The organism is Roseospira visakhapatnamensis, assembly GCF_014197915.1.
GTDB classification, from domain to species: Bacteria; Pseudomonadota; Alphaproteobacteria; order Rhodospirillales; family Rhodospirillaceae; genus Rhodospira; species Rhodospira visakhapatnamensis.
The window spans coordinates 1-54,118 of the sequence record NZ_JACIGK010000029.1 but is presented as its reverse complement, the minus strand read 5'-3'; the positions used below and the strand labels follow the sequence as shown (position 1 = coordinate 54,118).

The following is a 54,118-nucleotide window of genomic DNA, read 5'->3' as shown; positions in this document are numbered from 1 at the left end:
CACCCATCTGGCGACCATCACCGCCTATCTCGTCTTCCCGTCCTGGGCCGCCCTCATGCGCACCCTCACAACCGGAGTCCCGCCGCCCCAGCCACGCTGAGCCCGCCCCTCCTCACCTGTCCCTTCAATCACCAGACCCGGTTGCGACACACTCCAACCCCATCCTGAGAACTGCTGTCGGCGCGCGCCACGCGTTGCCTTCGGAAGGCCCTGTGATTATGGTGTGCGTCCGGTTCCGCCGCCTCCCGGAGACGAGGGGAGGGCCGGCGGGACACCGACGCAGGCAGGAGACCGTGTTTGTCCAAGAGCCCCAAGACGCCCGGCGGCGACCCCAAGGGCCGGTCGACCCCGGATCAGATGGATGTCTCCCAGGAGGCTCTGTTTCGCGAGGTCGAGGAGGATCTCCGCAGCGAACAGATGCAGCGCCTGTGGAAGCGCTTCGGCGGCCACGTGATCGCGGCGGCCCTGGTCGTCGTGCTGGTGGTGGCGGGCTTCGAGGGCTGGAAGGCCTGGCAGTCGTCGGTGCGATCCAGCGAGGCCCAGCGGTACTTCGCGGCCGATACCCCGCGCGCCGGGACCGACGCGGGGCCGGCGGTCGGCCCGCTTCGGGATCTGGCCGACGAGGGCAGAACGGGATACGCCGCCCTGGCGGCCCTGCGGCGCGCCGAGGTCCTGGCCGCCCAGGGGGACGCGGCGGCGGCGATCCTCGCCTACGACGCCCTGTCCGCCGACGGGAGCGCACCCCAGGCGGCCCGCGACCTGGCGACGATGCTGGCGGCCTTGCATGCGCTGGACACGGAGGGTGAGGACTCGGTGCGGGGCCGGCTGCGCCCGCTGACCCAGGACGACAGTCCCTGGCGTCCGTTGGCCGAGGAAATGCTGGCCCTGCTGGCCATGGAGTCCGGCGACGTGGCGGTCGCGCGCGCGACCTATCAGGGCCTGGCGAGCGACCGGGACGTGCCCGACGGTGTCCGCCGCCGAGCCGCCGACATGCTGGCCGCGCTGGGGGGCGCGATCGAGCCGGACGAGGCCGGGTCCGATGGCGCGGCCTCGGTCGTGGACGGGGGATAGGCCATGGGCTGTGGAACCGGGGTCGGCCGAACCGGGGGCGACCGGGCGGAGGTGGCGCGCATGGCGCCCGGGTCCATGACGGGTCCCGGAAGGCGTTGCGTGGGCCGGGCGATCGCCGCCGGACTTGTCGTGGCCCTGGCCGTCGGCCTGGGGGGCTGCGGCTGGCTGGGCGGCAACGACGAACCGCCGTTGCCGGGCCAGCGCATCAGCGTGCTTGAACAGAGATCCAGCCTGCCCCGGCAGTCCGGCGATCCGGACGACATTCGCCTGCCGCCGCCACTGCCCAACGACGACTGGCCCATGGCCGGCGGCTTCGCCAACCATGCCATGCATCACATGACCATGGCGGATGCGCCGCAGATGATCTGGCGCGCCGATGCCGGCAGCGGCTCGACCTCGCGAACCGCCCTGCTGGCCGAACCCGTCATCGGCGATGGACGGGTCTTCACCATCGATGCCGAGGCCGAGGTGCGCGCCTTCGACCTGGACACCGGGGCCGAGCTTTGGCGCGCCGATCTGCCGAACAGCGACGACGAGGAGGACGACGGCTACATCCTGGGCGGCGGCGTCGCGTTCGATCAGCAGGGGCGCGTCTACGCGACCACCGGGTTCGGCAAGGTGGTCGCCCTGAATGCCGAAACCGGCCAGGAGCTGTGGCGCGAGGACATCGGGGCGCCCATGCGCGCCGCCCCGACCCTGAACAGCGGGCGCGTGTTCGTCGTCACGGTGGACAATCAGACCCTGGCCCTGGCCGCCCAGGACGGCCATAAGCTCTGGACTCATGCCGGATCGCCCGAGGTCACCAGCCTGTTGGGGGCACCGGCGCCGGCGGTGGACAAGGGCACGGTGATCGTCGCCTATTCCTCCGGCGAGCTGTTCGCCCTGCGCGTGGAGACCGGCGCCACCCTGTGGCAGGACTCTGTGACCGTGCGACGGCATACCGACGCGGCGGGCGATCTGCGGGACATCCGTGCCCGTCCGGTGATGGCCGACGATCGTATTTTCGTGATCGGTCACAGCGGGTTGATGACGGCCATCGATCTGGCCACCGGACAGCGGATCTGGCAGATGGAGCTGGGCGGCGTGCAGCAGCCCTGGCTGGCCGGAGACATGCTCTACGTGTTGACCAATACGTCCGAACTGGTGGCGGTGCAGTCCGGATCCGGTGACATCCTGTGGGTCACGCCGTTGCAGACCTGGGTCGATCCCGACGACAAGGACGAGCCGATCACCTGGACCGGCCCTCTGCTCGCGTCGGATCGCCTGGTGGTCGGGGGCACGAATGAAGAGATCCTGGCCGTCTCCCCCTACACCGGCCGGATCCTGGGCTATGTCGAGGCCCCGGACGGAATCTCGATTCCGCCGGTGCTGGCCCAGGACACGCTGGTCTTCCTGGCCGACAACGGCGACCTGATCGCCTTCCGCTGATCCGGCATCGCGATCGTTCGGCGTACCGGCGATCCGCGCGCCGCTGGCGTCCGTTCGCGACTCATCCCAGTTCCCCGGTCCGGGCGCCGGCGCCCGGCCCCAGCACGGCGCCTGACCCATGACCACGCTGACCGTCGCCATCATCGGCCGCCCCAATGTGGGCAAGTCCACCCTGTTCAACCGGCTGGCGGGACGCCGCCTGGCCATCGTGCACGACCAGCCCGGCGTGACCCGTGATCGTCGCTTCGCCGACGGCCGCCTGGGGGACATGGCCTTGCGCATCGTGGATACGGCCGGCCTGGAGGAGGCGCCGGCCGACGCCCTGGAAGGGCGCATGCGCCAGCAGACCGAACGCGCCCTGGCCGAGGCCGACGTGGCGCTGATGCTGATCGACGCGCGCGCCGGGGTCACGCCCCTGGACGAGCATTTCGCTCAGATCCTGCGGGTCTCGCCGACGCCCGTGATCGTGGTGGCCAACAAGTGCGAGGGCCGCGCGGGGCAGGGGGGGCTGATGGACGCCTACGGTCTCGGCCTGGGCGACCCGGTGCCCCTGTCGGCCGAGCATGGCGACGGACTGGCGCTGCTGTACGAGGCCCTGCTCCCCCATGAACAGGCGCTGGCGGCGCGGGCCGACGCGGCCCCCGGCGGGGCTGGCGCCGAGGCGCCGGACCCGGAGACGGCCGAGATGCATGACGAGGCCGGTGACGATGGTGTCTCGCCGCTGGAAGCCCGCGCCCTGGCCAACGCCGAGGACGACGATGCCGATCCCGACGCGCCCCCGGCGGAGGCCGACGACACCGCGCCGCCCCGGCCCCTGAACCTGGCCATCGTCGGGCGGCCCAACACCGGCAAGTCCACGCTGGTGAACCGCCTGCTGGACGAGGACCGCCTGTTGACCGGTCCCGAGGCCGGGGTCACCCGCGACGCCATCGCCATCGACTGGAGCCACCGGGGCCGCCCCATCCGCCTGGTGGACACCGCCGGCCTGCGGCGCAAGGGACGGGTGGTGGAGAGCCTGGAAAAGCTGTCCGTCGCCGATACCCTGAACGCCATCCGCATGGCGGAGGTCGTGGTGCTGGTGATGGACGCCAACATGGTCATGGACAAGCAGGATCTGAGCATCGCCCGCATGGTGGTGGAGGAGGGGCGTGCCCTGGTGCTGGCGGTGAACAAGTGGGACGCGGCGGAGAACCGCGCGGCGGTGCTGAAGCGCATGCGCGACCGCCTGGAGACCTCGTTGACCCAGGCGCGGGGCATCCGGTTCGTGACCCTGTCCGCCCTCAGGGGGCGCAACCTGGATCGCCTGATGGATGCCGCGCTGGAGGCCCACGAGGTCTGGAACCGCCGGGTCGCGACCGGTCGCCTGAACCGCTGGCTGACCGGGATGACCGAGGCCCATCCGCCGCCCATGGGGCAGCACGGCCGGCGGGTCCGTCTGCGTTACATGACGCAGGCCAAGGCGCGTCCGCCAACGTTCGCCGTGTTCTGCAGCCGGGCCGAGGACCTGCCCGACAGCTACGTCCGCTATCTGGTCAACGGCCTGCGCGAGACCTTCGGGTTCGAGGGCGTGCCGGTGCGCCTGTACCTGCGCAAGAGCCGCAATCCCTACGCGCGGTGACACCATCCGCCCGTGATCCGAAGTCATCGGACCCGAGGCCGAAGTCCGCCTCGCGGTGCCGGTGCCATGCTCGTCTCCGGGTGTCCCGTCCCGACGTGGGCGTGGTCACATGACCATCGCGGTGTCGGAGCCGAACGCATCATCGTCCGGTCCGGCCGGGTCCGCGGCACTGGCGGGCGGATCCTCCTCCGCGCTCTGCCGCTCGCCGCCGCCGTCCTCGGCTCCGCCGCCGTCGTCGTCCAGGGTGGCCAGGGACGGTGCCCCGCGCGCCGGGCCGCCGCCACCGTTTTCCGCGACCTCGAGCCAGCTTCCATCGTCGGACGTCTCCTGTTCCTCCAGCAGGAAGAAGTCCACGTTGCCGTCCTGGCCATCGCTCTCCTGACCGTCGTCTCCCGCGTCGCTGTCATCGTTGGCGGGGGCAAGGTCGCCACGGCTGTCATCACCGCCGTTGTCATCGTCCTGGCCGTCATCTGGTCCGTTGTCGTTGTCCGAGCCGCCGGTCACGGCCTGGGGTGCCGCCTCGGGTCCGCTTTCCTCGTCGTCCGCGGCGGTCATGCCGGCCGTGGCGAGCGCGCCGTCGACGCCGTCGGTCGCCGCGACGAGGGGGTCTTCGGCGGCGGCGTCCTCGGTCTGGCCGGCCTCCGCGAGCGGGACGTCGTCGCCCTCACCCGCGTCGAGGATGATGTCCTTGGCGTCCGGATCGTCCGTGACCCGCACGGTGGCGCGCGCGGTTCCGGTGTCCTCGCCGTCGCTGACCGTGAAGTCGATGAAGCGGTCGCCCAACTCCGGGTCGTCGCCGCTGTTCTGCAGCTTCACGCGGCTCAGCACGTCCGTGTAGGTGTCGTGGTCGGCGTCGCCGGTGAAGCGGATCACGCTGCCCTGATCGTCCGAGACCATCTCGACCTTGATGGACGTCCCGGCGATGAAGCCGTCGTCGTCGATGTCGAGGCCGTGCAGGTGCAGTTCGTCACCCGGCATGAATCCGTCGGTCAAGCGGGCCTCGGCGCCGGTCAGCAGCGCGTTGTCCACGTCGGTGACCTCGATGCCCGGGGCGACGGCGGTGGGCACCAGTTGCCGGGCGTTGTCCGAGCCGACGTCCACCTTGAACACCAGGTCGTTGAAGTCGTGATCGCCCAACCCCCTCAGGTCCTCGAAACCGACCAGAAGGTGCTCGCCATCGTCGGTCACGCCGCTGATGGCGTGCTGCTTGTCGTCCGGGTTGAGGCCCTTGGTGTCGCCGACGGCCGTCGAGTGATAGATGCCGCCCTGGGCCCCCACCTCGCTGACGTTGCCGTCCTCGCCGATGAAGACCAGTTTGGGCGTGGCGCTGCCGGTGGTGGCCAGGGTGGCCGGCGCGCGATCCTCGGCGCCATCGTTGCCGGGCTTGACCCAGGCCAGGCTGCCGTCGTCCTCGCGCACCAGGGTCGAGCCGCGCCCCAGCGGGCTCTCGTCGACAAACGCCAGCGTGCCGTTCTCGTTGGCTGCGGCGTCGTCCCAGAAGTCGGTTTTCTTGTTCTTGTTGTGCCCGTTGCCGATGAGGAAGAAGCCGAGCGTCTTGCCCTCGAAGCCGTCCTCGGGCGGTGTCAGGGTGACGGTCTCGGTGCCCTCCCTGGCGATGACCTTGTCGGTGGCGTCGCCGTAGACGATCTGCGGATTGCTGATGGTGCCGTCCTCGTCGACGACATACCACCCCAGGGAATTGTGGTAGCCCGCGCCTTCGCTGACGAAGGTGACGGAGACGTCGTGGTCGTGGGTCAGGGTCAGGCTGTCCGGATCGACGCCATTGACCTTCTCGGGATCCAGCCGCCGGTTCTCCGTCAGGTCGGGAAAGGCCGAGTCCGTGCTGAAGTCATGGCGGTAGGACAGGCCCTTCACGTTGGTGACGCGGATCACGTCGGCGAGGCCGCTGATCACCGGGCCGTCGTTGACGGCCTCCACCGACACCGCCAACGAGGTGGTCGCCTCGGTCGTGTGACCGCTCAGTTCGGTGGCCTTGACGCTGACCTGCAACTCGAAGTCGGTATCGGCGTCGGCCGCCGGGGTGACGGTGAGGCCCGCGAGGTCGTCGGTCGTCAGGGTCCAGGACCCGTCCGGGTTGGCCGTGCCGGCCGACAGCGTGGCCCCGGCCGGGACATTGGCGATGGTGATGGCCATCGTCTCGGAGCCGTCGGTGTCGGTCAACGCGCTGGAGATGTCCAGGGCGATGGCCGTGTCCTCGGCGCCGCTGGCCTGCTCCGCCGTGACCGAGACCCCGTCGGAGTCCAGGTCCACGTCGTTGCCCCGGACGTCCTTGATCGAGATGTCTTCCCAGTTGGAGGCCCGCAACCCCAGGGTCTCGGAGGTGACCTCGCCGTCGCCCTCGGCCTGGTTCTGTATGGCCTCGCGCAAGGCGCGGAGTTCCGCGAGAACGGTGGTGTCGGTCAGGCTGGCGTCGTCCACCTCGATCTTTAGGGTGTCATGCCCCTCGCCGCCGTCGTAGGTGTCGAGGCCGTCCTCGGCGCGATCGGCGAGCCGGTAGTGCCCGACGTCGTTTCCGGCGCCGGCCTCCACGCGGTCCACGCCCGCGCCGCCGTCCAGGACGTCGTCGCCGGATCCGCCCTCCAGCACGTCGTTGCCGGCGCCGCCATCAACGGCGTCGTTGCCCTCGCCACCGCGCAGGGTGTCCGTGCCGACGCCGCCCGTCAGCGTGTCGTCGCCGGCGCCGCCATCCACCTCGGACGAGCGCATCCGGCCGTCGAGGGTGACGGTGTCGTCGCCGTCTCCCATGTCCGCGACGATCTGGGTATGCCCCTTGTCGCCGGTGATCACCGCCGTATCGTCGCCGTCGCCGGTGGCGACGGTGAAGGTGTTGTCCCAGCCGGCATTGTTGGTCTGGGCGTCGATGTCCACGACATCGTCGCCGTCGCCGGTCACCACCACGCCGCGCTTGGCGCGGTCAATGGTCACCGCGCTGTCGCCGCCGTCGCCCAGGCGAACTTCAGCGTGCACGAAGTTGTCGACGGACAGGTCTGCGGACTCGTCGCTGCGCGCCAGGACGCTCTTGGCCCGGTTCCACTTGTCGACGCCGATGGAGGTCTGGCCGTCGCCCGTGGCATCGGTGTCGGCGGTGATGGTCGCGCCCCATTGCTGATAGGTGCCGCTCTCCTCAATGCCGAACGTCTTGTTGCCTTCGAAAGTGGGCTTCCAGGTGCCGTTGTTGTCGACGATGAAATGCACGTCCGGGTCCGGATCGGGGGGCTGAGTGTCGCCGCCGCCGGTGTCGCCACCACCGGTCTCGCCGCCGGTGTCGCCGCCGCCGGTCTCGCCGCCGGTGTCGCCGCCGCCGGTCTCGCCGCCCGTGTCGCCGCCACCGGTCTCGCCGCCCGTGTCGCCGCCGGTGTCGCCACCACCGGTCTCGCCGCCGGTGTCGCCGCCGCCGGTCTCGCCGCCACCGGTCTCGCCGCCCGTGTCGCCGCCGGTGTCGCCGCCGCCGGTCTCGCCGCCGGTGTCGCCGCCGCCGGTCTCGCCGCCCGTGTCGCCACCACCGGTCTCGCCGCCCGTGTCGCCGCCACCGGTCTCGCCGCCCGCGTCGCCGCCACCGGTCTCGCCGCCCGTGTCGCCACCGCCGGTCTCGCCGCCCGTGTCGCCACCACCGGTCTCGCCGCCCGTGTCGCCACCGCCGGTCTCGCCGCCGCCGGTCTCGCCGCCCGCGTCGCCACCACCGGTCTCGCCGCCAGATTGCGGGCCGACGTCGGTGACGCCCGCGCCAAAGGGTTCGCCCCCGATGTCCGTGGCGCGATCAAGGGCCACCGCCGCGCCGTCCCCGAGTCCGGAGCCCTCGGCCGGGCCCGAACCCCCGGCCGGGCCTGGGTCCCGATCCACCACCGGCGCCGCCGTGGGGCGAAGAGAACCCCCCCCCACCGGTCCGGCGGGATCGCGTCCCTGCTCCAGCTCCTGCTCCGGGCCGGGATCCACCAGACCGGCCGGATCCCGCGCCACGGCATCGCCGCCGCGTTCATCCGCGATCCCGCCCTGGCGTGCCGTCAGTCCGGGATCAAGCCCGTCCACCCCGGGCTCGGTGCCGCCGTCGGTCCCGCCGGCGCGGGCCAGCGTGTCCAGCGCGACCGCGTCCGCCGATGTTCCCCCCTGCTGCGGGTCGGGCCGATCGGGGCGATCCACCGTGCGGTTGGTTCCCTGGTGGACGTTCTCGTTGGCCCGGGCGTCGTCGCCGTCCATGGGGCTGGACAGGGCGTCCTGAGTCTCCGCGTCGTCGGCGGCCGGGGCACGGCTGTCGGAGAGGCTGGTCAGATCGTCGAGGATCTGACGCTCGTCGGACACGGTGGGCTTGACGTCATCGACCATGGGAAGTCCTCGTGGCGGCGTTGGCGCGGGCGCGACGATCGTGAGGAGGGGGTCTCCACGTCAGCGCCGAACATTTGTACCCAGCTTACGCGGCATGGTGAGTCCAAACAAAGGTGAAGTGGGCCTTTGCCGCCATCACAACAACAGTATCACAAACACATAGGCCATTGGTTATAGAGAGCCTCGCGACAAGCAAACGCCACCCTACACTTGGTGTGGTTCTCAGTCGGTCTCATCCTCTGCCATGAGTCTATCGTAGGCGCCGTGTGCGGCGTCGGGGTCGTCCCCGATCGTTCCCGAGTCGTCGGCGTCCTCGTCGTCGGCCACCTCGGGGGCCACGAGGTCGACCCAGCCCTGGGTGCCGTCGCTCGCCGCGTCGTCCGGCGCGGTCGGGGCCGGCTCCACGACGGCGTCCGCCCAGCCGTCGGGGCTGTCGCCCTCGGCGTCCTGAACACTGCCCAGGTCGAGGGTGTCTGCGGGCCGCGACTCCTCGGGCGGTGTGGGCGACGGACCGGTCTGGCGTGGGGTGGGCATGGCGGGCCTCCCTGTGCGCGGGACGAACACGGGACACGGCGCGGGGCGCGCGCCGGGGGACCTGCTGCGCCGGCCGGCGCGCTCACCTCTTCCGTGCCCATGACGGGCCAGGGACGTGAGCGCCCAGCGTCAGCGTTCCTGAAAGGCCTGGGTCAGCGAGATGTAGATGGGACGCAGCAGGTAGGCGAGGACGGTCTTCTCGCCGGTCACGATACTGGCATCCACGGTCATGCCGGGCAGGATGGGGTTCTCGCCGTCGCGCTGGCCGACGTTGTTCTTGTGCAGGCGCACGACGCCCTTGTAGTAGGGCAGGCCGGTCTGCTCGTCGAGGAAGGTGGTCGGTGACACGTCGGTCAGCACGCCGTCCACCGATCCGTAGCGGGCGAAGTCATAGGCCGTCACGCGCACGGTGACCGGCTGGCCGGCATGCACGTGGCCCACGTCCCGGGTCTGGATGCGCGATTCCACGATCAGGGCGTCATCGATGGGAACCAGGCTCAGCAGGGCGCCGCCGGGCTGGACCACCGCGCCGGGGGTCCGCACCGTCAGATCCTGCACCAGGCCCCGCGTCGGCGCGATGATCGCCAGGCGGTTCAGACGGTCGGACTCGCCGGCGATCAGTTGATCGACCTCGCTGATCTCGGCGTTGACATCGCCCACCTCGTCCAGCGCGTCGCGGCGGTTGGTGGCCTCGAACTCGTCCAGGCGGCTCTCGATCTCGGCCCGCTGGCGCTCGCCGACCGTGATCTGATTGGTGAGTTCGGTGATCTCGCCCTTCATGCGTTCGATGTCGCGCTGAACCTCCAGGAAGTGCAGGCGCGAACTCAGGCCCTGGACCATCAGGGTGCGGCGCATCTCTCGCTGCTGCTCCAGCAGGACCAACTGTCGACGCAAGGACTCGATCTTGTTGGTGACAAGCTCCATTTCCTTGCTGTTGCTTTCAAGCTGGTTGAGCAGCACCTCGCGTGACGCCGCGTGTTCTTCCTGTTGCAGTTCCAGGATACGCCGCTGATCATCGACCAGGGACGCGAAGCGATCCTCGGCGAAGGAAAAGTCGGGATCCCGCCGTTCGCCGAAGGCGCGCAGCCGCTCGGCCTTGAGCTGGAGGCTGACGCGCCGGGTCAGCAGCCGTTCCAGTTCCGAGCGGGCGACCACGGGATCCAGCCGCATCAGCACCGCGCCCTGTTCCACCAACTGGCCCTTCTCGACCAGCACCTCGCGGACGATGCCACCCTCCTTATGCTGTACGATCTGCAGGTTGGAGGACGGCACCACGGTGCCCGGCGCGCTGGCCACCTCCTTGACCTCGGTCAGGCCGGCCCAGATCAGGAAAACGACGACCTGCGCGCAGATGAGCATCAGCCCAATGCGCACCAGGGCCGAGGGCCCGGATTCCTCCAGCACGATGGACTGGGCCAGGTGGCGGGCCTGGCGGCTGGCCTTGGCGGACCGGGCGCTGCTGTGGCTGGCGGAGGGCATGGCGGCACGGGCTCCGAAGGGGGCGGGCTCAGATGAGGTCGGGCGGAATTTTCGGGCGGACCTCGTCGGGAGGGCCGGACAGCCGCACGGCGCCGGCGTCCATGACCAACAGCCTGTCGGCGAGCGCGAAATGGCTGGGCCGATGGGTGACGATGAACACGGTGGCATGCCCGCGCATGCGGCGCACGCTGGCCATGAAACGCTGGTCGCCCTCGACGTCGAGGCCGTTGACCGGTTCGTCGAACAGGTAGATGGCGGAACGCTTCAGGTAGGCGCGGGCCAGGTTGAGCTTCTGACGCAGCGAGGCGGTCAGCAGTTCCGACTTGCCGTCGCCGATGCGGGTGGCCAGGCCGTCGGGCAACCGGGTCACGTCTTCCAGGGCGCCGGCCTCGGTCAATGCCCAGCGGATATCGGTGTCGCTGGCGGTCGGTTCCACCAGGCGCAGGTTCTGGGCGATGGTGCCGTAGAAGAAGGTGCTTTGCTGCGGCACGTAGGCCACGGCGTGACGCAACTCGATGGGATCGAGTTGGCGAATGTCGCGGTCGTCGATGCGCAGGGACCCGGCCTGGATCCGATAGAGCCCGGTGATCAGCTTCAGGACCGTGGACTTGCCGGACCCGTTCGGGCCGGTGACGACGACCACCTCGCCGGGTTCGGCCGTGAAGGTCACGCCCACCAGCGCCGGGTCGGCGCCCGGCGCGTAGCGCAGCGAGACGCGCGAGAACGTGACCCGGCCGCGCAGCCGCTTGAGCGGCTGCACCATGATCTGCGGGTCGCGCTCCAACTGGATGTTCATCAGGTTGTTGATCTGGCGGATGCTGGCGCGGATCTGCTCGAACCGGGACAGGGACATATACAAGGTCTGCATGGGTGACAGCACGCGCCAGACCAGGATCATGCAGGCGATCAGGGCGCCGGCGCTCATGCCGCCGAGCAGCACCTGATTGACGCCCAGGGTCATGGCCGCGACCCCGGAGGCGACGATCAGCACGTGACTGAGGGTCTGCAACAGGTTCTGGGTCTGCGCCGTGCGATAGCTGGCCATGGCCGCGCGCGCCGCGACCGGACGGAAGCGGTCCAGCCAGACCGGCTCGATCCCCCCCTGCTTGATGGCGCGCATCTTGGTGGTGGTCTCGACCAGGAACTCCTGGCGACGGGATCCGGCCTTGGCGCTCTCGGCCACGTTCTCGCGCACCACCGGGGTCATGATCAGCGCCAGGGTGATGAACAGCGCCAGGGTGATCAGGGGCACCACGGCGATCCATCCCCCCAGCACCGCCAGGACGACGACGTACAGCAGGACGAAGGGGAACTCCATGAAGACGGTCGCCAGGGGGCCGGTGAAGAACTCCCGCACCGACTCGAAATCCTTGATGCGGGCCACCTGGGCGCCGATGGTCGCACGCTCGGTGAATGACGGCGACAGATAGAGGATGCGCTGGAACACGGTGTTGCCGACGATGGAATCCAGCCGGCCGCCGAGGTAGGCCAGCATGCGCGCGCGCACGCCGCGCAGGAGCGCGTCGAACAGCACCGCCAGACCGGCGCCGAGGGCGAACCAGCCGAGCGTGTCCAGCGCGCGCGGCCCCACGACCTTGTCGTAGACGCCCATGATGAACAGCGGCGCGGCCAGGGCCAGCAGGTTGAGCACCAGGGTGATCAGCAGCATCCGCCATACCAGGGTCCGGAACCGCTGCGACATCAGTCCGAACCAGCCGACCCGCTGGCGCAGCGCCTGGCCTTCGTCCGGGTCCAGCGGCGTGAAGAAGTAGGCCGTCCCGCGCGCGTCGGGCCGCGCGTAGGCCCCCGTCTCCCGGGTGGCGCCGTCGTAGGCGGTGACCTGTTTGCCCTCGATGGTCAGCACCACCAGGGCGCTTCCCCGCTCGGGCAGGAACAGGCAGGGCAGGAGGCGGGGATCGATGGACCGCAGGCGGACCTGCTCCGGCCGACTGGTGTAGTTCAGGTTGGCCATGGTGTTGCGCAGGCCGGTGATGTCCAGGTCATCGGCGAAGTGGGGCAGGGCCTCGGCCACATGGCGCGGATTGCCCAGCCAGTTGAGGGCCTGAAGCAGCGGCACCAGGCACGAGGCCAAATCGCTGGTGGCCTTGAATCCGCCCAGGGAGTCCTGGGTAAGCCGCGACAGCCCGATCTGTTCGGTGCTGCGGTCCCAGATCCGGCCGGGATCGTCATCGGCCTGATCGGGCGTCGCGGGGGGGGGCTTGCGGGCGCGCTGCTCGACGGTCATGGCGCGGTCCCCCGCCGGCCGAACCCCGACCGGGGCCGGGCATCCCGCGGGGCCTCGTCATCCCTGGGCTGGAGGGGAGACCCGGCCTGACCCGCGGTGTGCGGGGGGGCCGGTGGTCGCGTGGCGGCCGGTGTCGGTGTCGCGGCCCGGGGCTGGCCGCGTGGCGTGAGCGTTCCATCGTCCAGGTCGAACACCCTGTCGGCCAGGTTCAACAGGGACGGGCGGTGACTGACGAGGATCATGGTGCGGTCGCCCTTCAGGGCCTCGAGCCCCGCCCGCAGGGCCGCGTCGCCGCGCCCGTCCACGGCGGTGTTGGCCTCGTCGAACAGGACCACCCGGGGACGCGAAAGCAGCGCCCGGGCCACGGCGATGCGCTGTCGAATGCCGCGTGGCAGGGTCTCGCCGGCACCATCGCCGATGGGGGTGTCGTAGCCCAGGGGCATGGCGGCGATGATCGGTCCCAGGCCCAGCGCCTCGGCCTGGGCGATGGCATCCTCGGCCCGCGTCGGGTCGAACATGGTGATGTTGTCCAGGATGGTCCCGCGAAACAGCTCGCCTTGCTGCGGCAGGTAGGCGATATGGCGTTTCAGCTTGCGCTGGTCGAAGGCGTGCAGCGAGACGCCGTCAAGCGTGACGGTCCCACGCGTGGGCTTGAGGGTCCCGCTCATCATCGCCAGCAAGGTTGTCTTGCCCGAGCCGTTGCCGCCGGAGATGCCCACGCACTCCCCCGGCGCGACCTGGAGCGTCAGGTCGCGCAGGATGTCGGGGCCATCCTCGGTGAAGGCGAACGCGGCGCCCTCAAGGGCCAGCGCGCCCCGCACGTCGGTCGGCTCGGGCAGGCCGGGGGCACATTCCGGCGGGGTGCGAAAGATCTCCAGCAGCCGCTGGCGGGCCAACTGGATGGTCTGGAACCGGGTCCAGACCCCCAGCGCGCGCTGGATGGGTTGCAGGGATCGCCCGGACAGCAAGGTGCAGGCGGCCAGGCCACCCACCGTCATGTCCTGGGCGACGACGATGGCGCTGCCGGTGCCGACGGTGGCGATCATGGTCGCCTGATTGAAGAAGGCGCCCAGCCCCAGCGCCGTCGAACTGGCCAGGGTGACCGCCTGGTTGCCGCGTCCGCAGGTCTCCTGAAGGCGCTCGTAGCGGCGCATCATCTGCGCCTCCATGGCCATGGACTTCAGGGTATGGGTGCCCTTGAGGATCTCGATGATGAAGTTCACCCGGCGGTCGTCGTAGTCCATGCGCTCGCCGATGGCCTGGCGCAGACGATGCCCCTGGATGAGGGCGCCGATGGCGAACGCCGTGAGCAGGCCCAGGGGGACCAGCACCAGCCACCCACCCAGGAGCCAGATGATGCTCAGGTAGAGGACGACGAACGGCAGGTCGAGCAGGGACAGAAGAGCCTGGCCGGCGTAGAAGTCCTTGACCGTGTTCAGGGCGCTCAGGCGTTCCAGGTGTACGCCGCTGCCGGTGCGTTCGTAGTCCTTCAGGCTGGCGTCCAGCAGGCGCCGAAGCGCGGCCACGCCGGTGAGGTACTCGAACCGCGCGCCGACCCAGCCGGTCAGGGTCGAGCGGCCGAGCTTGAGCAGGCTCTCCAGGATCAGCGCGACGCCAATGCCCAGCACCAGCAGACCCAGGGTGCTCAACGCGGCGTTGGGCAGGATGCGATCATAGACCTGCAACAGAACCAGGGGCAGGGCCAGGGACAGCACGTTCATGAACAGGCTGATCAGGGCCAGTTCGGGCATGACCCGGCCCAGCGTCGAATAGCGGGCCGGTGTTTCCCGCGCCGGCGCGGCGGCGCGGGAGGCGGCCTGATCCCGTCGGGGCGTGGGGTCCGGACCCTGGGCGGCGGCGGTGATCCTGTCGTCTGTCTTCGATCTCATCGCCGCTGCCTACCTTCGTTTCCCGTCAACGCCGGCATGAGCGGAGCACGGGCCGCGACCTCGCGCACAGAATCACGCTCGCCGCGGATCAGTGTGGCGCATCCGCTCGGCGACACCCGTCCAAACGGCTGTCCGGCCACCCGTCGTCCGCCGCCGTGGCGCGACCGGGTCCGGGTGGGCCGTTAGGGGAGTGGGCCGGCCACGAACACCATGTCCACGGTCATCATCACGGATCGTCGCGGTCGCAGCCCGTCCCAACTCCCGCACGATAAAACAAAGCCGATGGGACGGAAATGGCCGCGCACGGGATCCGCCCATTTTCCCGGTGTGGAGCATGTGACCTTGGGCACGTCCCCGGCTGCCGTCCGCGTCGGTTCCGGGGGCCGTCCGGCGTGGGGTGCCGCCCGGCTTCGGTGCGTTGATACTTTCGCTTTACCGAAGCTCCATGAGCTGAATGATCGCCGGGCCGAGGATGACCATTAACAAGACCGGCAAGAAGAAAATGATCATCGGAATGGTCAGCTTGGCGGGCAGGGCCGCGGCCTTCGACTCGGCCCGGGACATTCTCTCGTCACGGTTTTCCTGTGAGAGAACCTTCAAGGCGTCCGTCACCGATGTTCCGTACTTCTCGGACTGGATCAGGGTGACCGTCAGGTCCTTGATCATTTTCAGGCCCGTGCGCTCGGCGAGGTTGGCGTAGGCGCGCCGGCGATCGTTCAGGAAGGCCATCTCGGCGGACGTCAGGCCCATTTCCTCGGCCAGGGCGGGCGAGGTCTCGCCGATTTCGTCGGGCACCCTGTTGAACGCGGCTTCAATGGACAGTCCAGCCTCGGCGCAGATGACCAATAGGTCGAGAGCGTCCGGGAAGGCCAGGGTCATTTCCGCCTGACGCTTGTCGACCGCGTTCTTCAAGAGAATTTGGGGGACATAGAAGCCGATGATCGGGGCGATGCCCAAGATCAACAGTCGCTGCAGAAAGCTCAGTTCAATCTTCACCAGGAAGATCAGGAAGAATCCGGCGAACAGGAACAAGCCGAGGGCCAGGGCGAACCGGATGGCGATGAACACCTGCGCGGCATAGGGTTGACGGTATCCCGCCCGAACCAGTTGTGCCTTCAGCCCTGGCATGGCGATGAGGCGGTCCAGCTTCAGGAGCTGCACCAGGCGGTTGGCTGTCGCCACACTCTTCTGCGGTCGCCAGCGGGCGCTCCGCTGGGCGGCGGCGACGTCCCGTTGTTGGCGGCTCATCTCCTCTCGCGCCTTGGAGATGGAGCGCAGCCGCGTGGCCCGGGAATCACGACCGAGGAACGGCAGGACAACGGCAATCACCGTTGCGAAGGCGCCCACGAACACCAGGACCGAGATGATGGTCTCCACACTGAATCCGAGGAACGTCAACTCCATGAAGCGTACCTTCTTGAATCCACCCGGACCCGACGGCTGGGGTGATGCGCGGTTCCGGGGTGTCGGCTACATCTTAAAATCAATCATCACCTTCATGATTGCAGATCCGACAATCATAGAGACAACGCCAGCGAAAATCATGTAATGGCCGATTTCTTCCGTAATCATCAGGCCCATGTAGTCGGGAGCTAAGAAGTAGACGAGTACGAAAAAGTTCACAGGCATTGATCCGATGATCAGGGCAGATGCCTTGGCCTCCGAAGAAAGGGCTTTTGCCCTGTCGCGCATTTTCTTGCGCTCACGGATCACACTCGAAAGTTTCGCCAGAGTCTCCGCCAAGTTGCCACCGGTCTGTTGTTGGATCTGCAGGACGACGGCAAAAAACCGAAACTCGGCGGTCGGCATGCGCGCCAGGGCGCGATCCATGATGTCCTCCAGGGACATCCCCACGCGCTGGCCCTCCATCAACAGGCGAAACTCGGTGCCCACCGGATCGGCGATTTCACGCCCCACGATGGTGATGCACTCGCTGACCGGCAGGCCGGATCGGACACCCCGGACCAGGACGTCAATGGCATTCGGGAACTCCGCCGTGAAGCGCCGGCGTCGCGACCGGGCCATCAGAGCCAGCACCAGCCGAGGCAGGCCGACCGATGCCACAAGGCCGGAAAGGCCGCTGACCAGAAGGGAGAAGCCGAACCCGTAGGTCGTCACGGCGGCGATGATGCCGACCAGACTCACGGCGATGATGTAGGTGCGATGGCGGATTGTCAGACCGGCCTGAAGCAGGGAGGACCGGACACGATTGCGCCGCTTGGCGCGCTTCTGTGTCGCGGTCTCGATTTCTCTCAGCTTGTCCTGGATGCGGCGCTGCCGGCCATGCGAGTCCGGCGATCCGTCGCCACCGGCGGCGCCAATGGAGCGTTCCAGGCCCAGGTCCGCGATGCGCCGCTTGAGGCGCCGGCGCGGCTCTCCCCACGCATAGATGACACCCGCCACCAGGGTCAGCACCATGACCGTCAAGGCGATGATGGTGCCCAGCAGGAGGAGTTCCGGGCTGACGGTGCCATTAGTCACTGGCCTGCTCCAAGGCGCGCGATAGCTTGTCTTCCAGCCCGAAGTATTGGGCCTTGTCCCAGAACTTCGGGCGAATGCCCGTGGCCCGGTGTCGTCCCAGGACTCGGCCGTCGGATGTCTCGTCCAGGTACTCGAAGACCAACAGGTCCTGAAGGGTGACCACCTCGCCCTCCATGCCCACCAGTTCGCTGACCTGGGTGATCTTGCGCGAACCGTCGCGGAGGCGGGCGGCCTGGACGATCAGCGTTATGGCGGCGGCGATCTGTTCCCGGGTTGCCTTGGGCGGAAGGGTGAAGCCCCCCATGGCGACCATGTTCTCCAGGCGCGAGATGGCATCGCGTGGGTTGTTGGCGTGGACCGTGCCCATGGATCCGTCGTGACCTGTGTTCATGGCCTGCAGCAGGTCGAAGGCCTCGGGACCACGCACCTCGCCCACGATAATCCGCTCGGGCCGCATGCGCAGGCAGTTGCGGACCAGATCGCGCATGGTGACCTGACCGACGCCCTCCAGATTGGGCGGACGGGTCTCCAGACGCACCACGTGCGGGTTCTTCAACTGCAGTTCGGCCGCGTCCTCGCAGGTGATGACGCGTTCCGCGGGATCGATGTAGTTGGTCAGGCAATTGAGCAGGGTCGTCTTGCCCGACCCGGTGCCGCCGGAGATGAGGATGTTGCATCGGCACGCCGACGCGACCTCCAGAAGCGCCGCGCCGGGCGGGGTGATGGTGCCGAACTGGATTAATTCGCTGAAGGTCAGCTTGTCCTTCCTGAACTTGCGGATGGTCAGCATGGGGCCATCCAGGGCCAGCGGCGGGACGATGACGTTGACGCGGGATCCGTCCATCAGACGCGCGTCACAAATGGGGCTGGCTTCGTCCACGCGGCGGCCGATGCCGGACACGATCCGCTGGCACACATTCATCAACTGGGCGTTGTCACGGAACTTGATGGGCGTCAGCTGCACCCGGCCGTTGGTCTCGATGTAAACCCTATCGGCGCCGTTCACCATGATATCGGCGATGTCATCGCGGGCCAGCAGCGGCTCCAGCGGGCCCAACCCCAGGATATCGTTGCAGATATCGTCGATGATCTGCTTCTGTTCCTGGCTGTTGACCAGGAAGTCGCGCATGGAAATGATCTCGTTGATGACGTCAGAGATTTCCTCGCGCACCGCGGCCGGGGACAAGCTGCTCAACTGTCCCAGGTCGATGGCTTCGATCAGGCTGTTGAAGACGGAAATCTTGATGTCGTCGAGCCGGGCGGCCCGCGCCTGGGCACGCAGAACACTGTCCTCATCGACCATGGTGGCCGCTGAGGGCGGGGGGGGCGGCTTGCCGGACGACGCGGACCCGGGGCCGTGTGGCGGCTCGCCACCGGACCCGATCCCGGGAGACGTGTGCCCGTCATCCTCCATCACGGGAAGTCCGTGGCGCGCGGTCTGTACGGGTGGGGTGGGTGGGCCGGCCTTCGGGCGTGGCGGACGTGATGGTGGCTGATCACCCATGCCGCTGGCATGCGAGCGACGTCCGAACATCGGGATCTCCTCGGTGGGGGCGTGCCTCGGGTCCTCCGGCAGGACACGGCGGCGACTCGGCTCGATCCCCCTAGCCCATGTACAGTAGCAACGATCTCACCCGCATGAAAGCGGCGCCATCAAGGCCGACGACATCACCCCGGCGCGGTGGCGTGATGTCCCGGCCTATCGCCCCTTGGCGGGAATCAAGGCGCGCAACACGTTCTTCTTCGTCGACGCCCTTGCCTTGGCGGACGGCATGAGGGGGTCGAGCGACAGGGCCTCCATCATTCGCGCGAACGCCTTGCCGAACGCCTTGCTGGCACCCTTTCGAATGACGGGTTCGCCGTTGTTCAGCGCCTGGCCGAAGGCGGTCGGCTCGAACGGCAGCGAGGCGGCCGGCGCCCGGCCCATGACCTCCTCGAAATCCTTGGAGCCAAGCTCGGCCTTCGGGGCCAGACCCACCTTGTTCAGGACCAGGCAGGTGGGACGGCTCATGCCGCGCTTCTCGGACAGAAATCCCATCATTCTTTCCGTATCGCGCAGATTGCTCAGATCCGGATAGGCGACCACCGCCACGGCGGTGGAGTCCAGCAAGGTATCGCGCACCCAGCTGGACCATTGGCGGGGCAGATCCAGCACGACCGCGTCGTATTGGCGCCGCAGAATGTTGAGAAAGTCCTCCAGCACCTCGCTGGGGGGCCTGAAGGCAATATCCAGTTGCGCCTTGCTGCCCAGCAACAACAGGTGGTCGTCGTAGCGCTGCAGGTACCGTTCAACCAGGAGGCTGTCCAGGGTTTCGGACTGCGACAGCACGTCCGCCGCCGACTGACGTGGGTTGAGGTTGAGGTTAATCGCGGCCGTTCCGGCCGAGATGTCCAGGTCCAGCAGGACGACCTCGCCATCCATGCCGTGTCCCAGCTTGTAGGCGAGATTGCAGGCCAGCGCGCTGGTCCCGACGCCGCCGCGCACGCCGATCACCGAGATCAGGGGGGCCAGGTTGCTGTCGGCTTCGTCGCTGCAGGCGCGCACGATGGTGTTCAGCAAATCCTCGGCGGTGACCGGCACGACCAGATAGTCCGCCACGCCCATGCCCAGCAGGCGGCGATACAGGTCGATATTGTTTTCGATGCCGCAGACCAGGACCCGGGTGTCCGGGGCCACGTGGTCCGCCACCGCCTCCAGGTCGGCGAGCATGCCCTGTTCGCGCTTGTCGCTTTCCAGGATCAGCACGGTGGGGCTTTCCATCTGGGACAGGACCTGCGGCGCGACCGCCAGTCCGCCATCATGGATGCGCAGCTTGGAGCGGCGCAGTCGCCCGTCCTCGGAGACATCCAGGACGGCCTGGCGTATGTCCTCGGACATCACGAAGGCGTCAACCGTGATGCGCATGATCGTCCAAGCCTCTCTCTCCTGCCATGCCAACCCGCCATGCCAACCCGCGCGGCGGGTGGTGTTCCCGACGCTACTCCGCCACCTCGGATGCCGTGCCTTCCTCCAACTCCGGCTGTTTTGTGCCGGTCACCTCGCCCTGACGATACTTGTCGAGGATGACGGTGATCCGCCCGGCGTCGTAGCCTGCGGCGGTTCGGGCCCGCTCGAGGTCGCCGGGGTCGGACAGCATGAGGCCGATGTTGCGGTTGACCGCGCATCCGAAGTTGGTATGCGGCAGGCCCGTGGGATTGAAGCCGGCCTCGCCGGACCAGTCCCCGCAGACGGGCACCACCGCCGCGTAAGCCCGGAACGCCAGGCCGACGTGACCCGCCATAGGGGGCACATAGTCATAGGCGGTGGCCGGGTCGAGGACCTCGGTGGGGATGCCCTGATCCCCCAGCCATCGCTCCAGCGCCCGGACCGCCTCGATGTCCTCGGCCGTCCTGGACGGTGGCGGCATGATCCGCATGGGGGAGCGTCCCCGCCGCTGATAGTCGGCCAGGAACCCGCGGGGCAGGGCGACGCGCCGGCGGCCGTCCTGGTGGACGACCCGGGGCATCGGCACCTCCGTCCGGAAGGTCTTCTTCTCGACCGAGACCTGATAGGGATTGTCCGACCTGATGTCTCCGGGATTGTGGCAGGCGCCGACCAACGCCAAGGGCAGCACCGCGCCGGCCAGGAGCAGGGCATACCTGCGCGGGCCACGGGGCCCGCCGGCCCGATGACCCCTGCCTGCCGTCGACGTCCGTCCGTGTGAAACCGGGGGGCGGGCCATCGGCCTTTACTCCATCATGTAGCCGATCGGGGCGGACATCGTGAAGGCCGGCCGGGGGCGTTGCCCGGGGCCACCGCCGTACTGCTCGTACAGCTTTCCGAACAGGTAGATGTCGATGTCGTCGGCGGGAACGAAGCCATCCGTGGGCAAGCTGAACTCGGGTCCGAACTCGCGCGGCCGGACCTTGAACGCCTGCACCAGCACCACCATCTCCGTGCGCTCGTTCAGGAACTCGGTGCTGCGGAACAAGGCCCCCAGGATGGGCAGATCCATCAGGCCCGGCGTTCCCTGAATGCTGTTTCTTTCCTCGTCCCGCAGCAATCCCGCGATCATCAGGCTGCCGCCGGAGGGCAACATCACGGTGCTGGCGGCCCGCCGGACGCTCAGGCCCGGGATCAGGATGTTTCCTTCCGTCGTAAACGAGATCTCCTCCGCGATGCGGCTGACCTCGGTCTGGATGCGCAGGCTGATCTGGTTGTCCGACAGGACCACCGGCGTGAACGACAGGCTGACGCCGAATTCCTTGAACTCGATCAGGATCCGGTCGTCTTCGTCCTCGGCGACCGGCACGGGAAACTCGCCGCCCACCAGGAAGTTCGCGGTCTCACCCGAGATGGCGGTCAGGGTCGGTTCGGCCAGAACCTTGATCAGGTCCTGCTCTTCCAGGGCATCGAAGTTGATGCCGTCGATGCCGAACTTGTCGATCACGATCGTGTTCGGAACGCCGGTACCGAGCGACCCGCCGAGCATCGCGCCGGTCAGAAGATTGCCCAGATTGTCGCCGAGAATGGTCCCGGATTCCAAGCCACTGACGTCGAAGTTGGTTTGCGCGCCCAGGAACTTGCTGGTGGTGCGGCTCATTTCCGCCACGCGCACCTTCAGCAGCACCTGCTGGTCGCCGGCCACGGCCAGCGAGTTGATGACGTCGTCTGTCTCGCCTCCGGCGAATTGAGCCGCCACCCGGGCGGCGTTGTCGGCCTGGGCGGCGGATTCCACCTGTCCCGTCAGGACCACGCCGCTCTGGGTGGGCGTGACCTCGACCCGGCTGCCGGGCATCATCGTCGCGAGGGTGCGCCGCAGGCCGTCCAGGTCGGCCTCGACCACCACCTCGATGTTGCGGATCACATGGCCGTCGGCGTCGACCAGCAACAGGTTGGTGGAGCCGACGCCGCGCGTGGCCACGAACACCTTGCCCGGTTGCAGGACGACCACCTCGGCCACCTCGGGCTGGGGCACCACCACATCCTGGAAAGGACGATCCACCTCGATCTCGATGGCCTTGCCGATGGTGGCGACGATCAGGTCGCCCTCGCGACGCACGCCGGAGGGGAGGCGCCGCTGAACCGGTTCGATGACGTCGGCGCCGTCCAGGGCGGTGGTGTCGGTGGGGCGCGGCGCCCAGTCCGGCGAGGGCGGCGCGGTGACCGGCAAGGGGGCCGGTCCGGCGGGGGGGCGGGTCTCCGCCGGCCTCGTCGATGGCGGGTCCAGGACCAGACTCGGCGGCAGGTCGACAGGTCCCCTGGGGACCGGCGTCAGGGGGATCACCTGTGCCGACGGGACCTGGGTCAGGTCACTGGACGAAGCACCCGGGGACGTGTGGGGCGCGGCCGACGATGGCACGGGGGCGATGGCGCGCGTGGGCTGGGGGACCGCTACGGACGGGGCGGTTGCCTGGGGGGGCATCGGCTCCAGGGTGCGCATCAGGCCGCGCCCAGGCGCGTCGGCCGCCGCCGCCCGGTTGCCCGTCGGAGCGAGGGGAGTGGTCCCGACGCCCATCGCCACCGCAAGCATCACCGCCAGCCGACGGAGCGTATGGCGACAACGCGGGGATGAGGGTGTGATGGCCGGGCTCACGACGGTACCGTCCTCCCGATGGGAGCCGCTGTCCGCCTGAGTAGGAAACAAGCTGACCTCGGCGTCTCTTGGACAGAGACGCTAGCATACTACATCAGAAGTGCTTAACAAGCTATTCCTGTATAAGGATTTCGTCCGACGGGATGTCGTCTCCCGGCAAGGCGCCGATGGGACCCACCGGGCCGCCCCCCGCCCCTGCCCCGGGGGCGGCGGAGTCCTCCGTGTTCGACCCAACCGTTCTCTCCTGGATCTCGTCCTCAAGGACGCGATGAACGGTCACCGACCACGGGCGGCGCTGCGCGCCCACCGCCTCGGACCGCTCTCGCGCCAATTGCTCCTCCAGGCGCGCCTGCGCCGCCTGCTGAGCCTCGAGGAGCCGGCGCAGCTCCGCGATGTCCTCCTCGCGCGCGCGGTTTCTTTGCGCGATCTCGATCATCTGTTCGATCCCCGGGCTGATCTGGCGATCGCTGACCAGGGGACGCTCCGCCGGGTCACGGCGATCCGTCAGGCCCACCAGGGCGGCCAGGCCCACCGGCTTCTCCCTGTCCGACAGGCCCCGCAGAACCAGCGTGAGATCGCCCATGGAGTCGGCCACGGTGATCGCTTCGGCCTGGCTCGGGTCGACCTCAAGGGTCACGGTCCTGGCCACCTCCGGTTCGGCGTCGTTTTCGTTGAACGTCTGATCCACGGCGAGCACGCGGACGGATTCGACCACCGTTTCCGAGACGAGGCGCAACGCGATCCCTTGCAGGCCCGCTGCCTCAATCACGTCGTCCGGCAGGGAGCTTTGCAAATTGTGGGTGAGCATCACGTTCACCCGGTCGCCCGGCATGATGAAGCCCGCGGCGCTGGTGGCGGCGGACACGTTCACCGAGAGGGCCACCTTGCCCGGGTCCAGCGCCCCGGCCATGAAGCCGGCATCCTCGCGACGGAACAGCATGCTGTCGGTGATGGGCTCGCCGGGGGCGACGAGGCGGCGCACGACCTTGCCGTCGACGCTCCGCTCCAGGCGGGTCCGTTGCGAGAAGATCTGGGCTTCCGTTTCGCCCTCCACGGAGCCGATCACCTTGTAGCCGGACAGGATGTCCTCTGCCGGCCAGGGCTGCCAGCGGATCAGGGCGCTTCGCACCGTGGTCCCGGCCTCAATCTCGCTGTCCGCGACCATCACGCGCTGGCCGGTGAAGGTTGGGAGCTGCTCCATGCCCTGGCTGGCCAGCTCCCGTTGCCGGGCCAGGTAGTCGTTGGCCAGGTAGGCGGCGCCCAACGCGGCCACGAAGGCGACGAACAGGACGAGGATCAGCACCGCGCGCATGGTCTGTGCTCCCGTTGACTCCGTGGGCGGTCTCCGTCCGCCCCACAGGTTGGGGCGGTCCGGACGATGGGGTCGCGGCGTGGTGTCACCCGGCGCCCGTCGGCGGACCCAGCGTGCCCTGGACCCACATCATCAGAGTCCCGATCATGATCGCAAGGCCATAGGGGATGCTCTGGCGGTTTCCTGCCTCCACGACAAACCATCGCCGGACAATAGCATGGCTTTCCTTAACATTTTTCGGCAGAAACCGGCCGAGCAGCAACAAGAGACCGAGCACGCCGCCGGCGATCATGACCCATGCGAGGAACGGGAGCAGCGCTCCCGGATGAACCCACAAGGTCAGCGCGGCGAGGATTTTCACATCGCCCCCGCCCCACACGCCGGCGAAGAACAGGCCGGCGCCTACCCCGAACACCGCGAGGGCGAGCCCCACGGACCACCCCAGCGCCGCCGGCGGCCAGGCCCCCGTCAGCGCCGTGACGATGAACAGCCCGGCCACGATCAGCGGAAAGGCATTGGCGATGCGGAAGCTGAGCATGTCCTGGAGCGCCGCCAGGACGGTGACCGCGACCACCAGAAGGGGGGTGACCTGGGGTACCCAGGCGATCAGGGCAGTGACGGGGTCAGGCACGGCGAGGGGCTTTCAGGGGGTAAATCTGTGCGTCGTCCATCCCTGAGATTAACGCACAAAATGGCTCACCCCACGGTCAGACGAAGGGCGAGCCATTTATAAAACCAGGAACATTCCTGGTGCAAACACATCAGTAACAATAAAAGTAGGACTTGCGCTCCATTGAAGCGAGGTCAACCCTTAGAGTTTACCGGCAAGATTGGTGAACAACTTGCTCGCGTTGGTACCCACCGCAGCAACAGCCACTGAGATCGCGGCGGCGATCAGGGAGGCGATCAAAGCGTACTCAATCGCCGTAGCGGCCTTGTCGTTGCCGATCAGGGCCCTGAAGTGAATCCGCATAGCCTGAAGCATTCCTGGCTCTCCTTCCTTCTTGGTCTCGCGCTTCGCTCGATCTTCTATCGGACGCCGTGACAGTCCAATCCGATGATCCTCACCGAGCATTCCATCTAGTCTAAACCTTTAACAGGTCCTACTAAGGGAAACAGTGATCCTTGTCACAATCATGTCTAACGAGATGTGAACCCTTGGCGATGTCTAAAGCACGGCGTCGACTCTTCACGTGACCGCGACGTCACGACCATAAGCACCGCTCCGATCACCCCTCTATATCGCCATACTTTACAACAAAACGGAGAAAAATCAACCTTTCCATTGGGCATATGCCGGTCGTCCCGAAGGCGGCGGGAGGTCGTCTGCGGTGTCTTTCCATCGTTCCAGACAGCACGCCCCGACCCGGAGGCGAGAACACCCTAAAGAAGGATGATCTCGACACGGCGATTCTGTGCCTCGCGCATGCCATCGGCGGTGGGAATCAGCGGCTGGGATTCGCCCTGGGCGAACACGGCGATCTGGGCCATGGGAATGCCTTGCGCGACCAGTCTTTGCATGACCGCCTCGGCGCGGCGTTGCGACAGCACCATGTTGTAGCGGGCACCGCCGGAGCGGTCGGCGTGGCCGGTCACTTCGATGCGGGTCTTGCTGGCGCGCTGGGCGTTGCCGGCGGCGGTGTCGACGATGCGCGCGGCCTCGTTGGTCAGGCTGGCGCTGTCGAAATCGAAGAACACCAGATAGCTGGTGGGCACCTCGGGCGGCGCCGCGACCACGGCCGGCGCCGGGTCGGGCAGGGGCAGCGGCTTGGGCGTGTGTGGCGTGCCGAAGGCATAGCGCAGGCCCGCCGTGATCGCGTGATTCATGTAGTTATCATGGGTGGCGGTGCCACCGATGTTGACATCGTGTTCCAGGTCGAGCGCGTGAAAGAACCGGTAATCCATGGTCAGGGCCAGTTCGTCCGTGACGCTGTAGCCGATGCCGGCGATCGCCTGATAGGCGAAGGCCACATCGGTTCCGTCCACGCTGACCGGAGTCCCGGATACATCGATGTCGGGGCTCACGAAGGCGGCGCCGACACCCGCCCCCACGTAGGGCGACAGGCGTGCGCCGAGATTGAAGTCATAGAGCGCGTTGGCCATGGTGTGCCAGGCTGAGAGCGTTCCGTCGACGTCCTGGCCGCTCCACTCGGTGACGCCGTTCTGACGGTAGCCGCCTTCCAGTTCCACCCGCAGACCATTGCCGAAGGCGTAGCCCAGGGCGCCCAAACCGACGAAGCCGGGGTCGACATCCAGGTCTCCGCCCAAGGTTCGGAAATCGAAGTCGCCGCTGTCATTCAGGTTCAGGCCGCCGTTCAGGCCGACGTAGAAGCCCTCCGGGGTCTGCGCGGCGGCGGGGGGTCCGGTCATGCCCAGGGCGGCCAGGACCGCGCCGAAAAGAGCGCAGAGCGTTGATCTGGTTGCGCGCATGGTCGGTCTCCCGCTCCTGATGCCCCCGGCGGTCGCCCGGGTGTGCCCTGCTGATATCCTGGCCGGCGTCTCGTGTGATGGGACCATGCCGGTCACGATGGCCGCCATGCTACCGGACCGGGTCCTGGCACGCATGCGTACTGGACGACGACCGATCCGATGCTCCCAGCACACGATCGAGTACATCACTTGATACATGAAGAGTGTGTACGATCTTTCTGATTTTGCAATAGTTTTTTTGTGTTTGCCACGGTAGAGCCCAGGATTCGGGGGTGATCGGTGTGACAGGCACAACATAGGCGACCCGGGATGCAATGACGCCCGGCGCCCGGGGATCGGCGCGACTCGGACGACACGTGACCGGCGCGGTCGGGGGCGCCGTCGTCAGTCGTTCCGGTCGCGCGGCGCCGCGGCCCGGGTCAGCCGGTCGTTGAGGGTGGCGCCCAGGCCGGTCGTCGGCAGGGGGGCCACGGCGATGCCGGTGTGGGGCGGCCGGTCCAGGGCGCGCAGCATGGCGAACAGATTGCGGGCGGCCTCCTCCAGGTCGCCGGCCGGGCTGAGGTCCAGGGTGGCGCCGGGTGTGCCGCCGAAGCCCAGCAGGGCCTCGCCGGGGGAGGCCGCCGCGGCGTTCAGGCGTACCGGCCGCGCGGGTGCGTAATGGCTGGTCAGCAGGCCCGGGGAGGGCAGGGGGGGCGGCCCGGATCGGGCGGGGGCATCGCCGGCCTTGGGTCGCCGCGCGGGAAACAGCGCGGCGCTGTCGGGCGGCGCGCCAAGGATGGCTGTCAGGGCCTCGACCGTCACGCCGCCGGGCCGCAGCAGGCGCGGCACGGGTCCGCTCAGGTCCAGCACCGTGGACTCGACGCCCACGCGACAGGGACCGCCGTCCAGGATCATGGCCAGCGGCGCGGCGTCCGGCGGCATGTCCGGGTCGAGGGCCAGATCCACGGCCACATGCGCCGCGCGGGTCGGGCTGACGGAGCCGGAGCGGTTGGCGCTGGGCGCGGCCAGGGGGACGTCGCAGGCGGCCAGCAGGGCGCGGGCCACCGGGTGGGCCGGCGCGCGCACCGCGACGGTGGTGCCGCCGGCGGTGACCTGAGGGGCCAAGGGAGAGCGATCCCTCAGCGGCAGCACCAGGGTCAACGGCCCGGGCCAGAGGGCCTCGGCCAAGCGCTCGGCCAGGGGCGACACCCGGCACAGGGCCGCCGCCGCCGCGAGGTCCGGCACATGCACGATGAGGGGGTTGCGGGACGGCCGCTTCTTGGTGGCGTAAATGGCGGTCACCGCGCCGGGGGCGCGGGCGTCGCCACCCAGGCCATAGACGGTCTCGGTGGGGAAGGCCACCAGGCGGCCGGCGCGCAACGCCTGGGCCGCCTCGGCGATGGCCGCCGGGTCGGCGGGACGAACGAGGGTCACGGGCGATCATCCAGGAACCGGCGCCGGTGACGCGGCCTTCGGTCCCACTGTGGCGCTTGGATCGAAAAGGGGCGCCGAACCACCGGGACCGCGCGACATCCCGGCTGAGGACGCCGAGGCGGCGTGATGGTCGCGGGGTCGTGATCACGGATCACGGTCATTCGAAACTGTCCCCGCACCCCGACGCGCCACGCATGGATCGCGCGGTGCGTCGGGTGGCCGACCGCGGCTCGGGCTCCACGGTCAGGAGGCAACGGGTGTCAGGCGTTGGCCTTGGCTTCGGCGGCCTCGGCGCGCGCCCGGGCCAAGTCGGCTTCGGTGCGAAGTGAGATGGCCTGACTGCGATAGGACCGAGCCATGGCGCGATACTTGCCCTGCGCCAGCCAGGTCATCAGCATGCCCAGAAGAACGCCGATGAGCAGCGTGCCCAGGACGACCCAGAACACCGGCATGTCCAGCGACGATGAGAACGGCCTTAGATCAAGGGTCACCGGCCCCTGGTTGTAGATGGCGAACATGACGGCGATGACGATGATCGGCACCCCGATCAACAACGAAAGAATCTTGAACACTGTCTGCGTCCCATGCCCTTGTTGACGTTACGGCCCCGCGCACGGCACTCGTCCACGCGCGCGGCCCCCCCTCATGGACCGGGCCCGACCCCGGGATACCCGGTGGATTAACCCGGGCCCGGATTCTTCCAATCGTCTGTCAGTCTACGAGACAGGCGCGTCCTTGTTCAACAATTCCCGCAGCTGTTTTCCGGTCTTGAAGTAGGGCGCGGCCTTGGCCACCACCGAGACGGTCTCTCCGGTTCGCGGATTGCGTCCCATGCGCGAGTCCCGGTGCTTCACGGAAAACGCGCCGAAACCGCGCAATTCCACGCGGTCGCCACGACCCAGGGCGCCGGCGATCTCCTCGAAGATGGTGGAGACGATGCGCTCGACGTCGCGCTGATACAGGTGCGGATTGCGTTCCGCGATCCGTGCGATCAGTTCGGATTTGGTCATCCGGGATCCCTCACACCACCTAGGATCAGGCTCCCGGCCGCGTCGCCGCGCCGCACGGAGCCACCCCCGCCTCTTCGAAGGGTGACCGTAAAATGCCAAAGGGTTCCGGGAGCGTCAAGGTAACGCACTCGGGGGCAACGATTTTTCTGCCCGGGTGCCGGTCGGTGCGCGTCGCGGCCGGGGTGATCCTAGGTCGGCGCCAGGGTCCGAACCCGAGTCACGCACGGCCAGGAGGCGAACCGCCGGGCGAGATGCGCGGCCTCGCGCGTCCCCGAAAGGGCGACCTCCAGGGCCACCGACTGGCTGTCCGGACGGCCCGGCAGCGGGCCACAGGTGAGTGTCTCGGGCACGCGGCTGCGGCGCGCGAGTTCGGCGACCAGCCGGACCAGGAGGTTGGGGTCGCGCGCGCCCTCGATCACGCAGACCAGCCGTGCGCCGGTGTCGGGACCGGGCGCGTCGCCGGCCATGGCATCGTTTTGGGCCGGCCGGAGGGGAGCACCAGAGTCCGCGGTGGGGTTGGCGGTGGGGTTGGCGCCGGGACTCGGCGCGGCCGGGGCCAGCGGGGCGTGGACAGGCACGTCTGGCAGGCAGGGGGCGTCACGCATGAAGGTCTCCTGGCGCGAACGGTGACTCGAAGGGGGAGAGTCTACCCACCCACCCGCGAAATCGGGTGCCGTTTTTCTTCCCAGAGCGGCGTTTTTGGGAAAGAATTGGTTCAGAATACAGGAAATCGGAGATGATCCTTCTTCAGGGAGAGAGCCGCCATGACCGCCGCCCCGGACTCCGTGCGTTTGGACGAAACCGACCGGCGCATCCTGCGCGCCCTGACCGCCGAGGGGCGCCTGAGCAACGCCGATCTGGCCGCGCGCGTCGGCCTGTCGCCCAGTCCCTGCTGGAAGCGGGTGCGCGCGCTGGAGGCGCGTGGTGTCATTCAGGGCTATGGCGCGCGTCTTGACCGCGCCGCCCTGGGTTTTCCCGAGACCGTGCTGGTCAATGTGACCCTGGAAAGCCATACCGAGGACACCCTGGCCCGATTCGGCGAGGCCCTGGCCGCGGTGCCGGAGGTCATGCAGGCGGATCTGGTGACCGGCGACGACGACTATCTCATTCGGCTGGCGGTGGCCGGGACTCGGCACTACGAAAGTTTCCTGCGGGACGCCCTGTACCGCATTCCGGGTATTCGGCACTCGCGGTCGAGTTTCGTCCTGCGCGAGTTGAAGTCCGAGACGTCGCTCCTGGATGCGCGGCCCTGGCCCTGACCGGGCGGCGCGATCATGCCTGGCCTGTCATCCACAGGCTGTCCCTGGCGTCCGTGGGGTGATGGGGGGAGGTATGGCCCCCGGCCGTGATCAAAAAATACAATATTATTCAAGGGATTGGCGGTTCATCTTTCGATCCGGCCGAAGATCGTTGTGGGGGGCGAGTGTGATCCGTTAACGGGTCTTCCACACTTTTGTCCACATGATGGGCGGTCGAGCGCCTGACGCGCGCCGGTCCCCCCGAGTCCGGGCCGGGATCGCGCGACCGGGACCGGCCGGGAGGGGACCGCCCAAGACGGGTTCGCCGAGGGCGGACCGGGCGAACGGGAGCCAACCGAGGGGGCCATGCCTGGGGGACGATGCCGTGAGTGGAGCACCCACCCAACTCATCGGCCAGCAACTGGCCGGGACCGTGCAACTCGGGGGCCGCACGGTCGGCCGCGAGGTGCTGGCCGGAATTCAGGACGCCAGCCACAAGATCGGCGTCAACTTCACCTACATGCTGGCCAAGGCCAATCAGGAAAGCGGCTTCCGGCCGGACGCCACCAACCCGCGCGGCACCGCCAGCGGCCTGTTTCAGTTCACGCGGAGCACCTGGCTGGACCAGATCGCCCAGCATGGGGAGAAGCACGGCCTGGGTGACCTGTCCCGTCAGATCGTGCTGGACTCCCGGGGCCGGCCGCGCGGCCGCACCCCCGAGGCCGAGGCCCGGATCCTGGCGCTGCGGTCCAATCCCCGTGTCTCGGCGATGATGGCCGCCGAGTACGCGGCCGAGAACAAGGCGTATCTGGAATACGCCCTGGGCCGGTCGGCGGACGCCACCGACATCTATCTGGCCCACTTCCTGGGGCCGGGGGGGGCCGTCTCCTTCCTGCGGGGCATGGCCCGCGACCCCAACGCCTCGGCGGCGCGGGTGCTGCCGCAGGCCGCCGCCAACAATCCCACCATTTTCGCGCATCACGGCCGTCCACGCAGCCTGCGTCAGGTGCACGGTGTTCTGCGGGCGACCATCCAGGACGCCATGCGGCGGTTCTCCGGGGCGAGCCAACTGACCGAGGCGAGCACGCCGCCCGCGCCGCCGGCCGTCAAGCCGGACGCGCCGGCCCCGTCGGACCGGGGGTGGGGGGTGGCCGGCCTGCGCCCGGCGCCCGCGCCCGGCATCCGGCCCGAGGGGCCGGATCGCGCCGACCTGATCCCGCTGCATCTCGCCGCCAATCCGCCGGCATTCCCGGGCCCGCGTCCCCCGGCCCCCGACCGCGCCGACCTGATCGCGCCCGAACTGGCCGCCAGCATGCCCCCCGTGCCCGGCCGTCGTCCGATCCCGGCGGACATGCGGGCCGAGGAGCCACAGCCCGATGTCCGGCCGGTCCCGATTCCCGCGCCGGAGACCCTGGTCGCCGAGGCTCCGCCCCCCATGCGCTCGCCCGCCGGCGACACCATGGTCGCCCAGGTGCTGGATGCCACCCGCGCGGTGGAGGCCGCCGGTGCGGCGCGCAAGCTGGACCTGCCGGGGCCGTCCGCCCTGGCCATGGCGGCGATGCTGGACGATCTGGTTTCCGGCGGGGACCGGACGCCCGACCGCGTTCTGGTGCTGGACCCCGTGGCGGGCCTGACTGCCATGCCGGCGCCGACCGTCGCGGCGACTCCACGACCGGCGGTTACCCTGGCGGCCCTCGATCCGGCGCCGCCGCGTCCCGTGGTCGGGGCACCCTCTGGCGAAGCCCCGTCCGTCGCGGCGTCCCCCGCGTCCGACGCCGGCGCCACCTGGGCGGTGGCCGGCGTGACAGACGCGCCGGCGGAGGCCGTCCACCCGGCCATCACCCGGATCCTGGCGGTGGGCGACAGCGTCAGCGCGCCGCCCGGCGAGGCGCGGGTCAGCATGCCGATTCCGGACGTGGACCGGTCGCGGTTGTCGGAGACGGCGCGCGCGCCGGCCGACGCCCTGACGGCCGCCGTGGCGGCGCCAAGGGGTGGACCGCCCGAGGCCGGGACCGAGGCCACCGGCGCGCGGCCGTCCGCGCCGGACGCCGATCCGGCGCCGCGCTGGCGCACGGCATCCGTCGCGCAACTCGCGGACTCGGACGCCTCGCAGGCGATTTCCGCCATCCTCGGGCGTCCGAACGCCGGCTGACCGTCCGGCGCGTGGCTTGACATCACCGGCGGGCTACCTATCCTAACGACCATCCTTCCTTTTTCGCTGGATCACACGCACACCATGGTCCCGTTCGCCGCTTTCTGGGGGACACCGGCCCTCCGCCCCGACGCGCCGCGTCCTTCGGATGCGACGGGTTGTCCGCGCGCGACCGTGACCCGTCGAACCCCCGTCGGGGGGTGATGCGATCCAGTCGGCCCCGTCGCGGGCCGCGTCCCGCTCCCGTCGCCGTCGTGGCGCCGTCCCGCGGGGTCCTCGTCTTCCGATGCCTTCCTGTTCCGGCGGTTTGTCGCGCCCTGGTCCCGTGCTGTCGACGGGCGCCGATGCGCCGCCCAGCCTGAACTGGACCCGACCATGGTTGCCATTTCCCTGCCCGACGGTAGTCAACGCCAGTACGACGGCCCCGTCACGGGGCTGGACATCGCCCGCGACATCGGCCCCGGCCTGGCCAAGGCGTCGCTCGCCTGCACGGTGGACGGCGCGCCCTGGGACCTGACCCGGCCCATCGACCGGGACGCCGCCGTGACGCTGGTCACCGGCAAGGACGAGGCCGGCCTGGAGCTGATCCGTCACGACGCCGCCCATGTGATGGCCGAGGCGGTGCAGGAGTTGTACCCCGGCACCCAGGTGACCATCGGTCCGGCCATCGAAAATGGCTTCTACTACGATTTCGCCCGCGACGAACCGTTCACGCCGGAGGATCTGGCGGCGATCGAGGCGCGTATGCGCGCCATCGTCGATCGCGACGAGGCCATCGTCCGCGAGGAATGGGATCGCGACGAGGCCATCGCCTGGTTCAAGGCCAGGGGCGAGCACTACAAGGCCGAGATCATCGCCGACCTGCCGGCGGGCGAGCCCCTCACCATCTACCGCCAGGGCGACTGGCTGGACCTGTGCCGGGGGCCGCACCTGCCGTCCACGGGCAAGCTGGGCAAGGCGTTCAAGCTGACCAAGCTGGCGGGCGCCTATTGGCGTGGCGACTCCCGCAACCCCATGCTGCAACGCATCTACGGCACGGCCTGGGCCACGGACAATCAGCTCAAGGACTACCTCCACATGCTGGAGGAGGCGGAGAAGCGCGACCACCGCCGCCTGGGCCGGGAAATGGACCTGTTCCACTTCGAGGACTACGCCCCCGGCTCGGTGTTCTGGCATGACAAGGGCTGGACGCTGTTCCAGACGCTGATCCAGTTCGTGCGGCGACGTCAGGCGGCGGCCGGCTTCCAGGAGGTCAACACGCCGGACATGATGGACCGGACCCTGTGGGAGGTCTCCGGTCACTGGCAGAACTACCGCGAGAACATGTTCACGACCAAGACCGAGGACGAGCGCGACTTCGCGCTCAAGCCCATGAACTGTCCCGGTCACATGGCGGTCTACAAGTGCGCCCTGCGCAGTTATCGTGACCTGCCGCTCAAGATCGCCGAGTTCGGCAAGGTGCACCGTTACGAGCCGTCGGGCGCGCTGCATGGCCTCATGCGCGTGCGCAGCTTCACGCAGGACGACGCCCACGTCTTCTGCACCCCCGATCAGTTGCGCGCCGAATGCCTGAAGCTGAACACGCTCATCCTCGGCCTATACGAGGACTTCGGCTTCGAGCAGCTGACCATCAAGCTGGCGACGCGGCCGGAAAAGCGCGTCGGGTCGGATGACCTGTGGGATGCCGCCGAGGGCGCGTTGCAAGGCGTGCTCGACGAGGTGGTCGCCAGGAGCGACGGCCGCGTCAAGGCGTCCGTCAATCCCGGCGAGGGGGTCTTCTATGGACCGAAGCTGGAATACGTGCTGCGCGACGCCATCGGCCGCGACTGGCAGTGCGGCACCGTTCAGGTGGACTTCAATCTGCCGGGCCGCTTCGACGCCGGCTATGTCGGCGCCGACGGCGACCGTCACGTGCCGGTGATGATTCACAGGGCCATGTTCGGTTCGCTGGAGCGCTTCACGGGCATTCTCATCGAGCACTATGCCGGCCGATTCCCGCTTTGGTTGGCGCCGACGCAGGTGGTGGTGGCCACCATCACCGGCGATGCCGACGGCTACGCGAGCGAGGTCGCGGCCGCGTTGCGCGCGGCGGGTCTGCGGGTCGACGTCGATCTTCGCAATGAAAAAATCAACTACAAGGTGCGCGAGCATTCCCACGTCAAGGTGCCGGTCATCGCCGTGGTCGGCAAGCGCGAGGCCGAGGAGCGCACGGTGGCGTTGCGGCGCCTGGGCGGGGCCAGCCAAGAAGTCCTTGCGCTGGATCGGGCGCGGGATACACTGAAACATGAGGCGTTGCCGCCGGATCTGGCGCGCCGGGACGCGGCTGTTCCGGCGACCGGTATGGTTCAGGTGGCGTAAGTCTCGTGGGGTCTCACCGATCCCTTCCCGCCGTCGGCCCCAGGGGTCCGGAGGGAAGGGGTCGTCTGTTTCCGGGCTGGCCCGTGCGGTGGGCCGGGTGCGGACACCAGTACCAAAGGCACGTCAAATCCGGCGCCGCGACGCGCGTCTTCCGCTGATGATCGCGGTGACACCACAACGAAAGAGGCAATCCCATAGCTAGGCCACCCATGACGGCGCCACCGACCCGCGATGGGCCGCGCGTCAATGAAGCGATCCGGATCCCCGAGGTCCGGTTGATCGACGAAACCGGGGAAAACGTCGGTGTCGTGCCCACGCGCGAGGCCATGGCGCGGGCCGTGGATGCCGGCCTGGATCTTGTGGAGATCTCGCCCAGCGCCGATCCCCCCGTGTGCAAAATTCTGGACTATGGCAAGTTCAAGTACGAAAACCAGAAGAAGAAGAACGAAGCCAAGAAGCGCCAGAGAGTGATTGAGGTCAAGGAAATCAAGGTTCGTCCGAACATTGATGACCATGACTACGCGGTTAAGATGCGCAATTGTCACCGCTTCCTGGAAGACGGTGACAAGGTCAAGGTGACCCTGCGCTTTCGCGGTCGCGAGATGGCGCACCAGGATCTGGGCATGAAGGTTCTGCATCGCATTCGCGACGACATGGCGGACTTGGCCAAGGTGGAGCAGTTGCCGAAGATGGAAGGCCGCCAGATGATCATGATCATGGCGCCGAAGTAGTCGGGACCCCGACGGTCCGCGCCGCGTCTGGCGTGGGCCGTCCCCGGACACCCCGGCTCCGACACCCCTGACCTCGGCAATCCCGATCCCGGCATGGTGCCCGACGGTGGTGTCCGGCTTGTCGGGTCGGGAGGATGGCGCGGTGCCCTTCTGGCTGCCGGCCGTGCTGTCGCCGTGCGGAGCCCGGTGGTTGCGCCGCGACGACCGGGGCGCGGGCGCCGGGGCAGCACACGAGGGGCGGCCACCCGCCCGGCGGCAGCGGAAGGGAGAGCCAGTGAATGACCGCCAACGGGAAACCCTTCGTCGCCTGCGGGCCGTGGTGACGGGGCTGCTCGACGCTCCGGGCACGGAAAGCGCCTTCTGGGCCGATATCGTGGCCTTCTACCGGTATGTCCTGACGCTGGATGACGACAGCCTGCGGCTGATCCGCCTCCATTCTACGTACTGGGGCGGGCATGGTCCGATGACCTACAAGGAACAGCATCTGGAGCCGCCGCCCCACCTGACGTTTCTTCACGAGCGCTATGCCCGCATGGTGGCGAAGCTGGATCCGCGCTGGTATTTCGCCGAGCCCGAACTGAAGGACTGCCCGTTCCAGTATGGGGCGCTCCATGACGGCCGCCTGATCAACCTGGACATCCTGCGCTATCAGCACGCCATCGCCAATCTGGTGCTGACCGGGGTCATGGCACAGGTGGAGCAGTGGTCGCCGGGGCGCCGAACCGTCTGCGAGATCGGCTCGGGCTCCGGGTGCTTCGCCTTCAACCTGCGGCGCAGCCTGGGAGACGTGGCCCTGGTGCTGGTGGACATTCCGGTGTCGCTGTTCCTCACCGGCGCGTTCCTGATCGTCAATGATCCGGAGGCGCGACTCGCGATCGTGGACCAGGACACGCCGCGGGGCCACCTGGCGGAGCTGATCGCCTCCCACGATTACATCCTGGTGGCGGACTCCATGGCCGACCGGCTGCTGGAGGGACGCTACGACCTGTTCTTCAACCTGTACTCGTTTCAGGAGATGCCGTCGGCGACGGTGCGGCGCTATCTGGAAATCGCCCGGCTGACGACACGCGGCGCGTTCTACAGCGAGAATTTGCGTGGACATGCCAAGAACCCGGAAAACACCGATTCGATCGACGACCTGATCCACGACCATCTGGATGCGTTTCCCGATCCCGCGTTCTATCAGGCGCAGGACGTGGGCGACGAGGTCATGCGCCCGATCATCGGTGTCGGCCCCCTGGTCGGCGGGTCCCTGTCCATCCGGGGAGAGTTGTTGCTGGGCTACGCCGGCCGCGTCGTCACCCTGAGGCCACCGGGATCGTGACCGGACGCTCGTGGGTCCGGGGCCGCCGCGTCACAGACCCAGACGCCGCAGGGTGCGGTCCACGCCGCCGAGGTAGCTGCCGCCGAACAGGCGCACGTGCACCAGCAGGGGATAGAGGTTGTAGATCTCCAGGCGGTCCTCGAAGAAGCCCGGGCGGATCGGCCGAAGGTCGTGGTAGCGGTTGAAGAACGCATCGCCGAAGGTGCCGAACAGGGTGGTGAAGGCCAGTTCCACCTCCGCATGCCCCCAGTAGATGGCCGGATCGATCAGTCCCGACAGGCGCCCATCGTGCGCCAACACGTTGCCGGTCCACAGGTCGCCATGCAACAGGCTGGGATGGTCCGGTTCCTCCAGCCAGTCGTCCAGGCGCGCCGCCAGGGTCTCGACCCGGCGATGCAGGGCCGATGGCAGCCGCCCGGCGCGCGCCGCCTCGCCGGCCATGAACAGCAGCCGATGATCGCGGAAGAAGGGCACCCAGCGCTCGCGTTTCGGGTTGGGCTGGGGCAGGCCGCCGATGACGGTGTCATACGTGAAGCCGAAGTGCGGCCCGACGGTGTCGTGCAGGGCGGCGATCACATGCGCCGCGTGTTCCTGCACCCGGGCGGAGAGGGTATCCCCCGACGGCAGGACGGTCATCAGCAGCAGAGGGTCGTCGGCGTGCAGGACCTCCGGCACCGGGGCGCCGTGGTCCGCCAGGTGGCGCAGCATGGCGCCCTCCAGGGCGAGGCCGCTGCCCGGTCCGCCCACCTTGGCGACCAGCGCGCGGCCGTCCGACAGGCAGAGGTGATAGACCTCGCCGACGCAGCCGCCGGACAGCGGCCGACTGGCGGTCACCGTGGCGCCGATGGCCTGTTCCACCAGGGCGCGGGCGCTGTCGCGCATGGAGACCTCCCTTGGCTGGAATGCCGGGGCGGGCGCGGCTACGGAGCGGACGTCGCCGCCAGCCGCGCGCGGACGTGATCGAGCAGGCCCTCGGTGGTGTCTTCCAGCATGTCCAGCACCCGGTCGAAGCCATCCCCCCCGCCATAGTAGGGGTCGGGCACGTCACGAAGGGTGCCGGGGCGCCGGGCGAAGGCGCTCATCAGCACCACGCGCTCGCGGGTGGTCTCGTCCGGTGCCAGCGATCGCATCCTATTGTAGTGACCTCGATCCATGGCGATCAAAAGGTCGTAGCGCTGGAAGTCGGATCGCCGCACCTGGCGGGCGGTCTGTCCCTCCAGGCTGTAGCCCCGGCGCGACGCGGCCTCGGCGGCGCGGGGGTCCGGGGGCTCGCCCACGTGAAAGGCGGTGGTGCCGGCCGAATCGATGTCCACCTGGTCGTCCAGACCGGCGGCGTGGACCTTGCGGCGAAACAGGCCCTCGGCCGTGGGTGAGCGACAGATGTTCCCGGTACAGACAAACAGGACGGCGACCATGACAAGCCCCGATGCAAAACGAGCCGGCCGTCACCATACGCGGGCCGGGCGCGTCCGCAAAGAGCCGGCGGTGGTCGATCCGGGGCGTCCGCGACCCGTCCTCAAGACGCGAGGGCCTACAGCCGCCGGATCAGGGTGCCGGCGCCGTGCGGGGTGAACAGCTCCAGCAGGCAGGCGTGCGGCACCCGGCCGTCCAGGATCACCGCCGCCTCGACGCCGCTTTCCACCGCCTTCAGGCAGGTTTCCACCTTGGGGATCATGCCGCCGGTAATGGTGCCCTCAAGGACCGCCCGATGGGCCTCGCCGGCCGTCATCTCCTCGATCAGGTCGCCGTCGGCGTCCAGCACGCCCTTGACGTCCGTCAGCATCAGCAGCCGGCGCGCCCCCAGGGCGGCGGCCACGGCGCCGGCCGCCGTGTCGGCGTTGATGTTGAAGGTCTCGCCGTTCGGCCCCTGGCCGATGGGGGCGATCACGGGGATCACGTCCGCGTTCTCGAAGAAGTTCAGCACGTGCGGCGTGACCTGGGTGGGTTCGCCCACGAAGCCCAGGTCGAGGATCTTCTCGATGTTGCTGTCGGGGTCCCGCCGGGTGCGGCGCAGCTTGGTGGCCCGGATCAGATGACCGTCCTTGCCCGACAGGCCGATGGCGAAACCGCCGGCCTGGGTGATGGCCGAGACGATCTCCTTGTTGATGGAGCCGGACAGCACCATCTCGACGATGTCCACGGTGGCCTCGTCGGTGACGCGCAGGCCGTCCACGAAGTCGGACTGGATCTTCAGCCGCTCCAGCATCCTCTGGATCTGCGGCCCGCCGCCGTGCACCACCACGGGATTGATGCCCACCTGCTTGAGCAGCACCATGTCGCGGGCGAAGGTGCCGGCCAGGGCGGCGTCGCCCATGGCGTGCCCACCGTACTTCACCACCACGGTTTCCTTGGCGAAGCGGCGCATGTAGGGCAGCGCCTCCGATAGCGTCTTGGCCTTCTCCAGCCACAGCGCCCGCAGGGCTTCCCTGTCCTCCATGGTGCCGTCATGGCCCGCCATTCTCGATGTCCTCCCCGTCATGGATCAACGGCCCCGGGTCAGTCCCGGCCTCGGGGCGGCTCCGGTGCCGGCGCCGCCAACTCGGCGAGCGCGGCGCGAAGCTCCGGCATGCCGGCGCCGGTCTCGGCGCTGGTGACCAGGACCTCCGGGTACGCGGCCACGTGGTCGGCGAGTTGGCCGGTTACCCGCGCGCGCATGTCGCCGAGCGCCTTGTCGCCCACCTTGTCGGCCTTGGTCAACACCACCTGATAGTTCACCGCCGCCTGGTCGAGCATGGTCATGACCTCGCGGTCCACGCTTTTCAGGCCGTGGCGCGCGTCCACCAGCAGCAGAACCCGGCGCAACGGCGCCCGGCCGCGCAGGTAGGCGTTCACCAGGCGGGTCCAGGCGGTGACCATCGTCTTGGGCGCCCGGGCGAAGCCGTGACCCGGCAGGTCGGCGAGCCGCAGGCGGGGCGCCCCGGCGGGACCCAGGGCGAACAGGTTGATCTGTTGGGTCCGGCCCGGGGTGTTGGAGGTGCGCGCGAGAGTCCTGCGCCCGGTCAGGGCGTTGACCAGGCTGGACTTGCCGACGTTGGAGCGGCCGCAGAAGGCCACCTCCGGCAGATCCCCGGGGGGCAGCGCGGACAGGTCGGCGACCCCCAGCAGGAACTGGCACTCCTGGGCGAACAGCCAGCGGCCGGCCTCCAGGCGGGCGGCGGCGGCCGCCGCTTCCCGGGCCTCGTCCCCGCCGTCGGTCCCGGTGTCCCGTCCGAGCGGCCGCCCGTTTCCATCCGGCTCCGGGGGGGCGTCGTCGTCAACCATTCACGCCGACGCCCATGCGCTTCATGATCCACCACTGCTGCAACATGGACAGCAGGTTGTTCCAGGTCCAGTAGATCACCAGGCCGGCCGGGAACTGGGCCAGCAGGAAGGTGAAGAACAGGGGCAGGAACTGCATGATGCGCTTCTGCGTGGGGTCGGTGGGCGCCGGGTTCAGGATCTGTTGCAGGTACATGGTGCAGCCCATGATGACCGGCCACAGACCGATGGTCAGCAGCGCCGGCGGATCCCACGGGATCAGGCCGAAGACGGTGAACAGGTTGAGCGGGTCGGGTGCCGAGAGGTCCTGAATCCAGCCGTAGAACGGGGCGTGGCGCATCTCGATGGAGACGTAGAGCACCTTGTACAGCGCGAAGAACACCGGGATCTGCACCAGGATCGGCAGGCAGCCGGAGACCGGGTTGGCCTTCTCGCGCTTGTAGAGCGCCATCAGCTCCTGGTTCATGCGCGCCTTGTCGTCCTTGAAGCGCTCCTGCAGCTTCTTCATTTCCGGCTGCAGCTTCTTCATCTTCGACATGGACTCGTAGGACTTGCTGGCCAGCGGGAAGAACACCAGCTTGAGAAGCACGGTGAAGGCCAGGATGGCGAGGCCATAGTTGCCGAGGAAGTCCTCCAGCCAGAGCAGGCAGTAGAAGAACGGCTTGGTCATGAAATAGAACCAGCCGAAGTCGATGGCCAGATCGAAGTTCGTGATGCCGAGACTTTCTTCGTACTCGTCCAGAAGCTCCACCTTCTTCGCGCCCGCGAACAGGTGGTTCGTGCTTTCCATGAAGCCGCCTGGCTGCACGGTCTGCCCGGCGAGCACGTAGTCCACCTGGAAGCGTTCCCGGCCATCACGCATCTCGCGGGCGAAGCGGGCATTGGCCTCGACGTCCTGGTCGAAGGCCAGGGCCGCCAGCCAGTACTTGTCGGTGATGCCGATCCAGCCGCCGGTGGTGGTCTCGCGCTGGCTGCTCTCGTCCTCCAGGTCGCCGTAGTTGACCTCGGTCAGGGTGCCGTCGAACACCCCCAGGGGGCCTTCGTGCAGGATGTAAATGCCGTCGGTGGTGGGCCGGTCGGTGCGGCTGATGAGGCCGTAGGGATAGAGCGTGACCGGCGTGGTGCCGGTGTTCTCGACCCGCTGGGTAACGGTGAACATATAGTGATCGTCCACCGCGACGGTGCGCGTGAAGCGCAGCCCCTGGCCGTTGTCCCAGGTCAGCACCACCGGCTGGTCCACCGCCAGGGTTTCGCCCGATCGGACGGTCCAGGGCGTGTCCGGGCCGGGCAGGTTGGGAGCGTCGTTACCGTCGGCGCTCCCGGCCACCCAACCGAAGCGCGCGTGATAGGGGTCGGGCGCGTTGATCGGCGAGAACAGGTGAATCAACTTGCTGTCCGGGTCCAGGGTCTCCCGGTACTCGGTCAGCACCAAATCGTCCAGCAGCGCGCCTTGAACACGCAGCGAGCCCTGCACCGCCGGCGTGTCGATGGGCACGCGCGGGCTGTCGTCGGTGGACAGCGCCAGGGACCGCTCCAGGGTGTCGGTCATCGGGCCGCCGGGCGCCGTGGGGGCAAGGCCGCCATCCACGCGCGGGCCGGTGACACCGGGTGCGTCGGCCACCGACGGGGCATTGAGGTCGCCGGTGGACGGCGTGCCGGGGGTGACGCGACCGTCGGCGACCGTTTGCTCCACGGGCGGGGGCGGCGGATACAGCGTGTTCCACAACAGCTGGAAGCCGATGAGCACGAAAATGGACAGGGCGATCGCCAGGATCAGGTTGCGCTGTTCGGGCATGGGTCCTTGGTCCGTGGATCACCCCGGCCGGCGACCCGGTCCGGGGCGGTGAAGGGGCGCCCGGGCAGGGCGGCCCTGTCGGAAACGCGAGGGTGGGCCGGGCCGGCGATGCGTGAGGGCCGGGACGACCCGGGATGATCTCCGGCCGCAGGCGAGGCACGGGCGACTCGGGCCGCGTCCCCGCGCCGCCAGTCCGTCCGCTACTCGGACGGATCGCCGTCGGGAGGGGCGGCCGTCGCCGGGCGTGACTCGTGGTCCCGGCAACACCGCTCCCGCCGCGAGCGCGCCGGCCGTGCCGCGGGAACGGGATCGTATCCCATGCCGCCCCACGGATGGCAACGAAGAATCCGCCACGCCGCCAGCCAGCCGCCGCGCAGCAGGCCATGGCGCTCCAGCGCCTCCAGCGCATAGGACGAGCAGGTGGGCGTAAAGCGGCAGGTCTGGCCCAGAAGGGGCGAGAGACCCAACTGGTAGGCGCGGATCAGCAACCGGGGCGGCAGGGTCAGCAGCCATCGGAGCCCGCGTTTCCGGCGGTCGGTTCCCTCGGCATCCGTCGAGGGCGATGGGTCCTGGTGGGGGCCGCTCATGCCGGCGGATCTCGCGACGGGGGCGGTGCGGAGGGGGATGCCGTCCGGCCGCGCCGTCGGGGTCCCCGACCTTTGTCGCCGCCCTTGCGGCCCCCGCCACCCGCTCCGGGGCGGGCCGGGTCAAGGCGCGTCAGGGCGGTGCGGAGGTCGCGCACCAGCGCGTCAAACAGGCGGTCGTTGGTCTCACGCCGGCCGATCAGCACGAAATCCCATCCCGCGTGGGCGGAGTCCGGGAACACCAGGTCCACGGCCGCCCGCAGGCGGCGCCGGGCGCGATTGCGCACCACGGCCTTGCCTACCTTGCGGCTGACGGTGAAGCCCACGCGGGCCGGCGCGCCCGGCGTGGCGGCGGCTCCGGACTGGGGGGCGGCCTGAAGGATGAAGCCGGGTGTGACCCATTTCCGGCCGTGTCCGGCCACGCGCAGGAAATCACCCCGCCGTTTCAGGCGGGGCACGCCACGCGGTGGCGACGGAGGCGTCCCGGACGTCTCGATCACGGGGGGGGCGTCGTCCATGGTACGGACACCGATCCGGACGAGGTCCACGCACCGGCCATACACCCGGTCGGACCATGCGGGAGTCGCCTGGTCCCGAACCGCAGGCCGGGGGTATGCGCCGGGGTTGCCGGACCCATGCCGAGGGTCGGGCGCCGGGTCGACGCGTCCTGGCGCGACACCGCCGTCAAGGGAGTCACCCTTGACCGCACGCGTCGCTGCACAAGACCTTGTCCTGAGTGCTTTTTCGATCCGGACAAAAGAATGCACACGGCATCTTTTGTCTGAACTCAGTGCACTAGGCGGACAGGCGCTTGCGGCCCTTGGCGCGGCGGCTGGCGAGAATGCGGCGCCCCGCGACGGTGGCGCTACGGCTGCGGAACCCGTGCCGCCGCTTGCGGACGAGCTTGCTGGGCTGATAAGTGCGTTTCACGGCGGCGACTCCGTTACCGGCTGGGCAGGTCTGTTTCGGAAAGGCGAGGTGTATACGCGGGGCACCTGGCGGTGTCAACGGTCCTGCTTCGCGACGCCAGGGCATCCCCGGTTTCTTCAGGCGACCGGGGGCGGCGGCCGGGGGCGGACGCCGTGACTCATGCACGGACCTCCGCACGAGAGATCAAACGGAGGGATGCTGAGGCGCGGGCCGTCAAGCATCTTGACGGGGTCCGGGCGATGGGATATCCACCCCCCTCTCGTGCCGGACCCGACGGGGCCGGCCAACGCCGTATCCCGAGGGCGCCAGTGTTGCGGTGACCTTCGTGCCCGGCGTCCTGGTGGCGGGTATAGCTCAGTTGGTTAGAGCGCTTGGTTGTGGTCCAAGAGGTCGTCGGTTCAAATCCGTCTACTCGCCCCATTCTCCCTTGTTCTGAAGACCGGCACCGGATGCGCGGGACCGTCCCTCGGACGGCACCGTCCGGGGGCGTTGACGGTTGACCTCAAGGGTCACCGACCCCGGTCCGCTGTCCGGACTGACGCGCGCGTGGCCGCGCCGGGCGGGCATGCGCCTCGGGTCGGCGTGTACCGCGCCCGCGCGCGGCGTTTTCTCCGTGTCCCGGCTGGGGTAGGCTCCTCGCGGAGGCGCGGCGCCGGGTCGTGCCCCGACGGCCAGCGGAGGAAACGTCCCTTGGACTACAGGATCACCCACGGACCGGCGTTCGCGCTCCTCGAAATGGACATGAACGAGGGCGAGCAGGTGCGGTGCGAGTCGGGGGCCATGGTGACCATGTCGCCGACCCTGACCCTACAGTCGAGCATCGGCGGCGCATCCTCGGGCGGCCTGCTCGGCCGGGCGCTGGGCGGCCTGGCCCGCTCCGCGCTGGGCGGCGAGAGTTTCTTCGTCAGCACCTACACCGCCGAGGCCGGCCCCGGCCACCTGGCCCTGGCGCCGGCGACGCCCGGGGATATCCGCGACGTGGAGATGGACGGCCGCGCGCTGGTGGTGCAGGGCGGCTCCTTCCTGGCGTCGTCGCCGGGCATCGATATCGACACCGGCTACGGCGGCGTGCGCGGCGTGCTGGGCGGCGAGGGCCTGTTTGTCCTCAAGGCGTCGGGCACGGGCACGCTGTTCCTGTCGTCCTTCGGGGCCATCGTGCGCCGCGACCTGGAGGCGGGCGAGCGGCTCATCGTCGACAGCGGCCACATGGTCGCCTATGCCGAGGGCATGGGCATGGAGGCCCGCATGGTGGCCGGCGGCGGTGGCTTCTTCAAGCGGGCCTTCACCAGCGCCACCAGCGGCGAGGGTCTGGTCATGGAGTTCGCCGGCCCCGGCCCGGTCTGGATCCAGACCCGCAACGCCGATGCCTTCTCCGGCTGGATCAAGTCGCTCATCCCCGAGATCACCAACCGCTCCGGCGGGCAGCAGTGATCTCCGGCACAGGCTCCCTGCGCTGGCCCCCTGCACGGGCTGTCGCGACATCGCCGAGCCTGTCGCGGCACCGGCGCCGGGGGGCCGGTTGCCTCACGCGGGCGCGGGGGTCCCGGTCCGCGCCAGCGCGCGCCAGCCGATGTCGCGGCGGCAGAAGCCCTCGGGCCAGTCGATGAGGTCGATGGCCGCATGGGCGCGGTCGCGGGCCTTGGCGACGCTGTCGCCCGTGGCGGTGATGCCCAGCACCCGGCCGCCGTTGGCGAGAACGGCGCCGTCGGGGCCGGGCCTGGTGCCGGCGTGCAGAACCGAGACGCCGTCGATGACCCCGGCCGCCGTCAGGCCCCGGATTTCCGACCCCTTCGCATAGGCGCCGGGATAACCCCGCGCGGCCATCACCACCACCAGCGCCACCTGGTCACGCCAGCGCGGCGGGTCGATGTCCGCGAGCCGGCCGTGGGCGGCGGCCTCCAGAAGCTCCAGAAGGTCACTGTCCAGCCGCGCCATCAGCACCTGGCATTCCGGATCGCCGAACCGCACGTTGAACTCCAGCACCTTGGGCTGCCCGGCGTCGATCATCAGGCCACCGAACAGCACGCCCTGGAACGGCGTGCCGCGCGCCGCCATGGTGTCCACGGTGGGCTGGATGATCTCGTCCATCACCCGGGTCGCCATGGCCGGATCCACGATGGGGGCGGGGGAGTAGGCGCCCATGCCGCCGGTGTTGGGGCCGGTGTCGCCCTCGCCCAGGCGCTTGTGGTCCTGGGCCGCGCCCATCCACACGGCGGTGGTGCCGTCGCACAGGGCGAACACGCTGGCCTCCTCGCCCGGAAGCCGCTCTTCCACCACCACGGCGTCGCCGGCCTCGCCGAAGGCGCGGTCCGTCATCATGGTGTCCACGGCGGCCAGGGCCTCGGCCTCGGTGTCGCAGAGGATCACGCCCTTGCCGGCGGCCAGCCCGTCGGCCTTGACCACCAGGGGGCGGCCGCCCTGCGCGCGGATCCAGGTCTTGGCGGCGGTCGCCTTGGTGAAGCGTCCATAGGCGGCGGTGGGCACCTGGGCCTCGGCCAGCAGGTCCTTCATGTAGCCCTTGGACCCTTCCAGGCGCGCGGCCTCGGCTGTCGGCCCGAAGGCGGCGAAGCCGGCGGCGCGCAGGCGGTCCACCAGGCCGGTCACCAGGGGCGCTTCCGGTCCCACCACCACCAGGTCGATGGCGTGGGCCTGACAGGCGCCCAGGACGGCCTCCGTGTCCGTGGCGTCCACGTCCGCGAGGCAGGTGGCCACGGCGGCGATGCCGGCGTTGCCCGGGGCGCACCACAGGCGTGACAAGCGCGGAGAACGGGCCAGGGCCTGGCACAGCGCATGCTCTCGTCCGCCGCCACCAATCACCAGTACATTCATGGGTCGCGCCTTCCCTGGCTGTTGTGGGTCCTGCTTTGCCTTGCGCGCCGCTTTTAGCATACCTTGCGGCCATGACCACAGAGACGCCCCCCGGCCTCGAGCCCACCCATAACCTGCCCGAGGTCTCGGTTTCCGACCTGTCCCAGACCCTGAAGCGCACCGTCGAAAGCGCGTTCGGGCGGGTCCGCGTGCGCGGCGAGATCAGCCAGCCCAAGGTGGCCGGCTCCGGCCATTGTTACCTGCGGCTAAAGGATGACGCGGCGGTGCTGGACGCGGTCATCTGGCGCGGCAGCATGGCGAAGCTGTCGATCAAGCCCGAGGAGGGCCTGGAGGTCATCGCCACCGGCCGGCTGACCACCTACCCGGGGCGCTCCAGCTACCAGATCGTCATCGAGTCCCTGGACTTGGCCGGCGAGGGCGCGCTCCTGAAGATGCTGGAGGAGCGCAAGCGCCGCCTCGCCGCCGAGGGGCTGTTCGACGCCGCGCGCAAGCGGTCGATCCCCTTTCTGCCCGGCGTCGTCGGCGTGGTGACGTCGCCCACCGGCGCGGTGATCCGCGACATCCTGCACCGCCTCAACGACCGCTTCCCACGCCGGGTGCTGGTCTGGCCGACGCGCGTGCAGGGCGAGGGCGCCGCCGCCGAGATCGCCGCCGCCATCCGGGGCTTCAACGCCCTGCCGGTCGGGGGGGCGGTGCCGCGTCCGGACGTGCTGATCGTGGCGCGCGGCGGCGGCAGCCTCGACGACCTGATGGCCTTCAACGAGGAAGCGGTGGTGCGCGCCGCCGCCGACTCGGCCATTCCCCTGGTGTCCGCCGTTGGCCACGAGACCGATACCACGCTGATCGACCTGGCCGCCGACCTGCGCGCGCTCACGCCGACGGGCGCCGCCGAGATGGTGGTGCCGGTGCGTCTGGACCTGCTGGCCCAGGTGACCGACGACGGCCGGCGTCTGCTGGGGGCCATGGGACGGCTGCTGGAGGAGCGTCGGACGCGGGTAGAGGGCCTGGCGCGCGGTCTGCCCAACCTGGCGCGGCTGGCGGAGGATCTGGCGCGGCGCCTGGACGACCGGGAGCATCGGCTGTCCCTGGCCTGGGCGCGCCTGCTGGACCAGCGCCAAGCGGCCGTGGACCACGCGGCCGCGCGTCTGCGCGGTCCCCGGGAGGTGGTGGCGCTGCGCGCGGGCGATCTGCGGGCGCTGGCGCGCGCGCTGGACGCCGCCATGGGGCGCGCCGTCGATCAGGCCGGCTGGCGCCTGGACGGTCGGGCCCGGATGCTGGAAAGCCTGTCCTTCCAGCGGGTGCTGGACCGGGGTTTCGTGCTGGTGCGCGACGCCGAGGCCCGCCCGGTGACCGATCCGGAGGGCCTGACCGAAGGCCAGCCCCTCACGCTGGCGTTCGCCGGTGCCCGGACGGTGGGGGTGACGGTGCGCGGGGCGGGGGGCGAGGGCGGCGAGACGGGGGGCGCGCCACCCGTGCCCCGGGCCCGCCGCCGCCCGGCGCGGCGCACGTCCGCGGATGACAGGCAGGGCGATTTGCTTGGCGGTGCGTGATATCGCGTCCGACGTGTCGGACGCAGCCGGCCCGACCGGGCCGGCGCGGTGACGCCGCGTGTGCCTTGATCTGACGCGTCAGGATCAAGGCACCCCAGGATGACCCTTCGTCCAGGCAGATCTCGGTGAGGCCGTGGGGCGGCGCATGGGGTCTTCCGTTGGACGACGATCCGGACGGGATCTAGTGCAGCGACGCTTGCATTCAAGGGATTCCCCCTTGAATGCAAGCGTCGCTGCACATAATATTGTTATTAGTGCACTTTCGATCCAGACAATAGAATGCGAACTGCATCTTTTGTCTGGATCAGTGCACTAGGCGATCACGCCGGCTTCCCGCAGGCGCTCTTGTTCTGCGTCCGATACCCCCAGCGCCGTGAGGATCGCCGCCCCATCGGCGCCCACCAGGGGCGGGGCGTGGCGGTAGACCGGCGGAGTCTCCGACAGGCGCAGGGGATTGGCGATCAGCGTCACCGACTCCCGCAGTGGATGGGCCATGTCGACGGTCATGGCGCGCGCCTGGACATGCGCATCGGCGAACACGTCCGGGATGGTGTTGACCGGACCGCTGGGCACGCCCACCGCCTCCAGGTCGCTCAGCCAGGCGTCGCGTGTCCGCGAGGCGATCAGCGGCCGCAGGATCGCGGTGAGCGCCTCGCGATGGGCGATGCGGTCGGCGTTGGTGACGAAGCGCGGATCGTCGGCCAGATCGGCGCGGCCGGCCACCTGGCAGAAGCGGCGGAACTGCCCGTCGTTGCCCACCGCCAGGATCAGGTGGCCGTCGGCCGCCGGGAAGGTGTCGTAGGGCACGATGTTCGGATGGGCGTTGCCGTGGCGGGCCGGGGCCTCGCCGGACACCAGCCAGTTCTGCGCCTGGTAGGTCAGCCAGGCGATCTGGCTGTCCAGCAGGTTGGCGTCGATGTGCTGGCCCCGGCCGCCGGCGTCGCGATGGCGCAGCGCCGCCAGGATGGCGACGGCGGCGTACATGCCGGTCAACTGGTCGGCGTTGGCGTTGCCCACCTTGACCGGATCACCGTCGGCGGTGCCGGTCAGGCTCATCATGCCGCCCATGCCCTGGGCCAGATAGTCGTAGCCCGCGCGCGGCGCGTAGGGGCCGGTTTGCCCGAAGCCGGTGATGGAGCAGTAGACCAGGCGCGGGCAGCCCTCTTTCAGGTCCGCGTAGGACAGGCCATACTTGGCCAGCCCGCCGACCTTGAAGTTCTCCACCAGCACGTCGACCTGGGCGGCCAGGCGGCGGATCAGGGCCTGCCCCTCGGGCCGGGTCAGGTCCACCGCCAGCGAGCGCTTGTTGCGGTTGATGGACAGGTAGTAGGCGCTTTCCTGCGAGGGCGTGCCGTCATGGTCGGTCAGGAAGGGTGGTCCCCAGGCCCGGGTGTCGTCCCCCCGGCCGGGTCGCTCCACCTTGATCACCTCGGCCCCCAGGTCTCCCAGAAGCTGGGTGCAGAACGGACCGGCCAGGACGCGCGACAGGTCGAGGACGCGCAACCCCGCCAGGGGGCCGCCGCCGGTGGGGGCGGAAGGGGGAGACTCGGTCATCGGCGCAACGGGCTCCGTCATGGTCGTGTCGGACAAGGGCAAGGGCAAGGGCAAGGGGGCACGCTAATCCCGATGGTGGCCCAGGGGAAGGCCGCGCCGCCGGTCGTGTCTCCGGTGTCCGGGCCAAGGCCAAGGGGGAGCGCGGGTGCGCGAAGGGTTTGCCTGGCCTCGCCGCGCGTCCTAAATCTGCGGGCGCATCGTCCGTGGCGATCGTCCTGACCCGATGGAGCACCCCGTCATGACCCATCCCGTTCTTCCATGCCACCCGGCGCCGGGTCCGAGGCCCCCCTCTTCGAGGCCCGCGTCTCCGGTGGGGCGATCGCGTCGGGCGCCGGGGCGCCGGCAGGGTCCCGGACGGCTGGCCCTGGTGGTCCTGCTGGCGTTGGCGATGGTGACGCCGGGGCGGGCCCTGGCGCAGGAGGTGCCGACGTCGCGTGAGCAGATCACCCTGTCGTTCGCGCCCATCGTGCGGGACGTGGCGCCGGCGGTGGTCAACATCTACAGCCGCCGTGTCGTGCGCGCCCGCACCGCGCCACCCTTGCTCAACGATCCGTTCTTCCGGCACTTCTTCGGCAACCGCATGCCCTTCGGTCCCTCGGTGCCGCGCCAGCGGGTGGAGAACGCGCTTGGCTCCGGCGTGATCGTGCGGCCCGACGGCGTGATCCTCACCAACCGGCATGTGATCGAAGGGGCCGACGAGATCACCGTGGTGCTCAACGACCGGCGCGAGTTCGATGCCCGCCTGGTGGGCACCGACGAACAGACCGACCTGGCCGTCCTGATCATCGACGCCGGGTCCGTGCCGCTGCCGGCCTTGCCGCCGGGCGAGTCCGACTCGCTGGAGGTGGGAGATCTGGTGCTGGCCATCGGCAATCCGTTCGGCGTGGGGCAGACGGTGACCAGCGGCATCGTCTCGGCGCTGGCCCGCACCACGGTCGGTCTCACCGACTTTCGCTCGTTCATCCAGACCGACGCGGCCATCAACCCCGGCAACTCCGGGGGCGCGCTGGTGGACATGAGCGGCCGGCTGGTGGGCATCAACACCGCCATCTACAGCCAGGACGGCGGCAACGTGGGGATCGGCTTCGCCATTCCGGTGGGCATGGCCCGGGTCGTGCTCGACAGCCTGTTGACGGACGGCCGGGTGCGGCGGCCCTGGCTGGGGGCGACCGGGCAGTCGGTGACCAACGATATCGCCCGCTCGCTGGGCCTGGAGCGTCCGGGCGGCGTGCTGGTGGCCGACGTGATGCGGGGCGGCCCGGCGGCCCGCGCGGGCCTGGAGCGCGGCGACGTGATCCTGGCCATGGATGGGCAGCCGATGGCCGACGAGGCGGGCTTGCGCTATCGCATCGCCACCACGCCGTTGGATACCGAGGTCACCTTGACCGTCTGGCGGAACGGGCGGACCCGGGATCTGCGTGTCACGCTGCGGCCGCCGCCGGAGGACCCGCCCCGGGATGATACCGTGCTGCGGGGGCGCCATCCCCTGAATGGGGTGACCGTGGCCAACCTGAACCCGGCGCTGTCCGAGGAAATCGGCGTTGCCATGGGCGCCGGTCCGGTGGTGGTGCTGAAGGTCGGCCCGCGCAGCGGCGCGGCGCGGTTCGGGGTGAAGCCCGGCGATGTCGTCGTGTCGGTCAATGGGCGTCAGCCGCGCGACGTGCGCGGGCTCGCGCGGCTGATGGAGCGCACCCGGCCGCCCTGGCGCCTGGACCTGAATCGCGGGGGGCGGGCCTTGCGGGTGGTGATTGGCGGATGAGCGATCTGTTCGGGGGGTCCGAGCCGGGGTCGGCCCCGGCGGCCGATGGGGTACCGGCCGACGATCCGTCGCGGCCGCTGGCGGACCGACTGCGCCCGCGTGAGTTGGAGTCGGTGGTCGGGCAGGATCACCTGCTCGGGCCGGACGGGCCGTTGCGCCGCATGCTGGACGCCGGCCGGCTGGGCTCCATCGTCTTCTGGGGGCCGCCCGGGTGCGGCAAGACGACCATCGCGCGGCTGCTGGCCGACCGCGTGGACTTGCGCTTCGAGCCGCTGTCGGCGGTGTTCTCCGGCGTGGCCGACCTGCGCAAGGTGTTCCAGGCGGCGCGCGCGCGGCGGGCGCGGGAGGGGCGGGGGACGCTGCTGTTCGTGGACGAGATCCACCGCTTCAACCGGGCCCAGCAGGACGGTTTCCTGCCCTATGTGGAGGATGGCACGGTGGTGCTGGTGGGGGCCACCACCGAGAACCCGAGCTTCGAGTTGAACGGCGCGCTGCTGTCGCGCATGCGGGTGCTGGTGCTGCGGCGCCTGGACGACGCCGCCCTGGAGCGGCTGTTGGCGCGGGCCGAGGCCCTGAGCGGCGCCGCTCTGCCGCTGACCGGCGACGGCCGCGTCGCGCTCAGGGCCATGGCCGATGGGGACGGGCGCTTCCTGCTGACCCTGGCGGAGGCCCTGCTCGCCTTGCGCGACGCCGCCGGCGCCGATGGCATGGCGCCCCTGGATCCGCCCGCCCTGGCCCAGGTGGTGCAGCGCCGCGCCCCGGCCTACGACAAGGACCGGGAGGAGCACTACAACCTGATCTCCGCGTTGCACAAATCGCTCAGGGGGTCGGACACCGACGCGGCGCTCTACTGGCTGGCGCGCATGCTCGACGGCGGCGAGGATCCGGCCTACATCCTGCGCCGCCTGACCCGCTTCGCCGTGGAGGACGTGGGGCTCGCCGATCCGGGGGCGGTGGGGCAGGCCATCGCCTGCTGGGAGACCTATGACCGCCTGGGCAGCCCCGAGGGCGACCTGGCCATCGCCCAACTCGTCGTTTATCTGGGCACCGCGCCCAAGAGCAACGGGGCCTACACGGCGTTCAAGGGGGCGCTGAAGGCGGCGCGGCGCACCGGCAGCCTGGCGCCGCCCGCGCATATCCTGAACGCGCCCACGGCGCTGATGAAGGACCTGGGCTACGGCGCCGGGTATCAGTACGACCATGACGCCCCCGACGGATTCTCGGGGCAGGACTACTTCCCAGAGGGCATGGACCGCGTCCGATTCTACAACCCGCCGGACCGGGGGTTCGAGCGCGAGATCCGCAAGCGCCTGGCCTACTGGGACAAGCTGCGCGCGGCGCGCGGCCGGGCGGAGGATCCGCCGGACCGTCAGTAGGCCTGGCGGTCGACCAGCACCAGGAGGGCGGTGATGGCGATGATGCGCAGGTCCCGCAGCAGCGACCAGTTGTCCACGTAGTAGAGGTCGTAGCGCAAGCGTTCCTCCGCCTGGGCCACGTTCTCGATCTCGCCGCGCGAGCCGTTGATCTGCGCCCAGCCGGTGATGCCCGGCTTGACCCGGTGGCGGGCGGCGTACTCGGCCACCACCTCATCGTAGTAGCGGCCGCCCACGGTCATGGCGACGGCATGGGCGCGTGGCCCGACGATGGACATGTCACCCCGGATGACATTCAGCAACTGCGGCAGTTCGTCGATGCTGAACCGGCGGATGACGCGGCCGACGGGGGTGATGCGCGGGTCGTTGCGCACCGTGCGCCGCTGTCCGGAGAGGTCGCCCTTGTCCACGTACATGGAGCGGAACTTGAGCACCCGGATGGTCTTCTGATTGAAGCCGAAGCGCTCCTGCTCGAACAGGATCGGTCCCTTGCTGGTCAGCTTCACCGCCAGTGCGGCGGTTACCATAACGGGCGAGGCGATCAGCAGCAGCAGCAGGCCGAGGATCTTGTCCTCGATCCACTTGACGGTGAGCTGTTCGTCGGTCAACGGCCGGCGGCTCACCAGCATGGTCGGAATCTTGCCCAGCCACAGCACGCCGCGCGGCGGCAACAGCGAGGTATCCAGGTCCGGGACCAGCGAGATGTCCACCGGCAACTCGCGAAGCTGGCGCACGATCGTGGCGTTGCGGCCCTCCGCCGCCCAGGGCAGGGCGATGACGATCACGTCCACCAACTGGCGCCGGCAATAGTCCAGCAGGTCGTCCACGGTGCCCAGCACCGGGATGCCGCTGACCCGGGGCGGAACGCGGTTGATGCGGTCGTCGAAGATGCCCACGACCTCATAGTCGGCCTCGGGGTTCTCCTCGGCGAAACCGGCGACCAGATCGATCACCCGGGGCGTGGCGCCGACCACCGCCAGGCGCTGGCGGAACAGCCCCCGCCGGGTGGCCCACAGGATCACCCCCCGCAGCACCACGCGGGACGTGACCAGCGCCACGGCGACCAGGGTGGCCCAGGCCAGGGTCCAGGTGCGCGGATAACTGTCCCCGAGGGCGAACAGGTACCCCAGGGCGCTCATGCCCATCAGGCAGCCGCCCCACACCACCAGGGACCAGGCGATGTTGGGTCCGGTGTGGATCAGCTTCTTGAACGTGTACAGGCGGGCGCCGTTGGCGGCCAACAGGAACAGCGCGCCGCCGAGGATGCCCAGGGGCAGCGCGGTCAGCGCGGGCGTCAACAGATCCTCGACGACGACCTCAAGGTGCAGCAGTCGGGTCGCATAGGCGCAGCCGACGATCAGGGCGAAGTCGACCAGGGGAACGATGACGGAAAACAACTTATGATTGGTCCATCGAGAAATGGAAGGCGCGTTCTGTAGCCGGTGAGTGACGGTCTCCTGCTCGGGTGACACCGCAACGTGCGTCGTCATCCGCCCCTTCTGGGCTATGCCATCCATCGTCTCACGACCCTCTTCAAACCAACGGTCCAGGGGTGGGACCACCACGGCGATGATCGGGCCGGCTTTCGTCGGCCTGTCGCCTTGGCCCCTGTCTTGGGAAGAGAGGATGACGCCCCGCGTCACGCCGGCAAACAGGGGAGCCATGGGGCGGCTTTTCTTCCGATACGTCCAGCCGCCACACGTCATTTTGAAATAAGTATAAACGCATCGGGCACGGCCCACCAAGGGGATGTGACAAGATCCAGCAGTTCTCAGGATGGGGTTGGAGTGTGTCGCAACCGGGTCTGGTGATTGAAGGGACAGGTGAGGAGGGGCGGGCTCAGGGTGGCTGGGGCG

At 69.2% G+C, this 54,118-nt stretch carries 42 protein-coding genes and 1 tRNA gene; 13 read left to right on the top strand and 30 right to left on the bottom strand.

Annotation, left to right across the window (positions count from 1 at the left end; translation table 11 throughout):
- The first annotated feature begins 297 nt into the window (after positions 1 to 297).
- The 3 genes from GGD89_RS15970 to der all read left to right on the top strand — a co-directional run bounded on the left by GGD89_RS15970 (position 298) and on the right by der (position 4,117).
- Positions 298 to 1,071 carry a tetratricopeptide repeat protein gene (locus GGD89_RS15970; RefSeq protein WP_184047189.1) on the top strand — a complete coding sequence of 258 codons (774 nt, stop codon included), beginning with the start codon at positions 298 to 300 and terminating at the stop codon, positions 1,069 to 1,071.
- A 99-nt stretch (positions 1,072 to 1,170) separates the two neighbouring features.
- A complete protein-coding gene (locus tag GGD89_RS15965) occupies positions 1,171 to 2,499 on the top strand; it encodes an outer membrane protein assembly factor BamB family protein (RefSeq protein WP_343058629.1) in 1,329 nt (442 codons plus the stop codon).
- Between the two features lie 118 nt (positions 2,500 to 2,617).
- The gene (gene der / locus GGD89_RS15960; RefSeq protein ID WP_184047186.1) at positions 2,618 to 4,117 is read left to right on the top strand and encodes a ribosome biogenesis GTPase Der; all 1,500 of its coding nucleotides are present in this window, start codon (positions 2,618 to 2,620) and stop codon (positions 4,115 to 4,117) included.
- 105 nt (positions 4,118 to 4,222) lie between these two features.
- Here the strand turns inward: der and GGD89_RS20425 are convergent, their stop codons facing one another.
- From GGD89_RS20425 to GGD89_RS15865, 19 genes are all read right to left on the bottom strand, one after another.
- Positions 4,223 to 8,458, bottom strand: a complete 4,236-nt coding sequence (locus GGD89_RS20425) for a DUF4114 domain-containing protein (protein ID WP_184047183.1) — start codon at positions 8,456 to 8,458, stop codon at positions 4,223 to 4,225.
- A 222-nt stretch (positions 8,459 to 8,680) separates the two neighbouring features.
- The gene (locus GGD89_RS15950) at positions 8,681 to 8,992 is read right to left on the bottom strand and encodes a hypothetical protein (protein ID WP_184047179.1); all 312 of its coding nucleotides are present in this window, start codon (positions 8,990 to 8,992) and stop codon (positions 8,681 to 8,683) included.
- A 129-nt stretch (positions 8,993 to 9,121) separates the two neighbouring features.
- Positions 9,122 to 10,471 carry an HlyD family type I secretion periplasmic adaptor subunit gene (locus GGD89_RS15945; RefSeq protein ID WP_184047176.1) on the bottom strand — a complete coding sequence of 450 codons (1,350 nt, stop codon included), beginning with the start codon at positions 10,469 to 10,471 and terminating at the stop codon, positions 9,122 to 9,124.
- 28 nt (positions 10,472 to 10,499) lie between these two features.
- Entirely contained in the window at positions 10,500 to 12,716 is a 2,217-nt protein-coding gene (locus GGD89_RS15940) for a peptidase domain-containing ABC transporter (protein WP_184047173.1), read from the bottom strand.
- Positions 12,713 to 14,605 carry a peptidase domain-containing ABC transporter gene (locus tag GGD89_RS15935; protein ID WP_184047169.1) on the bottom strand — a complete coding sequence of 631 codons (1,893 nt, stop codon included), beginning with the start codon at positions 14,603 to 14,605 and terminating at the stop codon, positions 12,713 to 12,715. The genes GGD89_RS15940 and GGD89_RS15935 overlap by 4 nt, the downstream gene beginning before the upstream one ends.
- A 432-nt stretch (positions 14,606 to 15,037) precedes the next feature.
- Positions 15,038 to 16,009 (bottom strand): type II secretion system F family protein, encoded by a 972-nt coding sequence (locus GGD89_RS15930; protein ID WP_184047167.1) that lies wholly within the window; start codon positions 16,007 to 16,009, stop codon positions 15,038 to 15,040.
- 66 nt (positions 16,010 to 16,075) lie between these two features.
- Positions 16,076 to 17,086, bottom strand: coding sequence for a type II secretion system F family protein (locus GGD89_RS20570; RefSeq protein WP_184047164.1), 1,011 nt, complete (start codon positions 17,084 to 17,086; stop codon positions 16,076 to 16,078).
- Entirely contained in the window at positions 17,079 to 18,389 is a 1,311-nt protein-coding gene (locus GGD89_RS15920; RefSeq protein ID WP_221238512.1) for a TadA family conjugal transfer-associated ATPase, read from the bottom strand. Before GGD89_RS15920 ends, GGD89_RS20570 begins: the two co-directional genes overlap by 8 nt.
- A 396-nt stretch (positions 18,390 to 18,785) precedes the next feature.
- Entirely contained in the window at positions 18,786 to 19,991 is a 1,206-nt protein-coding gene (locus GGD89_RS15915; protein WP_184047161.1) for a CpaE/TadZ family protein, read from the bottom strand.
- Positions 19,992 to 20,064: 73 nt separating this feature from the next.
- On the bottom strand, positions 20,065 to 20,691 hold the full coding sequence (locus GGD89_RS15910; RefSeq protein ID WP_184047158.1) for a CpaD family pilus assembly protein: 627 nt from the start codon (positions 20,689 to 20,691) through the stop codon (positions 20,065 to 20,067).
- 123 nt (positions 20,692 to 20,814) lie between these two features.
- Positions 20,815 to 22,239 carry a type II and III secretion system protein family protein gene (locus tag GGD89_RS15905; protein ID WP_184047155.1) on the bottom strand — a complete coding sequence of 475 codons (1,425 nt, stop codon included), beginning with the start codon at positions 22,237 to 22,239 and terminating at the stop codon, positions 20,815 to 20,817.
- A 535-nt stretch (positions 22,240 to 22,774) separates the two neighbouring features.
- Entirely contained in the window at positions 22,775 to 23,974 is a 1,200-nt protein-coding gene (gene cpaB, locus GGD89_RS15900) for a Flp pilus assembly protein CpaB (RefSeq protein WP_184047152.1), read from the bottom strand.
- An 85-nt stretch (positions 23,975 to 24,059) separates the two neighbouring features.
- The gene (locus GGD89_RS15895) at positions 24,060 to 24,605 is read right to left on the bottom strand and encodes a prepilin peptidase (protein ID WP_184047149.1); all 546 of its coding nucleotides are present in this window, start codon (positions 24,603 to 24,605) and stop codon (positions 24,060 to 24,062) included.
- A 180-nt stretch (positions 24,606 to 24,785) separates the two neighbouring features.
- Positions 24,786 to 24,959: a Flp family type IVb pilin gene (locus tag GGD89_RS15890; RefSeq protein WP_246423163.1), complete on the bottom strand. Its 174-nt coding sequence runs from the start codon at positions 24,957 to 24,959 to the stop codon at positions 24,786 to 24,788.
- Positions 24,960 to 25,357: 398 nt separating this feature from the next.
- On the bottom strand, positions 25,358 to 26,404 hold the full coding sequence (locus GGD89_RS15885) for an OmpA family protein (RefSeq protein ID WP_184047146.1): 1,047 nt from the start codon (positions 26,402 to 26,404) through the stop codon (positions 25,358 to 25,360).
- 384 nt (positions 26,405 to 26,788) lie between these two features.
- The gene (locus tag GGD89_RS15880) at positions 26,789 to 27,817 is read right to left on the bottom strand and encodes an L-threonylcarbamoyladenylate synthase (protein ID WP_184047143.1); all 1,029 of its coding nucleotides are present in this window, start codon (positions 27,815 to 27,817) and stop codon (positions 26,789 to 26,791) included.
- Between the two features lie 260 nt (positions 27,818 to 28,077).
- Positions 28,078 to 28,389, bottom strand: coding sequence for a lipopolysaccharide assembly protein LapA domain-containing protein (locus GGD89_RS20220; protein WP_184047140.1), 312 nt, complete (start codon positions 28,387 to 28,389; stop codon positions 28,078 to 28,080).
- A gap of 144 nt (positions 28,390 to 28,533) precedes the next feature.
- A complete protein-coding gene (ihfB, locus tag GGD89_RS15870) occupies positions 28,534 to 28,827 on the bottom strand; it encodes an integration host factor subunit beta (protein ID WP_184047137.1) in 294 nt (97 codons plus the stop codon).
- A gap of 188 nt (positions 28,828 to 29,015) precedes the next feature.
- Complete coding sequence (locus GGD89_RS15865) at positions 29,016 to 29,432, bottom strand: hypothetical protein (protein ID WP_184047134.1); 417 nt, start codon at positions 29,430 to 29,432, stop codon at positions 29,016 to 29,018.
- Positions 29,433 to 29,591: 159 nt separating this feature from the next.
- On the opposite strand from GGD89_RS15865, the gene GGD89_RS15860 reads away from it, so the two are divergent.
- From GGD89_RS15860 to GGD89_RS15840, 5 genes are all read left to right on the top strand, one after another.
- A complete protein-coding gene (locus GGD89_RS15860) occupies positions 29,592 to 30,086 on the top strand; it encodes an Lrp/AsnC family transcriptional regulator (protein ID WP_184047131.1) in 495 nt (164 codons plus the stop codon).
- Positions 30,087 to 30,450: 364 nt separating this feature from the next.
- A complete protein-coding gene (locus GGD89_RS15855; RefSeq protein ID WP_184047127.1) occupies positions 30,451 to 32,217 on the top strand; it encodes a transglycosylase SLT domain-containing protein in 1,767 nt (588 codons plus the stop codon).
- 375 nt (positions 32,218 to 32,592) lie between these two features.
- On the top strand, positions 32,593 to 34,575 hold the full coding sequence (thrS, locus tag GGD89_RS15850; protein ID WP_184047125.1) for a threonine--tRNA ligase: 1,983 nt from the start codon (positions 32,593 to 32,595) through the stop codon (positions 34,573 to 34,575).
- 209 nt (positions 34,576 to 34,784) lie between these two features.
- Positions 34,785 to 35,306: a translation initiation factor IF-3 gene (gene infC, locus GGD89_RS15845; protein ID WP_184047122.1), complete on the top strand. Its 522-nt coding sequence runs from the start codon at positions 34,785 to 34,787 to the stop codon at positions 35,304 to 35,306.
- Between the two features lie 274 nt (positions 35,307 to 35,580).
- Positions 35,581 to 36,630, top strand: coding sequence for a putative sugar O-methyltransferase (locus GGD89_RS15840; RefSeq protein ID WP_184047119.1), 1,050 nt, complete (start codon positions 35,581 to 35,583; stop codon positions 36,628 to 36,630).
- 30 nt (positions 36,631 to 36,660) lie between these two features.
- Here GGD89_RS15840 and GGD89_RS15835 read toward each other — a convergent pair whose 3' ends face one another.
- From GGD89_RS15835 to rpmH, 8 genes are all read right to left on the bottom strand, one after another.
- Entirely contained in the window at positions 36,661 to 37,512 is an 852-nt protein-coding gene (locus tag GGD89_RS15835) for a fructosamine kinase family protein (protein ID WP_184047116.1), read from the bottom strand.
- 38 nt (positions 37,513 to 37,550) lie between these two features.
- On the bottom strand, positions 37,551 to 38,045 hold the full coding sequence (locus GGD89_RS15830; protein ID WP_184047113.1) for a low molecular weight protein-tyrosine-phosphatase: 495 nt from the start codon (positions 38,043 to 38,045) through the stop codon (positions 37,551 to 37,553).
- A 116-nt stretch (positions 38,046 to 38,161) separates the two neighbouring features.
- The gene (argB, locus tag GGD89_RS15825; protein ID WP_184047110.1) at positions 38,162 to 39,088 is read right to left on the bottom strand and encodes an acetylglutamate kinase; all 927 of its coding nucleotides are present in this window, start codon (positions 39,086 to 39,088) and stop codon (positions 38,162 to 38,164) included.
- Positions 39,089 to 39,126: 38 nt separating this feature from the next.
- Positions 39,127 to 39,891 (bottom strand): ribosome biogenesis GTP-binding protein YihA/YsxC, encoded by a 765-nt coding sequence (gene yihA, locus GGD89_RS15820; RefSeq protein ID WP_184047107.1) that lies wholly within the window; start codon positions 39,889 to 39,891, stop codon positions 39,127 to 39,129.
- Positions 39,884 to 41,683 (bottom strand): membrane protein insertase YidC, encoded by a 1,800-nt coding sequence (yidC, locus tag GGD89_RS15815; RefSeq protein WP_184047104.1) that lies wholly within the window; start codon positions 41,681 to 41,683, stop codon positions 39,884 to 39,886. Before yidC ends, yihA begins: the two co-directional genes overlap by 8 nt.
- Before the next feature lie 200 nt (positions 41,684 to 41,883).
- A complete protein-coding gene (gene yidD, locus GGD89_RS15810; RefSeq protein WP_184047101.1) occupies positions 41,884 to 42,270 on the bottom strand; it encodes a membrane protein insertion efficiency factor YidD in 387 nt (128 codons plus the stop codon).
- Positions 42,267 to 42,785 carry a ribonuclease P protein component gene (gene rnpA / locus GGD89_RS15805; protein ID WP_184047098.1) on the bottom strand — a complete coding sequence of 173 codons (519 nt, stop codon included), beginning with the start codon at positions 42,783 to 42,785 and terminating at the stop codon, positions 42,267 to 42,269. Before rnpA ends, yidD begins: the two co-directional genes overlap by 4 nt.
- Positions 42,786 to 43,062: 277 nt before the next feature.
- A complete protein-coding gene (gene rpmH, locus GGD89_RS20215) occupies positions 43,063 to 43,197 on the bottom strand; it encodes a 50S ribosomal protein L34 (protein WP_184047095.1) in 135 nt (44 codons plus the stop codon).
- A 343-nt stretch (positions 43,198 to 43,540) separates the two neighbouring features.
- Between rpmH and GGD89_RS15795 the strand changes: the two genes are divergently transcribed.
- Both GGD89_RS15795 and GGD89_RS15790 read left to right on the top strand, forming a co-directional pair.
- Positions 43,541 to 43,617 (top strand) — tRNA-His (locus tag GGD89_RS15795).
- Between the two features lie 270 nt (positions 43,618 to 43,887).
- The gene (locus GGD89_RS15790) at positions 43,888 to 44,628 is read left to right on the top strand and encodes a TIGR00266 family protein (RefSeq protein WP_184047092.1); all 741 of its coding nucleotides are present in this window, start codon (positions 43,888 to 43,890) and stop codon (positions 44,626 to 44,628) included.
- Between the two features lie 93 nt (positions 44,629 to 44,721).
- Here GGD89_RS15790 and purD read toward each other — a convergent pair whose 3' ends face one another.
- A complete protein-coding gene (gene purD / locus GGD89_RS15785; protein ID WP_184047090.1) occupies positions 44,722 to 46,026 on the bottom strand; it encodes a phosphoribosylamine--glycine ligase in 1,305 nt (434 codons plus the stop codon).
- A 71-nt stretch (positions 46,027 to 46,097) separates the two neighbouring features.
- On the opposite strand from purD, the gene xseA reads away from it, so the two are divergent.
- The gene (xseA, locus tag GGD89_RS15780) at positions 46,098 to 47,576 is read left to right on the top strand and encodes an exodeoxyribonuclease VII large subunit (RefSeq protein WP_184047087.1); all 1,479 of its coding nucleotides are present in this window, start codon (positions 46,098 to 46,100) and stop codon (positions 47,574 to 47,576) included.
- 312 nt (positions 47,577 to 47,888) lie between these two features.
- Here the strand turns inward: xseA and GGD89_RS15775 are convergent, their stop codons facing one another.
- A complete protein-coding gene (locus GGD89_RS15775; protein WP_184047084.1) occupies positions 47,889 to 49,130 on the bottom strand; it encodes a CaiB/BaiF CoA transferase family protein in 1,242 nt (413 codons plus the stop codon).
- 310 nt (positions 49,131 to 49,440) lie between these two features.
- Between GGD89_RS15775 and GGD89_RS15770 the strand changes: the two genes are divergently transcribed.
- On the top strand, positions 49,441 to 50,889 hold the full coding sequence (locus GGD89_RS15770) for a DegQ family serine endoprotease (protein ID WP_343058628.1): 1,449 nt from the start codon (positions 49,441 to 49,443) through the stop codon (positions 50,887 to 50,889).
- On the top strand, positions 50,886 to 52,265 hold the full coding sequence (locus GGD89_RS15765) for a replication-associated recombination protein A (protein ID WP_184047078.1): 1,380 nt from the start codon (positions 50,886 to 50,888) through the stop codon (positions 52,263 to 52,265). The genes GGD89_RS15770 and GGD89_RS15765 overlap by 4 nt, the downstream gene beginning before the upstream one ends.
- Here GGD89_RS15765 and GGD89_RS15760 read toward each other — a convergent pair.
- Positions 52,259 to 53,659: an undecaprenyl-phosphate glucose phosphotransferase gene (locus GGD89_RS15760; RefSeq protein ID WP_184047075.1), complete on the bottom strand. Its 1,401-nt coding sequence runs from the start codon at positions 53,657 to 53,659 to the stop codon at positions 52,259 to 52,261. The genes GGD89_RS15765 and GGD89_RS15760 overlap by 7 nt on opposite strands.
- Positions 53,660 to 54,118: the final 459 nt, after the last annotated feature.

Coding starts and splice junctions, on each gene's coding strand:
- infC (WP_184047122.1), top strand. CDS start 34,785: ATGACGGCGCCACCGACCCGCGATGGGCCGCGCGTCAATGAAGCGATC.
- GGD89_RS15950 (WP_184047179.1), bottom strand. CDS start 8,992: ATGCCCACCCCACGCCAGACCGGTCCGTCGCCCACACCGCCCGAGGAG.
- cpaB (WP_184047152.1), bottom strand. CDS start 23,974: ATGCGCGCGGTGCTGATCCTCGTCCTGTTCGTCGCCTTCGTGGCCGCG.
- GGD89_RS15765 (WP_184047078.1), top strand. CDS start 50,886: ATGAGCGATCTGTTCGGGGGGTCCGAGCCGGGGTCGGCCCCGGCGGCC.
- xseA (WP_184047087.1), top strand. CDS start 46,098: ATGACCACAGAGACGCCCCCCGGCCTCGAGCCCACCCATAACCTGCCC.
- GGD89_RS15830 (WP_184047113.1), bottom strand. CDS start 38,045: ATGGTCGCCGTCCTGTTTGTCTGTACCGGGAACATCTGTCGCTCACCC.
- rnpA (WP_184047098.1), bottom strand. CDS start 42,785: ATGGACGACGCCCCCCCCGTGATCGAGACGTCCGGGACGCCTCCGTCG.
- GGD89_RS15860 (WP_184047131.1), top strand. CDS start 29,592: ATGACCGCCGCCCCGGACTCCGTGCGTTTGGACGAAACCGACCGGCGC.
- GGD89_RS15920 (WP_221238512.1), bottom strand. CDS start 18,389: ATGGTCGATGAGGACAGTGTTCTGCGTGCCCAGGCGCGGGCCGCCCGG.
- GGD89_RS20425 (WP_184047183.1), bottom strand. CDS start 8,458: ATGGTCGATGACGTCAAGCCCACCGTGTCCGACGAGCGTCAGATCCTC.
- argB (WP_184047110.1), bottom strand. CDS start 39,088: ATGGCGGGCCATGACGGCACCATGGAGGACAGGGAAGCCCTGCGGGCG.
- GGD89_RS15775 (WP_184047084.1), bottom strand. CDS start 49,130: ATGACCGAGTCTCCCCCTTCCGCCCCCACCGGCGGCGGCCCCCTGGCG.
- GGD89_RS15835 (WP_184047116.1), bottom strand. CDS start 37,512: ATGCGCGACAGCGCCCGCGCCCTGGTGGAACAGGCCATCGGCGCCACG.
- purD (WP_184047090.1), bottom strand. CDS start 46,026: ATGAATGTACTGGTGATTGGTGGCGGCGGACGAGAGCATGCGCTGTGC.
- GGD89_RS15885 (WP_184047146.1), bottom strand. CDS start 26,404: ATGCGCGCAACCAGATCAACGCTCTGCGCTCTTTTCGGCGCGGTCCTG.
- GGD89_RS15930 (WP_184047167.1), bottom strand. CDS start 16,009: ATGGAGTTGACGTTCCTCGGATTCAGTGTGGAGACCATCATCTCGGTC.
- GGD89_RS15940 (WP_184047173.1), bottom strand. CDS start 12,716: ATGACCGTCGAGCAGCGCGCCCGCAAGCCCCCCCCCGCGACGCCCGAT.
- der (WP_184047186.1), top strand. CDS start 2,618: ATGACCACGCTGACCGTCGCCATCATCGGCCGCCCCAATGTGGGCAAG.
- ihfB (WP_184047137.1), bottom strand. CDS start 28,827: ATGACCAAATCCGAACTGATCGCACGGATCGCGGAACGCAATCCGCAC.
- GGD89_RS15915 (WP_184047161.1), bottom strand. CDS start 19,991: ATGCGCATCACGGTTGACGCCTTCGTGATGTCCGAGGACATACGCCAG.
- thrS (WP_184047125.1), top strand. CDS start 32,593: ATGGTTGCCATTTCCCTGCCCGACGGTAGTCAACGCCAGTACGACGGC.
- GGD89_RS15945 (WP_184047176.1), bottom strand. CDS start 10,471: ATGCCCTCCGCCAGCCACAGCAGCGCCCGGTCCGCCAAGGCCAGCCGC.
- GGD89_RS15890 (WP_246423163.1), bottom strand. CDS start 24,959: ATGCTTCAGGCTATGCGGATTCACTTCAGGGCCCTGATCGGCAACGAC.
- GGD89_RS15865 (WP_184047134.1), bottom strand. CDS start 29,432: ATGCGTGACGCCCCCTGCCTGCCAGACGTGCCTGTCCACGCCCCGCTG.
- yihA (WP_184047107.1), bottom strand. CDS start 39,891: ATGGTTGACGACGACGCCCCCCCGGAGCCGGATGGAAACGGGCGGCCG.
- yidC (WP_184047104.1), bottom strand. CDS start 41,683: ATGCCCGAACAGCGCAACCTGATCCTGGCGATCGCCCTGTCCATTTTC.
- yidD (WP_184047101.1), bottom strand. CDS start 42,270: ATGAGCGGCCCCCACCAGGACCCATCGCCCTCGACGGATGCCGAGGGA.
- GGD89_RS15935 (WP_184047169.1), bottom strand. CDS start 14,605: ATGAGATCGAAGACAGACGACAGGATCACCGCCGCCGCCCAGGGTCCG.